Origin of the sequence: Deinococcus sp. Arct2-2, from assembly GCF_004801315.1 — a bacterium.
GTDB lineage: Bacteria > Deinococcota > Deinococci > Deinococcales > Deinococcaceae > Deinococcus.
The window spans coordinates 57672-115342 of sequence record NZ_SSNW01000007.1; the positions used below are offsets into that span (position 1 = coordinate 57672).

General features: G+C 61.5%; 49 protein-coding genes (2 of these 49 cut by a window edge). 27 read left to right on the forward strand and 22 right to left on the reverse strand.

All coding sequences use genetic code 11. The features are described from left to right. Positions 1 to 876, reverse strand: the 5' portion of a protein-coding gene (locus E7T06_RS05105; protein ID WP_136364755.1) for a pyruvate carboxyltransferase. Its footprint begins 429 nt before the window's first position; the window shows 876 of its 1305 coding nt (coding positions 1-876); the start codon lies at positions 874 to 876; the stop codon falls past the left edge of the window. An 81-nt stretch (positions 877 to 957) separates the two neighbouring features. Between E7T06_RS05105 and E7T06_RS05110 the strand changes: the two genes are divergently transcribed. Continuing rightward, a complete protein-coding gene (locus E7T06_RS05110; RefSeq protein WP_136364756.1) occupies positions 958 to 2154 on the forward strand; it encodes a citrate synthase family protein in 1197 nt (398 codons plus the stop codon). A gap of 712 nt (positions 2155 to 2866) precedes the next feature. Here the strand turns inward: E7T06_RS05110 and E7T06_RS21655 are convergent. Continuing rightward, positions 2867 to 3169, reverse strand: a complete 303-nt coding sequence (locus E7T06_RS21655; RefSeq protein ID WP_240740859.1) for a transposase family protein — start codon at positions 3167 to 3169, stop codon at positions 2867 to 2869. A 190-nt stretch (positions 3170 to 3359) separates the two neighbouring features. Here E7T06_RS21655 and E7T06_RS05120 point away from each other — a divergent pair, with 190 nt between their 5' ends. Next, a complete protein-coding gene (locus tag E7T06_RS05120; protein ID WP_205750813.1) occupies positions 3360 to 3797 on the forward strand; it encodes an IS630 family transposase in 438 nt (145 codons plus the stop codon). A 133-nt stretch (positions 3798 to 3930) separates the two neighbouring features. Here the strand turns inward: E7T06_RS05120 and E7T06_RS05125 are convergent, their stop codons facing one another. After that, on the reverse strand, positions 3931 to 4593 hold the full coding sequence (locus E7T06_RS05125) for a VOC family protein (protein ID WP_136364758.1): 663 nt from the start codon (positions 4591 to 4593) through the stop codon (positions 3931 to 3933). Positions 4594 to 5067: 474 nt separating this feature from the next. Between E7T06_RS05125 and E7T06_RS21660 the strand changes: the two genes are divergently transcribed. Together E7T06_RS21660 and panB are read left to right on the forward strand one after the other, a co-directional pair. Further along, a complete protein-coding gene (locus E7T06_RS21660) occupies positions 5068 to 5283 on the forward strand; it encodes a hypothetical protein (protein WP_240740860.1) in 216 nt (71 codons plus the stop codon). Between the two features lie 693 nt (positions 5284 to 5976). Beyond that, a complete protein-coding gene (gene panB / locus E7T06_RS05135; RefSeq protein ID WP_136364759.1) occupies positions 5977 to 6798 on the forward strand; it encodes a 3-methyl-2-oxobutanoate hydroxymethyltransferase in 822 nt (273 codons plus the stop codon). Positions 6799 to 8435: 1637 nt separating this feature from the next. Here panB and E7T06_RS05140 read toward each other — a convergent pair. Continuing rightward, entirely contained in the window at positions 8436 to 8660 is a 225-nt protein-coding gene (locus E7T06_RS05140; protein ID WP_136364760.1) for a ParA family protein, read from the reverse strand. Positions 8661 to 8701: 41 nt separating this feature from the next. On the opposite strand from E7T06_RS05140, the gene E7T06_RS05145 reads away from it, so the two are divergent. From E7T06_RS05145 to E7T06_RS05165, 4 genes are all read left to right on the forward strand, one after another. Continuing rightward, positions 8702 to 9061: a hypothetical protein gene (locus tag E7T06_RS05145; RefSeq protein WP_136364761.1), complete on the forward strand. Its 360-nt coding sequence runs from the start codon at positions 8702 to 8704 to the stop codon at positions 9059 to 9061. Between the two features lie 775 nt (positions 9062 to 9836). Beyond that, on the forward strand, positions 9837 to 10592 hold the full coding sequence (gene nucS / locus E7T06_RS05150) for an endonuclease NucS (RefSeq protein WP_136364762.1): 756 nt from the start codon (positions 9837 to 9839) through the stop codon (positions 10590 to 10592). A 250-nt stretch (positions 10593 to 10842) separates the two neighbouring features. Next, the gene (locus E7T06_RS05160; RefSeq protein ID WP_136364763.1) at positions 10843 to 11181 is read left to right on the forward strand and encodes a hypothetical protein; all 339 of its coding nucleotides are present in this window, start codon (positions 10843 to 10845) and stop codon (positions 11179 to 11181) included. 159 nt (positions 11182 to 11340) lie between these two features. Next, positions 11341 to 11865, forward strand: a complete 525-nt coding sequence (locus E7T06_RS05165; protein ID WP_136364764.1) for a GNAT family N-acetyltransferase — start codon at positions 11341 to 11343, stop codon at positions 11863 to 11865. Between the two features lie 494 nt (positions 11866 to 12359). Here E7T06_RS05165 and E7T06_RS21665 read toward each other — a convergent pair whose 3' ends face one another. Continuing rightward, positions 12360 to 12785: a transposase family protein gene (locus tag E7T06_RS21665; RefSeq protein WP_136364765.1), complete on the reverse strand. Its 426-nt coding sequence runs from the start codon at positions 12783 to 12785 to the stop codon at positions 12360 to 12362. Between the two features lie 325 nt (positions 12786 to 13110). On the opposite strand from E7T06_RS21665, the gene E7T06_RS05180 reads away from it, so the two are divergent. The 3 genes from E7T06_RS05180 to E7T06_RS05190 all read left to right on the forward strand — a co-directional run bounded on the left by E7T06_RS05180 (position 13111) and on the right by E7T06_RS05190 (position 15504). Next, positions 13111 to 13581: an antitoxin Xre/MbcA/ParS toxin-binding domain-containing protein gene (locus E7T06_RS05180; protein ID WP_136364766.1), complete on the forward strand. Its 471-nt coding sequence runs from the start codon at positions 13111 to 13113 to the stop codon at positions 13579 to 13581. A 67-nt stretch (positions 13582 to 13648) separates the two neighbouring features. Then, a complete protein-coding gene (locus tag E7T06_RS05185) occupies positions 13649 to 14092 on the forward strand; it encodes an RES family NAD+ phosphorylase (RefSeq protein ID WP_168733376.1) in 444 nt (147 codons plus the stop codon). Between the two features lie 731 nt (positions 14093 to 14823). Continuing rightward, entirely contained in the window at positions 14824 to 15504 is a 681-nt protein-coding gene (locus tag E7T06_RS05190) for a hypothetical protein (protein ID WP_136364768.1), read from the forward strand. On the opposite strand, the gene E7T06_RS05195 is transcribed toward E7T06_RS05190, so the two are convergent. After that, a complete protein-coding gene (locus E7T06_RS05195; RefSeq protein ID WP_136364769.1) occupies positions 15480 to 16214 on the reverse strand; it encodes a hypothetical protein in 735 nt (244 codons plus the stop codon). The genes E7T06_RS05190 and E7T06_RS05195 overlap by 25 nt on opposite strands. Positions 16215 to 17396: 1182 nt before the next feature. Between E7T06_RS05195 and E7T06_RS05200 the strand changes: the two genes are divergently transcribed. Continuing rightward, positions 17397 to 17963: a hypothetical protein gene (locus tag E7T06_RS05200; RefSeq protein ID WP_136364770.1), complete on the forward strand. Its 567-nt coding sequence runs from the start codon at positions 17397 to 17399 to the stop codon at positions 17961 to 17963. A 592-nt stretch (positions 17964 to 18555) separates the two neighbouring features. Here the strand turns inward: E7T06_RS05200 and E7T06_RS05205 are convergent. Further along, positions 18556 to 19458 carry a ParB/RepB/Spo0J family partition protein gene (locus E7T06_RS05205; RefSeq protein ID WP_168733377.1) on the reverse strand — a complete coding sequence of 301 codons (903 nt, stop codon included), beginning with the start codon at positions 19456 to 19458 and terminating at the stop codon, positions 18556 to 18558. After that, on the reverse strand, positions 19455 to 20633 hold the full coding sequence (locus tag E7T06_RS05210) for an AAA family ATPase (protein WP_136364772.1): 1179 nt from the start codon (positions 20631 to 20633) through the stop codon (positions 19455 to 19457). The genes E7T06_RS05205 and E7T06_RS05210 overlap by 4 nt, the downstream gene beginning before the upstream one ends. 172 nt (positions 20634 to 20805) lie before the next feature. On the opposite strand from E7T06_RS05210, the gene E7T06_RS05215 reads away from it, so the two are divergent. The 5 genes from E7T06_RS05215 (at position 20806) to E7T06_RS05235 (ending at position 25425) form a co-directional block, all read left to right on the forward strand. Further along, positions 20806 to 21393: a hypothetical protein gene (locus tag E7T06_RS05215; RefSeq protein WP_136364773.1), complete on the forward strand. Its 588-nt coding sequence runs from the start codon at positions 20806 to 20808 to the stop codon at positions 21391 to 21393. Between the two features lie 788 nt (positions 21394 to 22181). Further along, entirely contained in the window at positions 22182 to 23420 is a 1239-nt protein-coding gene (locus E7T06_RS05220; protein ID WP_136364774.1) for a zinc ribbon domain-containing protein, read from the forward strand. Beyond that, positions 23417 to 24271, forward strand: a complete 855-nt coding sequence (locus tag E7T06_RS05225) for a hypothetical protein (protein WP_136364775.1) — start codon at positions 23417 to 23419, stop codon at positions 24269 to 24271. Before E7T06_RS05220 ends, E7T06_RS05225 begins: the two co-directional genes overlap by 4 nt. A 129-nt stretch (positions 24272 to 24400) precedes the next feature. Continuing rightward, positions 24401 to 24952, forward strand: a complete 552-nt coding sequence (locus tag E7T06_RS05230; RefSeq protein ID WP_136364776.1) for a hypothetical protein — start codon at positions 24401 to 24403, stop codon at positions 24950 to 24952. Further along, complete coding sequence (locus tag E7T06_RS05235) at positions 24949 to 25425, forward strand: DUF2384 domain-containing protein (protein WP_136364777.1); 477 nt, start codon at positions 24949 to 24951, stop codon at positions 25423 to 25425. The genes E7T06_RS05230 and E7T06_RS05235 overlap by 4 nt, the downstream gene beginning before the upstream one ends. Positions 25426 to 25704: 279 nt before the next feature. On the opposite strand, the gene E7T06_RS05240 is transcribed toward E7T06_RS05235, so the two are convergent. The 3 genes from E7T06_RS05240 to E7T06_RS05250 all read right to left on the reverse strand — a co-directional run bounded on the left by E7T06_RS05240 (position 25705) and on the right by E7T06_RS05250 (position 29068). After that, positions 25705 to 25929 (reverse strand): hypothetical protein, encoded by a 225-nt coding sequence (locus E7T06_RS05240; RefSeq protein WP_136364778.1) that lies wholly within the window; start codon positions 25927 to 25929, stop codon positions 25705 to 25707. Positions 25930 to 25943: 14 nt separating this feature from the next. Further along, complete coding sequence (locus E7T06_RS05245; protein WP_168733378.1) at positions 25944 to 28526, reverse strand: phage/plasmid primase, P4 family; 2583 nt, start codon at positions 28524 to 28526, stop codon at positions 25944 to 25946. A 335-nt stretch (positions 28527 to 28861) separates the two neighbouring features. After that, a complete protein-coding gene (locus E7T06_RS05250) occupies positions 28862 to 29068 on the reverse strand; it encodes a hypothetical protein (protein WP_136364780.1) in 207 nt (68 codons plus the stop codon). A 107-nt stretch (positions 29069 to 29175) separates the two neighbouring features. On the opposite strand from E7T06_RS05250, the gene E7T06_RS05255 reads away from it, so the two are divergent. Further along, positions 29176 to 30186: a hypothetical protein gene (locus E7T06_RS05255; RefSeq protein WP_136364781.1), complete on the forward strand. Its 1011-nt coding sequence runs from the start codon at positions 29176 to 29178 to the stop codon at positions 30184 to 30186. 305 nt (positions 30187 to 30491) lie between these two features. On the opposite strand, the gene E7T06_RS05260 is transcribed toward E7T06_RS05255, so the two are convergent. After that, complete coding sequence (locus E7T06_RS05260; RefSeq protein ID WP_136364782.1) at positions 30492 to 30692, reverse strand: hypothetical protein; 201 nt, start codon at positions 30690 to 30692, stop codon at positions 30492 to 30494. A gap of 470 nt (positions 30693 to 31162) precedes the next feature. On the opposite strand from E7T06_RS05260, the gene E7T06_RS05265 reads away from it, so the two are divergent. The 6 genes from E7T06_RS05265 to E7T06_RS05290 all read left to right on the forward strand — a co-directional run bounded on the left by E7T06_RS05265 (position 31163) and on the right by E7T06_RS05290 (position 41522). Beyond that, on the forward strand, positions 31163 to 31549 hold the full coding sequence (locus E7T06_RS05265; protein ID WP_136364783.1) for a hypothetical protein: 387 nt from the start codon (positions 31163 to 31165) through the stop codon (positions 31547 to 31549). 1158 nt (positions 31550 to 32707) lie between these two features. Continuing rightward, positions 32708 to 35128: an N-6 DNA methylase gene (locus tag E7T06_RS05270; RefSeq protein WP_136364784.1), complete on the forward strand. Its 2421-nt coding sequence runs from the start codon at positions 32708 to 32710 to the stop codon at positions 35126 to 35128. Beyond that, positions 35125 to 36330 carry a restriction endonuclease subunit S gene (locus tag E7T06_RS05275; RefSeq protein ID WP_136364785.1) on the forward strand — a complete coding sequence of 402 codons (1206 nt, stop codon included), beginning with the start codon at positions 35125 to 35127 and terminating at the stop codon, positions 36328 to 36330. The genes E7T06_RS05270 and E7T06_RS05275 overlap by 4 nt, the downstream gene beginning before the upstream one ends. Next, positions 36327 to 37709, forward strand: a complete 1383-nt coding sequence (locus tag E7T06_RS05280) for a Fic family protein (RefSeq protein WP_136364786.1) — start codon at positions 36327 to 36329, stop codon at positions 37707 to 37709. The genes E7T06_RS05275 and E7T06_RS05280 overlap by 4 nt, the downstream gene beginning before the upstream one ends. 1 nt (position 37710) lies before the next feature. Next, on the forward strand, positions 37711 to 40782 hold the full coding sequence (locus E7T06_RS05285) for an HsdR family type I site-specific deoxyribonuclease (RefSeq protein WP_136364787.1): 3072 nt from the start codon (positions 37711 to 37713) through the stop codon (positions 40780 to 40782). Continuing rightward, complete coding sequence (locus tag E7T06_RS05290; protein ID WP_205750815.1) at positions 40782 to 41522, forward strand: SprT family zinc-dependent metalloprotease; 741 nt, start codon at positions 40782 to 40784, stop codon at positions 41520 to 41522. Before E7T06_RS05285 ends, E7T06_RS05290 begins: the two co-directional genes overlap by 1 nt. 81 nt (positions 41523 to 41603) lie before the next feature. Here the strand turns inward: E7T06_RS05290 and cas6 are convergent, their stop codons facing one another. The 3 genes from cas6 to E7T06_RS05305 all read right to left on the reverse strand — a co-directional run bounded on the left by cas6 (position 41604) and on the right by E7T06_RS05305 (position 44917). Beyond that, positions 41604 to 42443, reverse strand: a complete 840-nt coding sequence (gene cas6 / locus E7T06_RS05295; RefSeq protein ID WP_136364788.1) for a CRISPR system precrRNA processing endoribonuclease RAMP protein Cas6 — start codon at positions 42441 to 42443, stop codon at positions 41604 to 41606. Continuing rightward, positions 42444 to 43823 (reverse strand): hypothetical protein, encoded by a 1380-nt coding sequence (locus E7T06_RS05300; protein WP_136364789.1) that lies wholly within the window; start codon positions 43821 to 43823, stop codon positions 42444 to 42446. It lies immediately after the preceding gene. Positions 43824 to 44044: 221 nt separating this feature from the next. Beyond that, positions 44045 to 44917, reverse strand: coding sequence for a transposase (locus E7T06_RS05305; RefSeq protein WP_136364790.1), 873 nt, complete (start codon positions 44915 to 44917; stop codon positions 44045 to 44047). A gap of 571 nt (positions 44918 to 45488) precedes the next feature. On the opposite strand from E7T06_RS05305, the gene E7T06_RS05310 reads away from it, so the two are divergent. Both E7T06_RS05310 and E7T06_RS05315 read left to right on the forward strand, forming a co-directional pair. Next, positions 45489 to 45716 carry a hypothetical protein gene (locus tag E7T06_RS05310; protein ID WP_168733379.1) on the forward strand — a complete coding sequence of 76 codons (228 nt, stop codon included), beginning with the start codon at positions 45489 to 45491 and terminating at the stop codon, positions 45714 to 45716. A 1958-nt stretch (positions 45717 to 47674) separates the two neighbouring features. After that, positions 47675 to 49390: a nuclease-related domain-containing DEAD/DEAH box helicase gene (locus tag E7T06_RS05315; protein ID WP_136364792.1), complete on the forward strand. Its 1716-nt coding sequence runs from the start codon at positions 47675 to 47677 to the stop codon at positions 49388 to 49390. 68 nt (positions 49391 to 49458) lie between these two features. On the opposite strand, the gene csm5 is transcribed toward E7T06_RS05315, so the two are convergent. From csm5 to E7T06_RS05345, 6 genes are all read right to left on the reverse strand, one after another. After that, complete coding sequence (gene csm5, locus E7T06_RS05320) at positions 49459 to 50784, reverse strand: type III-A CRISPR-associated RAMP protein Csm5 (protein WP_136364793.1); 1326 nt, start codon at positions 50782 to 50784, stop codon at positions 49459 to 49461. Beyond that, on the reverse strand, positions 50781 to 51875 hold the full coding sequence (gene csm4, locus E7T06_RS05325) for a type III-A CRISPR-associated RAMP protein Csm4 (RefSeq protein WP_168733380.1): 1095 nt from the start codon (positions 51873 to 51875) through the stop codon (positions 50781 to 50783). The genes csm5 and csm4 overlap by 4 nt, the downstream gene beginning before the upstream one ends. 5 nt (positions 51876 to 51880) lie before the next feature. Then, positions 51881 to 52726, reverse strand: coding sequence for a type III-A CRISPR-associated RAMP protein Csm3 (gene csm3 / locus E7T06_RS05330; RefSeq protein ID WP_136364795.1), 846 nt, complete (start codon positions 52724 to 52726; stop codon positions 51881 to 51883). A 2-nt stretch (positions 52727 to 52728) separates the two neighbouring features. Then, positions 52729 to 53175: a type III-A CRISPR-associated protein Csm2 gene (gene csm2, locus E7T06_RS05335; protein ID WP_136364796.1), complete on the reverse strand. Its 447-nt coding sequence runs from the start codon at positions 53173 to 53175 to the stop codon at positions 52729 to 52731. 2 nt (positions 53176 to 53177) lie between these two features. Further along, on the reverse strand, positions 53178 to 55205 hold the full coding sequence (locus tag E7T06_RS05340) for a hypothetical protein (RefSeq protein WP_136364797.1): 2028 nt from the start codon (positions 55203 to 55205) through the stop codon (positions 53178 to 53180). A 117-nt stretch (positions 55206 to 55322) separates the two neighbouring features. Further along, on the reverse strand, positions 55323 to 56120 hold the full coding sequence (locus E7T06_RS05345; protein WP_240740861.1) for a hypothetical protein: 798 nt from the start codon (positions 56118 to 56120) through the stop codon (positions 55323 to 55325). Positions 56121 to 56341: 221 nt separating this feature from the next. On the opposite strand from E7T06_RS05345, the gene E7T06_RS05350 reads away from it, so the two are divergent. Next, entirely contained in the window at positions 56342 to 57346 is a 1005-nt protein-coding gene (locus E7T06_RS05350) for a hypothetical protein (protein WP_136364798.1), read from the forward strand. Positions 57347 to 57475: 129 nt separating this feature from the next. Here E7T06_RS05350 and E7T06_RS05355 read toward each other — a convergent pair whose 3' ends face one another. After that, positions 57476 to 57671 carry the 3' end of a DEAD/DEAH box helicase gene (locus E7T06_RS05355; protein WP_136364799.1) on the reverse strand. The gene runs 5291 nt beyond the window's last position, so the window shows 196 of its 5487 coding nt (coding positions 5292-5487); the start codon falls outside the window, past its right edge; the stop codon is at positions 57476 to 57478.

The following is a 57671-nucleotide window of genomic DNA, read 5'->3' on the forward strand; positions in this document are numbered from 1 at the left end:
TAGGACTCCTTCCAGAGGGGCATTGCCTGTTCGCTCGCCTTTCCCCAGCAGGGTGCCGTTAATGGCCCCGCAGCCGGCCATGACCGCCGCCAGACAATTGGCCACCACCAGATGGGTGTCGTTGTGCGGATGGAACTCCAAGTGCTCACTGTAGACGCCCAAGGCCAGCACTTCACGCACCATCCCGGGAACACTGCGCGGCCACGCCACACTGTCGTAAGGCAAACCCAGTCCCATCGTGTCGCACAGGCGGAATTTGGGTCGCCCAGCCTCTCCATACGGTGCGGCCAACTCCAGCACAGTTTCCACAAAAGGCAGCAGGAACTCCCGCGGCGCGCGGGTGGCGTCTTCCAGATGCAGGCGAGGCCGCAGACCTGCATCGAGCACGGCTTCGACAGCCTCCAAGTAGGTTCGTGCCGCCTGAGACCGGCCTCCTGGGGTGAATTTATAGAAGGTGTGATAGTCACTGGCACTGGCCAGCATGCCCGTCTCCCGCACGCCCAAGGAGCCCACCAGTACTGCATCCTTGCGGCTGGCACGGATCCAGGTGGTGGGTTCGACGGGTGTGCCGCCCCGGAAGCGTTCCAGCGCGGCTTCCAGCATCTGGCGGTCGGAGGCACGGTACACAAAGAACTCGGCTTGCCGGATGGCCCCGCTGTCCCCAGTGAACGCGCACATCAAGTCGTAAATCTGCACCCCTTGCATGACCGTCAGCGGCAGGCCGCCCTGCTGCCCATCGCGGTGGGTGGTTTCAGTCGTCCACGCTTGGGCAGGCAAGGTGGCAGGACGCTGCGTCCACACGAATTGCGGAAAGCGCTCTGCCGGGTACGCCTCGGGAAAGAGCTGGGGAAGCGGCACATCCTCAATGCGTGTCATGGGTTGACCTCCTGCGATCATGCTGCTCGACTTGATCATCAAGGTCAATCTTGATTTCAGAATCAACCTTAGAATGGGATCATGTCCCACTCCCTTTCTGCCACTGAAGCGACTGAACGTCTGGGCGTCAACCGGGCCACCCTTTATGCCTATGTCAGCCGCGGCCTGATCCGCTCTGAACCCACTCAGGGCAAAACGCGGGAGCGCCGCTATTCCAGAGAAGACGTGGACACTCTGGTTCGGCGCAAAGAAGAGCGCCGCGATCCTGAGAAGACCGTGCAGGGCGCGCTGAACTGGGGCGCCCCAGTCCTAGAATCGGAGCTGACGTTGATCACCGGAGGACGGCTCTATTATCGGGGGCACGATGCGGTGCAGCTCGCAGAGCAGTGCAGCCTGGAGGAGGTCGCGGCCCTGTTGTGGACAGGAGAATCGCGGGCCATTGCCCTGCCACTCCGTGCCCACCTGGCCCTGATCCCCCAGAGTCCAGAGAGTGGTCTGCTGGAGTCTTTTGCCCAAGCCCTGACTCATGCAGGAGCACGTGACTTGCAGGCCAGCGATGCCCGCCCAGGAGCCCAGCCTGGCAACGCCGCGCGGGTCTTGTCGTTGCTGTTTGCGGTCGTGGAACGACACCGCGGAATTCCCAGCGCGCCCGATCTGGCGCTGCACGAACGCTTGGGGCGCGCTTGGGGAGCCACGTCCCTGCACACCGACCTGTTGCGCCGGGCGTTGATCCTGACGGCGGATCACGAACTCAATGTGTCCAGTTTTACCGCCCGGTGTATCGCCTCGAGTGGCGCGGGCCTGCACCACGCGGCGTTGGGAGGCTTGTGCGCCCTGCAAGGAGTGCGCCACGGTTTAGGAACCGAGTTGTGTTCTGAATTGCTGGACTTGGCAGAGCAACAAGGGGCTGCCCGCGCCCTGTCCAGCGTGATGCGGCGCTTTCGGCGCCCGCCTGGCTTTGGGCACCAGCTCTATCCTGAAGGCGATCCACGGGGCCGGGCGTTGCTGGATCAGGTGATGGCCACCTCTGCCGACCTGCCAGCCCTCCAGGTGGCGCATGACCTGTGTGTGGAGGTGAAACGGGAACTGGGCGAACTGCCGAATGTGGATTTGGCCCTGGCACTGGTGGCCAGGATCGTAGGTGGCCCCGTAGAACGGAGCATTGCTGTATTCACGCTCGGGCGAACCGTGGGGTGGCTGGCCCACGCGATGGAGTCTGCAGCCGGGGGGCAATTGATCCGTCCCCGCGCCAAGTATGTGGGCGTTTCACCCACTTGAGCCGCACCTGCACACCTCAGAATTCTTTGGAAGTCGGACAACGCCCTGACGCGGTGATGGATCTTCTCTGGTTGGGTCGTGGTGCAGGCGACAGCAAGCCGGGACGCGGGGGGATCCCTCTCTTGATAGAACTGATAATCACTAGACCTCTCGCGAAAGTCAGGCGGGACGTGCGCGGGTGAGGTTGCAGAGCGCGGCGATCAGCTGAACTCGAAGGGCAAACCGACGCCGCCGATGTCGGTACACGCCCTTCAGGACACGAAAGATCTTCATCCGGCGAATGACATATTCAATGCCCTACCGGGTCTGTGTGAACACACGGTTTTCTTGGCGCTGATCTGCGGAGAGGGGCGACGCGAGCGTCGCCTGATGGGTCGTGATGGCGTGCCCATGGCTTCTCCACAGGCCCTGATCTCCGGCATCTCCAATGAGCACCGTATCGTGGGGAAACCGCACGCCCAACTGACAAAGCAGCTTCAGATCATGCACTGCCCCAGCGTTCGTGGCGGTGCCTAACACGGCGCTGAGTCACGGTGCAGATCAGCAGCTGAACTTTCAGGAGATGCCGCTTTTTCTTGCCGCTTTACCAGCGGCGCTGTTGTTTTTGGCCGTTCACACGGCACTTCAGAAACATTGACGCAGGCGATGCTGTAGACGAGCTGCGCTTCCTGAAACACACGTTTCTTGGGCATCTGGAACGGCGCACTGGCGATCAGGGCCGCTCCACGCGTCCCACCGTGCGGTGCACGCCATCGTCATGGACGCCCCAATCGTCAGCTAGGTGCGCGAAGGTGCGATCCTCGCGCCAGAATTCCAGCGTCAAGAGGAGTTGTTCCGCCACGCTGAGTGCCGCTGGGCGGCCAGATTTCTTCTTCCGTCCTTCGCGTAAGGTCAGCACCTCTTCCATCTCGGTAAAGGTCTCCGGGTAGACCCCGGTACGGCGATGAAACTGCTTGCGGTTCATCTTCAGCGTGCGTCTCAGGCGGTCTTGCTCCACACTGCCAGCTGAGCCCACGACTTTCGCAAGAGGTCTATTGAAGGCGTTGAAGGCACGGCTCAGAGTCGGCTGGCAGCGCGTTCGGTATGTCCGCCTCCCCGATCGTTTCCTTCACAGTGATCTTCCGGCTTAAACTTCAGCCGAGATCAACAGGCTGCTCTCCCCAGAAACCTGGCAAAGGTGCGCAGGAGCAGAACGAGTAGGGCGTATGAACCTGGGTGCAGACCACCCGCCTAGAGGTCGAAAAAAAGTTGCGCAGGGCGCCACCCTCGTCTATCTGGATGAGGTGGGCTTCAGCCTGAAAGGGGTTCTCCACCGTACCTGGGCGAAACGCGGGAAGACGCACCACGGGCGTCTTCCCGCCACCTGGCAGAAACTCTCGATGATTGGAGCCATTACATCTGGAGGCCAATTTTTCCAACATACCCAGGTGGGAGCGGTCAAGACGAGCGACGTGCTGGCGTTTCTGGATTACCTTCTGACGCGTGTTGTAGGCAAAGTCGTGTTGGTGCTGGACAGTGTAGCGATTCACCGGGCGAAGGCCGTATCGGCCTTTGTGGCCGCGCAGGAGCGGCTACCGTTGGTCTACTTGCCGCCGTATTGTCCGGAGTTGAACTCGGTTGAGAAAGTCTGGGCCTGCGTGTAACGGAAGGTACTGGGGAATTTTTGCGCCAGGACGACGAAAGAACTCAGAGAACGGCTGCGCGTGGGATGGCAGCGGATTCGCACGATCAACCTGCCGCAGCGCCTCATGTCAGCAACTCCAATTTGAGCCGATATCAATCGGTGCTGGCCTGTAAAGGAAATGAGAGCATCAAGTCTGGTTTCTGGTTCAATGAGGCGACTCGAATGTGCATAGCGTACATACTTGACTGACCTAGTCGGAGGTGAGGAACGCACCTCGCACCAATGGCTTGTAGCGCAGCACTCGGCGGTGATTCAGGCGGCATCATCAGCAAGATCTCTCGCACCACGCCGAATCCTGCGTCATGCTGGAGCGATCCCCGTTTTTCGGGCGGCCATTCAATGGGTGCTGCCGCACCAGGCGATTCAAACATCATGGGTTGTCTGACATCATCGCTGTCGGTGGCAACCGGGATCGACATGCCATCGGGCAAATAGGGCGGAGTAAACGTCCATGTCGGAACGGTCAGAGCTGGATGGAGCGAGGGCCGCCGCCAAGCGATGCCGAAGGGGCAGGCTCCGTTGGTTCGCCACAATGATCGTTCATAAAGTCTAGTGCGCGCTATGGTGGCGCTCCGTGCGGCATCCGGCTCATCGACCCAAAGCAATTCCAAGAACAGATTGTCGAAGCAATAGCAGACATTGCGCGTTCCCTGTCCTGGATGGCTGCGGCGATATGTTTCGACGAGACCCGCTGCTTCCATTCGAGCAATTTCTGGCCCGTCAGGCTCGATGAACATGGAAACATGATCGATCATTTGAGTGGCTCCAGGACAGCTAGGGCGTTATAGGTCTCACTCAGAAATTTCACGCCCCTGTCAATCACGTGATACACGCTTCCAAGTCCATTTCGATCGCGCCGGTCAGGGCAGTCAGGGGATGCGTCTGCTCTCTGATTCGATTCCCTGTGCTCGTTTTATCTGGCCACCCATGCTCGCTGGCGACCGGCTACCTTTCTCCCCCAACACGAGCTGAGGTCATTCTCAGAGTTCGGCCTTCACCGCGGTGACTTTCCGGTCTTCCTCAAACTCTCCCACTGAAACTTGCCGAGCTGGCAAACGGGTTGCTTTAAAAGGAACCTCGGAAGGACATGATCATCGAACCTTTCGTCAGGCAAGCTCATCGTGGTCAACTCCATTCAAGCTGTTTGGTGAGGCGCTTTGCGTAAGAATGGCTTGCTGCCCATGCTCCGAGGCCATCCTCATCAGGGCGGGCTGTTGGAGAAGTCGGACGTGTCCACCCCCTGGCCAGGCCTGAAGATTGGCCAGCGGCCACGCATGAGTGAGATTCTGAGCCTCGCTGTACGGGACAACAGCATCAAGCGGGTCATGGATAACAAGACCTGGATGCTTGAGGTGTTCAGTGAGTCGTTCCACGCTGAGGTGGTCGAGCGGCTCACGCATGTGGTCTTCATAGCGGCTCAGGAAAAAGGCGGTGTCTTCGAATGAAAGATGGTGCGCTGCAGCAGTTTGAACCAGGACAGAACGCAAGGTACTCGGTCCGGCCAAGTGCACGCTTGAGAAGGTTTTGAGCCCGAGGCGAAATGCATGGAGGCAGGCAGCTGAACCCGTAGAGTGCCCGACGACCTGATGGAAGATTCCGCTGACCTGACCAGCGCTGAGGACGGCACGGCCGCACTGCGCCACGTCGGTAGACCGGCCGCCCGAGCGGCCGTGAGCCGGCAGATCCAGCGTCCAAACCGACCAACCCGCGGCCAAATAACACGCCGCCCACTGGTTCCAGGTGTCCGATTGACTGTTCCAGCCGTGCACCAACAGGACTCTTGGTGCCCCTTTCCCCTGCCGGGACAAGTGCAGAGTGATCCCCTCGAAAGGGAGTTCGATGGACTCGCCCTGTGGTGTTGCCGTGAGAGAAGAGCGAAGAGGGAGCGTTAAGTGTTGCAGGAGAGCAGCCCAGGCGGGCGCTTCAGGAGCGGGTATGTCCGTGTGATCCTCCTTGCGTCATGTCAGGTTGGTGAACATCGCCAAACCTTCGGCAATGAAGGGGCCGCCCCTCCTGGACCGACACATCGGCATTCTCTCGGGAACTCCCTCATGGAACCATCTAAATTCCCGATAAAGTGGCCTGCTTGAATCCAATAAGGACGGAGAACCGCTACTGGCCTTTGTTAGGCTTGCTGCATGAAGCGCAGCATCCCGGATCTCCTGCAGGCCGAGCAGCCCCTGGTGATGGTCACTGCCCACGACTACCCTGGAGGTCGCCACGCTGAAGCCGCCGGTGTGGACTTTATCCTGGTCGGGGACTCGCTGGGCAACGTCGTGCTGGGGTATGAAAGCACTGCGCCGGTGACCCTGGCTGACATGATTCACCATGGTAAAGCCGTGCGCCGCGGCGCGCCGGACACCTTTCTCGTTGTGGATCTGCCGTTTGGGACGTATCACACCGGCGTCAACGACGCCATGCGCAACGCCGTGCGAGTCATTCAGGAAACCGGCGCAGATGCCGTCAAGATGGAAGGCAGCACTCCAGAAGTCCTTCAGGTGGTCGGAATCCTGACCCGCAACGGCATCCCTGTAGTCGGTCATGTCGGCTTGATGCCCCAGACCGCGACGGCCCAGGGCGGCCTGCGGGTTCAGGGGAAAGATGATCAGACGGCTCGCCGCATTGTGGAGGGCGCTCTGAACCTGGAGGCGGCTGGCGCCTTTTGCGTGGTACTGGAAGCTATTCCTGCGCGGCTGGCCAGGCTGATTACTGAGCGCCTCACAGTGCCGACGATTGGCATTGGAGCAGGCGTCCATTGCGACGGTCAGGTGCTTGTGACGCACGACTTGTTGGGCATGTCCGAGGGTGAAGAAAAAAAGATCGCCAAACGCTACGCGGAAGTCGGCCAGCTGGTGCGTGAGGCCATTGCCCGCTATGCCGCCGAGGTTCGGTCTCGCGAGTTCCCCACGCGTGAGCATAGCTTCGTGATGAAAGATGACGTGCTGGATAAGTTGTACTGAAAGTCGAAGGGGGTAAGCAGGAATTGGCCGGAAGCCCTTCCGACGGTTCTGTCAGATGAACTCGTTGGGTGGGGCGAGTGATTGACCCGCTGCCCTCTAACCAACGCTTTCCCATCCGCACCATTCAGCATGTGGGCTTGAGTCGGTCTTGCACACGTTTGGTTAAGCCACCCCTGCTTGGCGCTCGAACTCGTGTGGTATCAAGTCAGCCAAGGTTGAATGACGGCGTTGTCGGTTGTAAAAGATCTTGATGTCAGCGTCAAGGAATTCATGGCCCAGAGTGCTGAGCGGGAAAATCTGTGATGACTCTTGTGCGCCCCTGAACGGTTCATCGCGGTCTGTCTCCGCGTCGGCGTTCTGTGCTCAGAAAAAACCCGCCCAAGGGACGGGGCGCCGTGGCTGGTGGGGAGACATGCTCCCGCCGAAGCGTAGAGACAGTGTACGCGATCAAGACGCGACAGGGTCTTCGGCTGTCCCGGCCACCACTCGCCGCGTAGATGGGTCGACGCTGTTGGAGAGGGCTCCAGAAACCTATCCTGAAGCTCGCTGGCTGGCTGACATAAGTTCATCCGACCTATTCAACACAGACCTGAATCTCCTGAACAGATGTCACTTAAGCGTCTTAAGGTTGGCATCACGACCAGCAGGAGCCGCCTGAACATTCAGCTTGACCCCACACCGCTGTTTAGCCTTCCCCTCAATGGGTACAGCGAGAGAACTCCAACCCAGAGATCGAGCAGACACCCGAGTCACGGAACACCTGGGGCTCAGCACTGGATCTCCCTGCTCCGTATTCAAGTCACGCGACATCGACCAAAAAGACGTTCCCAGCCTGTCTTGGCTGGGAACGTCTTTTGAATCCTGAGAGGGCGGCTCAACTCCCCAGTTGAGCCACTGCCGCCCCAGCAATATAAACGACGTTGATTCTCCAGTGGCCGCGAGATGTCGTTCATGAAGCCCAGTCGAACAGACCATCAGGCCGCAAACCTGATCGAGTCCAGGACAGGGTCACTGTTTAGGAGGCAGAGAGAAGGGATGGAACTCAAGCTTGTTCAGCGCGACCAGAGTGGCGAGCACAGCAGCAAGCCACGGTTACCGTGAAAGAACGACCTGCAGCAGGGCCGAGCCTGCAAGGGGAAGCCCGTTCTGCGCTTTTATTCTGTTCTAAACAGCACGTGGAAATCAGAATTCATTATTGTCAGAACCGTAAGAAGATAACCCCTGTGCTGGACGACAAAAATAAGTCGTGCTCACAGGAAGGCCGTGAAGGGGTGAGGAAACGGAACCAAGAGCAAAAGGAGGTCACGTTCGGGTTGTGGCGCTGAATCCTGAAGGGAGAGGAGATTTCTTGTGAGGACGGCACTTCGCAAAGGCATTGATCGCCAGAGGTGGGGTGGTTTCCTGTCGGCGTCAGGACAGGGGCGGTCTGAGGAGGGTCGGAGAGTCAAGACTGCAGCAGATTTAGAACTAACTAGTATTAGTGCTAAATCCGCTGCAGACGCTCTCTCCCCACTCTGCCGAACTGTCTCTTAACCGAAAGTCCTGACCCATGGTCACCCGCAACGCAATGAGCAAGAGGGATCTGCTTTGATTGGCCTTCAGTTCAAACCATTCAGCGACAAGCCAGTCAAAACCATTCAGCCTACCGGTTCCGGCAGGTCAGCCCCTTCGACCGCGACGGGGTTAGCCGTGCCCTGCACCTGCACGCCTACAATACCCAACCAGCCGGCGAGGTTGGCCTGCGGATCGAGGTCAATGAGCAAGATCTGCGTCCCGACACTGGCGAGCTCGGCCCCCACGCCGCGGGTCAGCGAGGTCTTGCCGACGCCGCCCGCATGATTGACGAAAGTCAGGGGTTTCAAACTGGGCCTGTGGAGCGAGCATGCCGCGCTAACGTGGTGCCATGACGGACGCGCAGATGCAGGCTATCGGACAAAAATTGCTGACTCAGCTGTGGCAGGCGGACGGCTTCGCCGTGCAGGTGAGCAGCCATACCAACCCAGACCCGAGTGCTTTGGTGTTCATGGCCCGCCAGCGTGGGGATACCGGACGTTCAGCGCGGGCGGGTACGGTCTACGTGTCGGCACAGGCCCTCAACGATGCTGGGGAAGGTGCCGCCCTGGAAGGCCTGGACTACCTGCTCACCCGCGTGCGGATGGAAACCTTGCCCGCCTGCCCCATGACCCTCAAAGCCCCCGTCCTCGCGGTGCGTGATTCGGAGGGCATGCGCGTGATGCGGGAGGGCGACAGCCTGCCGTTCTAATCGTACCGCGCTTGCCCATTGCTCATGAGCGGCGCGAACGAGCCTATCCACCCGCTGACAGAGGGTTTGCGTTCTCCCCCACACTGCTTCCGGAGTGCGCCCAATGACCAGTACTCCTTTAGGTTGCGTCCGTAGTGCTCGCAAATCCATCACAAGGATGTTGACAGCAGGACACACCGGGTCTTGCTCCCTTGCCGTTGACCACAGGCAAGGCGCCCCCATTCAGATCTACATCCGTCCAGTTCAAGCTGGTGATTTCTGAGGCCTGCGGCCCGGCAATTCCACCAAGCCGCAATAAGACACGCATCTCTACCGGGGCAACATCCAGCAGCCGTGGCACTGTCCGGGCTGCCGCGCGAGATCTGCGTATTGAAGGTCTACGGGTTGAGCAGTACGGGGAAAGGACATCGGAATCACTGCTGAATTGAGTGTGATCACTGAAGGACATGGGAGACCAAGCTTATGTGCCGCTCGCGCAGCAGCTTGGCTTGCCTGCACCTACCATAGATCAACAATGGGTCAACGTCACCGCTCAACTGGTCCGCTGACGAAGCAGAGCAGCACAAGTGACTCAGGCTCTCGTGGAGGCCCTTTCATCCACATGCCCGATAGGGCCGGAATGGGGATCGTTTTGCCTCCCTCCAAGCACCGTCCGACAGCGTGCCTGAAGCTGAACAGAACACCGAAAGGCAGTCAGTTGAATCGACAACGGCGAGAAGAAGCAACCTCAGTCCGCTCGCTCCTGCAGTTGGACGCCGTTGGGTATGCTGCGGGCATGCTTCGTGAACAACTGCTTGCCCCGACTCCAGTGGACTTGCGGGCGTTCCTCATGCGTGCTCTCCGCACCCGGGACTGCCTGATTCAAGTGGGCGGTCTTGCGGAAGTGAGTTACCACGGGCGGGCCGCCAGCACCGCCGAGGTAGGGTCGTACTTGGTGATGATCAAGCGGGATGGCAGCTTGCAGATTCATGCGCCAAAAGGTGTCAAACCGATGAATTGGCAGCCGAAGACCGACGAGATCACGGCGGTTTTGGAGGAAGAGCAGTGTGTACTCTTGGCCTCGCGCCGAAGTCCGACGGAACTGGTGCGGGTCACGTTTTTAGACGTCCAACTCGCGCAGGCACTGGAACTCAACGAGGAAGCAGGCTTCTTGCTCACCGGCTCGGAAGCCCAAATGCAGGACACCCTGGCCGCGCACCCGGAGCTGATCGAGCCGGGCTTGCGCGTGCTCAACCGCGAGTTGCTGGTGGAATCGGGCGGTATTGATCTCTATGCGCAGGACGCTCAGGGCCGCTTTGTGGTAGTGGAGTTAAAGCGGGGCCGGGCGACACAGGATGCAGTGTCTCAACTCGGGCGGTATGTCGCCTCAGTGCAGCGAGTCGTCGGCACGGGGGTGGTGCGGGGAATTCTGGCGGCGCCGTCGATCACGGGGCCGGCGCGTCGCGAGTTGGAAGGGCGGGGATTGGAGTTTGTGGAAGTGGGTGCGCTGCCATTGCTAGAGAAATCGAGCACGCAACCCAGTCTGTTTTGAATGTTCGACCTGGCTTCCAGCTCGAGTCGAGTGTGGCCCGTAATGGTCGCTCACCCATCACCAATCCGTGAGAGATGAGCACGGCCGTCTCCACTTGCGTCTTCGTCGTTCTGGCCCAGCCGGTCAGGCTGGCCTGTGGATCGGGGTCGATCAGGAGTACCTCTGTGCCCGCTGCAGCGAGTTCGGCCCCCGTCACGGGTCAGGCTAGTCTTGCTGACCTCGCTCACGTGGTTTCAGGACGGACGCGCAGATGCAGGCTTTCGGACAGAACGTTCTGGCTCGGCTGTGGCAGGCAGACGCGGTCTCGGTAGAGGTCAGCAGCCACACCAGTCCCGACCCCGACGCGCTCGTGTTCATGGTTCGGCAGCCGGAGACGGTCAGCCGCCTCGCACGGGCAGGCACGGCGTCCAAGCAGGCGCTTAACAATGACGGTGAGGCTGCTGCCCTGGACGGGCTGGACTATCTGCTGACCCGCGTGCGGATGGAGACGCTCCTCACCTGCCCGGTCACGCGCAAAGCTCCCATTCTCGCGGTGCGCGATGCGGAGGGCCTGCGGGTGGTGCGGGAGGGCGACCGTCTGCCCTTCTAGTCCTTGGACGCCCGCCAGGCCCTTAAGAATTCAGCGAGGGTGCCGGACTAGCCCCAATAGTGGGCATGCCTAACGTCTCCTAGGGTCGGGAATGTGCCTAGACAACGTTACGGTTGCTCTGTAGGAGCCTGTGGTCAATGCACCTCTGTATCCTGCGCTATGGTCGAACTCGTTGCTCCCACTCAACGGTACAAAATAAGTTTCCTCTCTGCTGTGCGCGAAGCGCAGGCGGCTGCGACCGGGCTTGGTGACACCCTGAACTGGAACGTCGATGAATTGGAAGCAGACTTTGGCAAGCTGTTGAACAACTTGCGCCGTTACGAACCCGGCAACAAACTCCCCGAAGGTTTCGTCTATTCCGAGTCCCGTTGGCTGGTCGACGGCAACGACTACTTGGGTCGGATCAGTATCCGGTATTCACTGAACGAACGACTTCGCGAGTTTGGTGGTCATATTGGGTATGAGATTCGTCCCTCTGCCAGACGACAGGGGAACGGCACGCTAGCGCTCAAACTCGCACTGGAACGGACACGGGAACTCGGCATTAAACGGGTGTTGGTGACCTGTGATGCGGACAATCTGGGCTCGCGTCGTGTGATTGAGGCCAACAAGGGTGAGCTGGAAGGGGAATTCCAACTTGAGTGTTATGACCGACCGATTCGCCGGTATTGGATTACTGTGTAGGCCTGCGCCCAATCCAGTCTTAAGAAGATCAATGATCGACGTTCAAGACGTCAGAATTTCCCTCTGACCTGAGGGGGATTCTGCCTGAAGTTTCAAGAGACCTCTTGCGAAAGTCAGGTGGGACGTGCGCGAGTGAGGTCGCAGAGCGCGGCGACCAGCTGAACTCGAAGGGCAAACCGACGCAGCCGATGGTGATAGACGCCCTTGAGGACACGAAAGATCTTCATCCGGCGAATGACATACCTAATGCCCTACCGAGTATGGGCCGGCACGCGGTTTTCTTGGCGCTGATCAGCGGAGAGGGGCGACGCGAGCGTCGCCTGATGGATGGTGACGGCCTACCTGTGGCTTCTCCACAGGCCCTGATACCCGACATCCTTGATCAGGACCGTCTCGTGGGGAAACCGTGCGCCCGACTGACGGAACAGTTTCAGGTCATGAATTACCCCAGCGCTCGTGGCGGTGCCCAACACGGCGCTGAGTCACCGTGCAGATCAGCAGTTGAAATTCCAGGGGATGCCGTTTTTTCTTGCCGCTGGTACAGCGGCACTGTTGTTTTTGGGCCGTTCACACGAGATCTCAGAGGCATCCATCGCAACGATGCTGTAGACGAGCTGCGCTTCCTGAAGCACGCGTTTCTTGGGCATCTGGAACTGCGCACTGGCGATCAGGGCCGCTTCCACGCGTTCCACCGTGCGGTGCAAGCTAAGCTCATGGACGCCCCAGTCGTCACCTCGGTGCGCGAAGGTGCGGGACTCGCGCCAGAATTCCAGTGTCATCAGGAGTTGTTCAGCCACGCTGAGCGCGGCTGGACGGCCAGATTTCTCCTCCCGCTCCTCGCGTAAGGTCAGCACCGCTTCCATTTCGGCGAAGGTTTCCGGGTAGACCCCGGTGCGTCGACGGAATTGCTTGTGGTTCATCTTTAGCGTGCATGTCAGACGGTTTCGCTCCACGCTGTTAGCTTGGCCCACGACTTTCGCAAGAGATCTAGTGGGTAGGCTGGCGGCGGAATGCGGCAGCCTTGGCAGATCAACTTCAGGCCGCACACGCTACGGCGGGCCGGATGAGGCGCCGGACCTCTTCCACGTGAAGAGCAGTGTCCCGTTCACTTCGGGATGAGTAGAGGAGCGCCACGGCACCCCTTCCCGCGTCGGGCCAATGTCAGCAACTATAATTGTCTCACTTTTTTTATGGTACATATACAGTTATTAAGTGAAGCTTGCTGCTGCCCGAAGGAGCGAACCCATGACCACCCAGCATCAACCCTCCAGCCGCACCTATACCCCTCCACAGATCCCCTCCCGGCCCGCGGGTGCCCTCACCTTGGGGCTCAGCGCCACCAGCACGCGTGACCTCCATGAGGCCATTGGGCGTGGTCTGCCGACGCAGGCCATCAAGGCCTTCGCCGAGACGCTTCAATTGACGCTGCAGCGCATGCTGGAACTGCTCGACCTGAATGAAGGCACGTATCATGCCAACCGGCGTCAGGGCGGGGTCATCAAAAGTGGTCTGGTCAATCGCCACCTGATTGACATGGCCCGGGCCACTGAAGCGGCGCGCAGCTACTTCGGAGATCTCCCCGCCGCACAGCGCTGGCTGACGACCCCCAGTGCCACGTTTGATGGCAAAACGCCGCTGGAATATGCCCGCTACCCGGGTGGAACCGAGTATGTGACGACGATCTTGGCCCGTCTCGAACACGGCGTGTACACCTAACGGGAGCTTGAGGTTGCTTGTTCACTGCCTCTGTAAGGCTCGTTTTGCCAGCCCTGATCTCGACCTTTTGGGGATCGGTGCCGCACGTTACGGCGGCCGTTGGAATTCTGCGGCGGAAGTCCGTGACCGACGCCTAATCTATACGAGTAGTCAGTTGGCATTGGCATGTTTAGAAGTGCTCGTCCATACCGGCGGTGTAGGCCTCCGGAGTGAGCCGCATGTCCGGTTGACGTTTGAGCTGGACTTGGGCGAGATTCAGGAATTGCCCCTCGCCCAAGTGGGCAGTGATTGGCGCAGCTTTTCGGAAACGCCTCAAAGCCAAGGGGTGGGAGACGCGTGGTACGACGGGCAAACGAGCTCGGTGCTGCGCGTTCCGAGCACCGTGATGCCGGATGAGCTGTATAGCACGGAAGTGAGCAATTACCTGATCCATGCGCGTCATCCGCACGTCGCCCAGGCTGTGCGCTTGGTGGACACCGTACCGTTCTTGGTGGATGACCAACTCCGTTAGGCTGGCCCAGATCCTCGGTCAAAGCTGCTTCATTCTCCCTGGTGTGGTTGTTTCACACCAGAAATGGGTCTCACGCGTGATGCGTCTTCTGCGGCTGCCCGGGTCGAATTCAGGTCGGGCAGCTGGCGCCCGCTGCACGCAGCGGCGACAGCTCATCCAACACGGCATGCGCATCCGCCCAGAGACTTAACTGAAATATTTGTATGTTGAGCGCAGCTGTGGGAAATGTGCTTGTCATACGGACTCCCATTGAAAGCGCCATCATTTGGCGCCTCAATCCGAGCGAAGCGAGAAGGAACAAGTACGGGCTACGCGTTACGAAGCCGCAAGCGGTGCTGTCTAAGGTTGTGGCGAAATCAACCAGAGTCCGTACTCGTTCCCCCTGGAGCCATCAAGCCTGTTGACATCTTCAATCTGCCAAGGTCGAATCGTAAATTCTGGTGGGCTTGAGGCCCCAGTGAACAAGAGCAACATTTTGACGCGCAGCGGACACGACGCTTTACTCCAAGGGAGGACAGATCAAAAACACAGTTCAATGTTTCTGTGGCGTAGCGTCAGAACAGCACCTCAGGTGGCTCTACGCACATTAGGGTTTTGTATGCCTGACATCCTACAAAACCCTAATCATACCCCCAAGAACTTGCTACTACACTTCTGCTGTTTTTTCCGTCCCAGTCTCACTTTAAAGCTGCTGGCCTATCCAATTCAATACAGACATGCCATGATGCTTCGTGTCCCGTCCACATCCCGCCACGCTCAAGGCCGAATTGCGGCGCTTTCTGGGGCAGCATCCGGTCGTTACAACCGTGCAGCTGGAGCGCTGGGGCTGGGCGCAGGCGGCGGACTGGCTGGATCTGCCGCGCCTGTCTTTGGACATCCGGACGCAGGTGACCCAGCCGAGCAGTCAAGTCGAATTGACGTTCGTGGCACACACGGAGGCCGCCCTGCTTGATCCGCCTCATGTCCTGCTGCATTCGGCCCTGCTGGCGGAGACGTGGGCCGTGCTGAACGCTACCCAGGCCACGTTTCCGGGGGAGGGATTCCGGTACGTGTCGCTCCGGGGGCGAGGGCAGGGGCGGTTGCCGGACGCAGAAATTCAGCTCTTCGACGACGAGCCCGGCTTGGACTCGGCGGTAGAGGTCGACACGGGATACCCTCCTCGCCGCTGCCACGAGAAGCTGCACTCCTATGCGCTCCAAGGATTCAGCAGCCTGGTCTGGGCCACGACCGTGCACGGGCGGGTCACGTCTATGGCACGCCAGATCGAAACGCTGCAGCGTCTGGGGCAGCTGCCTGGGGTGCGCGAATACTTGGTGGTGTATGTCAACGTTTCCCGGCCAGGCGATCCATACGCGCCCCGGCCGCGCGGCCACAAATTGAATAGTGCTCAGGGAGCGTTCGACGGCCTCTGAATAAGATTCGGGCGGGGTTGGGTGATGAGGCGCAGGGCCGAGTGAATCTGTCCTGCGGCTGTTTGGGGCCTCTGGTTCCGGGCGCGCTCCGCTTCCTGTGCCCGCAGGAGCCCGCGGAAGGTTTCCGTGCTCGGCACGACGAGAATCAGGGGAGAACGCCATAGGTTGATGTCCCCCGCATGACCGTGGTACAGCTTGCTGGCCATGGCACGGTTAATGCCGCCGCCGCTGATGCGGGCGTAGACCCAGGGCTGGCCGAGTTGCTCACGCTTGGCGGGGTCTCCCCCGCTCGAGTTCTGGCGGGACGCCTGCAGTGCCTGCATCTCGACCTCTGAAACCCGCACCCGGGCCCGGACGATGTGCGCACCTTGCTTCCCCAACTGGGGTGCGCTCTTGAACTGGGTGTCGACAACGGTGTAGCCCTCGAACTCGAGGGTACGGAGCGCGTCCATCATGTACGCGCGGTCGGCCAAGCTTGACGGCGCGCTCAACCGGGCAGCGGCATGGGCGCCGATAAGGTCGTGGGCGCGGTCACCCCAAGTCACCACCGGGCCGTACACCGTCTTGACCTGTTTGAGCCAGCCCATCGTCAGCAGCCGGCTCCAGTTGGGCCGCAGCCCGCAGAGCTCGTCGAGACGCCGGGCGGTCAGGGCACCCGCGTGCTGCACCGCATAAAACGCTTTGCCTTCGTTCGAAGACCAGTCACTCATGGTCTATAGCCTACCTGCCGCTGCTCGTCAGCGGCGGGCGACGGCGCCAAACGTCTGGCCGAGCGCCAGGGGACGGCCACGGCCACCGGCGCTCTTGCGCGCTGGGGCTGACGCCCGCAGCGCGCAACAACAAAAAGGGGGCACAGGGGGGAGCCCTCTTCTCTTCACACTTGGAGGTGGTCTGCATCACTGTCCGCCACCGCACATCACCAGTTCTCTCCTGGCGTCCCCGGACGACCACCAGCGCAGGGCAGGCCCAGTTCCTGCAGCGCACGTGGCTGGCTGACTGCCCAGACTTCCCCAGACCCCCGCCCCTCTCCAGCCGGTGCAGGGTCTGCTGTGCGGGTTGCCGTGTGGTCAGCCGCTGTGTCTGCCCGGCACCTCTGAACTGCTGCGGGTGATCGTCGACACCCGGCGACTCCGAGCGTACGAGCAGCAGGTGAGCGAGGGGGCCGGCCGCAGGCCCTGGTTGCCCCGGCAAGCAGCGCGGAGCTGACGGGGGTAAGGAAGACCGTGGCCGCCTGGCCTGCCCGCCGCTGGCGGCCGTTGTTGGGGCAGTTAGTCTCCCCTGCCCGGCCCGCGCGGTGGCGGTCGTCCGGGCGAGTCCCGCTGGACGGCGGACCCCGGGCGACGCCCCCGACCGTTCCCCATCACTGGCGCCTGCCACTGCAGCTCACGGACGCCCTGGAGCGCGCCACCACCGAAGGACCAGCAGACCCTGCCCGGCCAGCATGGCCCGTGGGTGTTGGCGCGCCTCTACGGGGGTGGCGTCGACCGGGCACTCCCCCACCGCGCGTGGCCTGCCAAGCGGCGTTGCCCGGCAGGCCGGTCGGACGCAGCCGGGTGGGTGATCGCCCGGTGTCCGGAGGTGCCGTCCAGCTGGCTGCCGCGCGCCTGCGGTATGGAGTTGGGGCGCGGCAGCCAGCTGACCCGGGCTGCCCGCTGGGCACAGCGGGGGTGACCTGGCGCTGGTCTTGCTCCTGCTGTCCTGGCTCGCCCCGAACGGAGTGGTTCTTTCGTCAGACAGGCAACGCCCCTTGCCCAGGCTCAGGCTATCCGGTGACCCTGTGCTGCCAGCAACGCCTCCAGGTCTCCCTGGCCCGCGGGCGGCTTTGTCCGGCACGCACATTCGAATTGTTCTGTCCAGGCGGGTCGGCCCGCTTGGACTCCTCTGGAGGAATCATGAATTATGACCCAATTGTCAGTCTTTTCGTCACTCGCACTCTTCAGGTGGGCTGTGAACCCTTCATGGACGGTGAGGGGGAGTGGCACTCCCCGGGCCACCGGGGCAGCACGCAGGAGTGGCAGCTCGAGACCCTGAATGACTTCTGGCTTGACCTTCAAGGAGCCGAGTGGCCGGTCATTCCCGAAGCACAGCTGACAGGTTCGGTGCTCGCGATGGATGCCGGACTCGGCTGGGCTGCACGCCACCGCGGGCACCCCGCGCTCGGTTCCTTGGTTCACCGTCACATGCTCTATCTGATGCTCGGCCGCGCGGTGGTTGGGGTGGATCTGGACCGTGGACGCCTGCGCCTTCCCGGTGTGAGCGGCGAGCTCTCCATCACTGCCATGGCTGGGACGATTCCCGCAGACGCCTGGGCACCCGGGCAGCGCTGGGTCGGGGGCGTGCTCAGCCTGTCGTACTGCGGGGCCGGCATGATGGAGGGCGGCGACCTGGAAGTGCGCCTGCTGCCGCTGCCCCAAGCCACCCTGGCAGAGCGCTTGCCCTGGGGCTCCCACTATGTTTGAACGGCCTGGTGAACGAAGGGAAAGGGCGCGCGGTCTGAGCGGCTCGGCTGGATCAGGCCGCGCGAACCCGCCGAGCCGCCGGCCTGCGCCCTGTCCTGCGAATCCTGAGCCTCTGGAGCCTCACTCGCCGAGCAGGCGGAGCTCCTGACGCCCGCACTACAACTTATCCGTCAGCTGGCGTGCGGCGTCCCTGTGCCGCTCCTGACAGCGGGGCAGCTCGTGCGGCTTCCGCGTGGGCATCTCCCAGACACTGCACGTGCTGTACAGCCGCCGGACAGCTGACGGGTGGCGGCGCGGGTGAACCGGCGGGTTCCCTTCCACGGCCAAACGCTGCTGAGGTACTTTCTTTCCAGCGGGCTGCGGGGGTCAGGCTTCACCCGGCGCCTTTGCAGCCTGAGATCTGCCCAGACGACGACGGAAAAGGCGTCCGGAGAGGGAAGAGCAGGCGGTGACCGGTAGGGGAGACTCCTACCGGTCACCGCCCGTGCTTCAGGAAAGCGGGCCGCGCCGCCACAGGTTTTACACAGCATCCGGGGGTGGGAATTGCGCAATTCCCACCCCCGAACCGGTGTGAACGCCGCTGCTACGCCCGTCAGGAGAACAGGGCGGCCAGCTGGTTGAGCAGCTGCAGCGCGCGAACCTTTTTCGCTTCAGGGAGCCCGTCGATCGCCTGGGGGCTGAGCCCCTTGCGCACGGTGGCCAGCTGAGCCGCCGTGACGGTCGGGAATATGGCCGGTTTAAGGGCCGCGATCCGTTCCCGCAGGCCATCAAAACTCAGGCCCGTTGCGACAACTTCGTGCAGCAGCGCCCCGTGATGCTCCTGCGGCGCGCGGGCGATCAGCACCGCCTTGCTGTAGGGCAGTGTTCCCGCCTGCATGGCCGCCAGCAGGGGTTCCGGTAGATCTAAGACAGCCAATCCATTGGCGACAAAGGACGTCCACCGCTCACTGCCGACCAGCCGGAAGAGGGTTTCGAGCCCCTGCACCTTGTCCGGATCTTCCCCCGGATGCTTGCGGAGCCGGCGCAGCAGCGTTTTGGTTTCTGGTTCGCTGAGCGCCCAGGCCGCGGCGATCAGCCGCAGCTTGGAACTGACGTCCTCGAACCGGTTCAGATCATCCCGCTGCAGGTTCTCGATCAGGGCCAGCTGATCGGCCTCGGCGTCACTGCAGGCATGGATCCGGACAGGCACCTGGGTGAGCTCGGCCAAGTGTGCGGCCCGCAGGCGGCGCTCACCCGCCACGACTTCGTACTGGCCGTCCGGCAGCGGGCGAACCAACAGGGGCTGCAAGACCCCTTTTTCCCGAATGCTGCTGGCGAGGTCGCCCAGGGTGGCCGGGTCGAAGTGCTTGCGGGGTTGATTCGGCCGGGCCGACAGGAGAGTGAGGGGCAACTCCCTGCGGTCGGCGGCTGAACCGGGCGCGACCCGTTCGGCCAAGTTGACGTTGCCCACCAGTCCCATCAGCGCGGCGGCACTGTTCTTTTTGCGGCTGGTCACGCGGGAACCACAGCGAGGTAGTGCAGGATTTGCCGGACGGCGGCCTGAACCTCTTGGCGCGCCTCCCCCGTGGGTGCAAACACCCCGACCGGCTCTTTGGCCACCTGGCATTCGTCATAGACGGCGGGACGGGATTTGATGGGACCGCTGATGTTGGGCAGGATCGCTACCGCGGCTTCCTGTGCGGCGCGCGAATGGTTGGTGCTGCCGCGCTGGGTAATGAGATGCGACAAGATGTTGAGCTCCGGGTTGTATTCCCGGTAGGTGTTGACCATGTCATGCACGGTCTTGACGGCGGTCAGGCCCTTGTTGCGGCTGCTGACGGGAATGATGACCTCATGGGAGGCAAAAAGCGAGATCAGCACTGGTTTACCCAGGGTGGGCGGCGTGTCGATCAGGATGAAGTCGTAGGTGCCCGCTTCGACGACAGGCCGCAGCACCTTTTTGAGTCGGTCGACCCCTCCGAGATCCATGCCGGTGAGCACCGCTTCGATGCGCGCGAGCTCAAGTCCGGAGGGGATCAAGTCCATGCCGTGCACGTGATGGACCGCGGGCAGCGGCAGGTTGTTCACCAGGGCGTCGAACAGCGTGACACTGTCCTCGTCCTCGGGATCCACGCCCAGCCAGTCGGTCAGGTTGGCCTGCGGATCGAGGTCGATCAGCAGCACTTGGTGGCCGAGCTGTCCGAGTTCATAGCCGATGTCGCGGCAGCTCGACGTCTTCCCGACGCCGCCGGCATGACTGAAAAACGTGATGATCGTGGTTTCGCGCATGGGAGCTCCGGTGACGGTGGAGGCGGGGGGCGCCGCAACAGGGGCCTGGCGTTCCAGGCGGTTCAGATCGGTGAGCGGGACCAGGGCGGCCACCGGGTCGTCGTACCGCATGATGATCGTCCGCGTGCCCGCGCCCATGACGGGCAAGACGGTGCTGCGCAGGTCCGAACGCACCGCGTGGCTCGGAACCCGGGGCGCTGTCGACAGGGCCAGGGGGTCGAGGAGGGTCAGTTCTGCCAGAGGAATCATCACCACCATCGGGTTGTCGTGGTGGGTGATGAGGATGCGCCGACCGAAGAGTTCGACCTGACGCAGCATCGCCTTCCACTGGGCGCGGGCATCGGTGACGCTGACCTGCTCGAGGTCTGCGGCTTCGCTGGAGGAGAGAAGAGAGTCATCCATATTTTGTACAGAATGTACATCACGTACGGTTCAAAGCCAAACGGCACTCAGCGCGTCATGCGCCTCCCCCCCCCACCCCCCCCCATCAAGAGGCGCTGGAGCGGAGAACGCTGGACGAACGTTTCGATGTTCCGCCAACACACGCGGGGGGGCGCCATGCCACGCTGGAGACATGACCAAAACGCCCCGCGAACAGTCCACCCCTCTGCTCCTCACGCCCAGCTCCAGCGGCTCGGGACAGGGCAAGCCGCCCAAACCCCGCCCTCACCGTGCGGCTGGAGGCGACAATAATGCGGGCCTCCTGAACGGCCTCATCCTCGTCAGTGATGCCCAGAAGACCAACGAGACTGCCGTGGAGTCCCTCCAGACTAAGGTGGTTGCTGTCCAGCAGCGTCAGGAGGAGGTTGAGTCCGGCATCCAGGAGCTGATCACGACCAGTCACGAGTGGCAACAAGCCTTTGAGAGAGCCGAGGGGAAGACAGATCAACTGCAGCTCGCCTTGACTGAGGCGCTGGCGGCGTTCCAGCAGGCCCTCACCGTCCAGGCCACGTCCAACACTCTGCTCGAGGCGGAACAGGAGCGCTCGGTAGCAGCCCTGGCACTGCTCGAGGAGGCGCAGGAGATGCTGGGACTCATGCAGGGTGTCGTCGCCAGACTGCTGGAACGCCCGACAGGTTGGCGCGCGGTGGCCGCGTGGGCACGCCGCCTCTGGCACCGCCTCAGGGGGAACGCCCAAGGGAACGCGGACGACACGGAGTAACGCCGCTTCGACCAGGCAGGCCGATCACTTGATCGGCCTGCTTTTTGATGACCGCCCTCTGCCCGCCTGTGGTGAGCAGAGGGCGGTGCCCCGCACCAAAAATCTGACTGATTCCCGTGGAGCTTCCCCCTGTCCCAGGAAACAAGTCGTTCACCGGGCTCAGACGTTCCAGTGGGTAGGCGCGCAACACCTTAAGAGCATGACTGTCGCCCGCGATCATGGAACCAGTCAATCCGCTCCGAAACCGGAGTTTAAAGCTGCTGAACACTAGAGATAACAGGTCTTCCCCAGTGAAGGAACCCAGAGGTTGACGCCTGAGCAGCAACATCCAGAGTGAACCTGCAATGAGCATGCAGGGCTGTGTTAAGAGCGCGGAACACTGAAGAAACTGCGCTTTTTCGGAGCAGCACAAGATCCAACAATTTGATGTGGTGAGGGTCGTCCGCCCACCATCCGCCATCGATCCAGTGGCGGGCTGAGGCGCCCTCACGGGCCGCTTCTCAGTGCGCTTTTCCCGCAAGCCTGTTCGGACGTTTGGAGGGGATTGGGGTGTTTGATCTGCCGTACTGGTACAGCTTTTCTACCTTGAGAGGCAAATCTAAGGGCTGAGCCGGACGAAGTATTCGGTGTCCTGCACGGTAAGCGTTGCCAACGTCCCTTCAAACGTCCGAACGACAAATCCCGGCGACTGCCCAACCCACGTGAGATGGGGGAGCGACAAAGCTGCTCCCCCACAGGGCAGGGCACAGGAGGGGAAAGGGAATCACTCCCTCCTGGGAGGCCGACCTTTGACTCACCCTGTCCATTCCAATGCCGATCATGAGCTGATCCGCGTCACCGTACAGCTGTTCCCGACCCCGAGTCAGGACGCCACGTTTCGTGCGTGGCTGGCTGCCCTCACCCAGGCCAACGGCGCGTTGACCACAGTGCTACACGGCACCACCCTCCGGGCCGGTGCGCCCGCGCTTACTCGGGACGAAATCGCCTACCTGCTCACCCTCGTCTCCCCAGCGCTGGAGGCCAGCCTTCCGCCTAGCGTGTGGCCCAGCGTCATCTCGCAGTGCTGCACCCGGTTTCAACGGCGGCGAGATTCGTCTGCCTCCGAACCCAGCTTGCCACTGGATGTGCAGATTCAGGCGATCGGTGAGATGCACGTTCACGTCACCGGGCAGCCTGACCTCGTCGTGGCTGACTTGTGGCGGTTGCCCTTGGGGCTCACCGAAGCCCTGGTCTGCACCGGCAACGACCATGTCCGTGCGGTGCAGCATCAGGGCCACACTCTCCGGACGGCGGACACCGCCGGTTCCCCCGCGGCGCTCACCCAGTTGCACGACCTCATCCGTCTCCATGGCCCGGTGATCGGCCGTCCCCCAGGCCACACTGGGGTGCACCGCACCCAGCCCCACCGCGCTCAATTCGCAGACCTCACCTGCCAGATCGGTGTCGACGGTAAAGAGATTTGGCTGTTGACGTGCACGGTGCGCGTTCCGCCCGGTTGGCTGCCCCGGGCGCACCGCCAGGACACGGTCGGTGTCGATGTGGGCGTCCGCGCTCTGGTGACCTGGGCCGACGCGACCGACGCAGGACAACTGCTGCGAACCACGCTCCCGGTGGGAGACTGGCGTCCCCAGCAGCCCGCCACCCTGCTCTCGGCCGCCTGGGTGCGGCGCATGCAATTCGAGCGCACTCAGGCAGGTCTTGATCAAGTGATCCGTCATCTGCTGACCTACCGCCGCGTCGCGATCGAGCAGCTGGCCTGGAGGGGCCTGACAGCTGGTATCCGGGAAGCCATGACCCTGAACGGGGTCAGCAGTCTGGGGGTCTGGCTCACTGGGCTGGGCCGCCTCACGGGCACCGTGGTGTGCGCGGTCAATCCGGCCGGCACCAGCGTCCAGTGCGGGCAATGCGGCCAGCGGGGCGTGCTGCAGGCCAACCGCGTCTTCAGGTGCCAGAACTGCGGTGACATTGACCGGGACACCAATGCCGCCCGCAGCATCCGGCGCGTCAGTTTGGAAGGTTGGACTTGAGCGGCCTCCTCCTGGACGCCTGGCCCGCGGGACTCCAGACGCTGCGGCGGTACCTGCCCTGGCGGGCGGGGGTGCGGCCCAACGGCCGCTGCGCCAAAATCCCCCTGGCCCAGCGGGGCCGGAGCCTATATCCGCACAACCCACTCGATCCGGCCGTCTGGCAGGACTGGGCGCGGGTGCAGCGGCTGGTTCACACCGGCGCAGCCGACGGCGTCGGCATTGTCTTAACGGCCGACCTGCCGTGGGTGGCCCTCGATCTGGACGACTGTGTGGACGCCGCAGGCGTGGTGGATTCACGTGCCCTGAGCGTGCTGGAACGCTTTCCACAGGCCTATGCCGAGCTCAGCCCCAGTGGTCGCGGGCTTCACCTGCTGCTGCGGGCCCGGCTGCCCCGGACGCTTCGTCTCCCCGGCGTCGAGTTCATCACGCACGGGTTCTTGACCGTGACCGGACGGGCCATTCAGGTGCCTGCCCAGTTGCTGGACGCCAGTCACGAGCTGGAGCGCTGGGGTCAGGCACAGGCCGTTCGGCCCCAGGTGTTGAGCCACAGTTCCCCCCGGGAAATGACGGATCAGACCCTGTTGGAGCGGGCCATGCGGGCACGCAATGGACGCTTATTCCAGCAGCTGTGGGCAGGAGAGCTCGCAGGGTATCCGTCGCTGTCCGAGGGAGATCTGGCGCTCGCCCTGCTGCTGCTGTACTGGGTCGGCGACGCCGACGACGGCCGGGCCGACCGGTTGTTCCGGCAATCCGGCCGGTATCGCGAGCGCTGGGATCAACCGGCTCATGACCCGTATGGTCAGCGCACCTGGATCCTGGCCCGCCGGATTCGTGCCGGACGGACACACTAACCCGCACGGGAACGTCTTCTCCATCGATGTCCCCTCTGTGAAGGCTGGCCGGGGCGTTGCCCACGGCCCGCCAGAACCCACCTTCAGACCAGAACGGTCTGTTCCGAAGCCTGTGTCTCAGGAGTTTTTATGACCTATGTTCCGACCTCCATGCTGTTCGTGACCACCTGTGATCCCAGTTTTGTCCAAGTTATTTGGGTGAACGGACGAGCGGTTCCACAGTTCCCGAATGATCCTCATCCCTGGCTGCAGCTCAGCGCCCTGGGCGGCGACTGGACTGCCCTGATGGCCGGTCAGCGGGTGCAGGCGAGCCCCAGCCTGCAGGCCGCCGCGGCCTGGATCCTGCGTCATCCGGATCACCCCATCCTCCTCAACTTGCACGCCGACTTGGGCGGGGAACCGATGTTTTGCCTGCTGTGCCCCGACGCGCTGACAGTCGACATGACCCGCGGTGAGTTGCGCTTGCCGGGCCTGCCCGGCTTTCTCGAGCTCGATGAACGCGCCGCCCAAGAGGACGAGGAATCTTGGATCATCATGTGCTCCGGCCTGCTGGCGGTGGGACTGCAGCATGACTTCCGGATGGGCTCGGCGCGGGTGCAGGTCGCGCTGTGGCCCATTTCGCCGGAGCTCATCGCGCAGATGACGTCTGAACAAGTACCGATCCTCCAGGAGACCGCGTGAGCGACCCAGAGGAGCCCCTGCTGAACCTGCGAAACCCGGCGGTGCGGGCACGGCTGGCGGGAGGCTTACCGGCGGTGATCTGGATGCTGGACAGCTGGGGCCTCACTCGGGCGCAGCAGGCGGAACTGCTCACGCTGCGCCCGACCACGCTTCGTCAAGTGCAACGTGCAGTGGTTTTGCCCGCCCTGAACATGGATCAGGTGATGCGGTTGTCGTTCCTGACAGGGATCTACCGCGCGGTGTACGCGCTGTATGAGGCGGACACCGCGGCGGGCTGGATGCGGCGGGCCAATGGCCGGGCACCGTTCCTAGGACAGACGCCCCTCGGGTACCTGTTGGCAGGAGGGATCCCAGCGCTCCTGGCCACCCGGCGCCTGCTGGAGAGCGATCTGGGGGGCCAATTCACCGGCACGCCGTCAACACAGGCACTGGCACGCAGCCTGCCTCAACCAGACATCCAGCTCGACGATTGAAGCTTGTTTCCAACGTGTCGTGGCGCCCCTCCCCGCAGAGCCGTGAGAGGAGGGCGACCCCACCTGGGCTTGGCATCGCGCTGGCCCTCCAGCAAATGAGACAACAGCGCCCGACTGGTCAAGGCGACCCGCGTGCCCGTCCTCCTTTGGCCTTGACCTTCCAAACTTTGGTCGCTATATGCGCCCCATTGATGATGTGCCGGGCAGATGACAAGGGGTTTTGGGTTGCCGCCGAGCCAGCCATGCGCCGCCCAGGCCACCTCCGTATTCCTCTGGCGTCTAGCGGGCGCATGTGCCGCAGCGTCCCGGCAGAAGCGGGAGGGCGGCCACGTCCAAGCGCCCATCGGGGAAACGTCCTTCCTCCAGTTGCCGCACCAGGGCCGCCCGGTGTTGCCGCATCCCTTCGACCAGTTCAGCAGGCGGGGGCTGGTCGGCCTGACGGCGCAGCTTGCCATCTGGCGTAATAGACAGCCTTACGCCGTGGCGTACCAGCTCACGGCGCAAATCTGAGAGGCGCGTCAGTCGGCCTCGTCATAGCCCACTGATAAGGGCGTATCAGTAAACACAACATCATCTCTTACACCACTTACACCACTTACAGCTTGACCCCCATTAAGCACAGCTACGCTATACGCGGGGGAGCTTACTAGGGGTTGAGGTGTATCAGGTGTATCAGGTGTATTAGGCGCGTCTTCAATGGTTAGCCCAGTCCACGAGCGCACATTCTTTATTGTGGCTGGCAGACAGCCCTTTTTACCCTTTAAGTACGCATGTAGGTCGGCCAATTTGACCGTGCGCCCTAACCGCTGCCCGTTCTCTTCTGCCCATTCCTCAAAGGCAATCTTGAGTCGGGCCGAGCTTACTTCTGCTTTTTTGTCAAATTTGAGTCTTGCAGAAGCAAACTTTTCGTATGGATTTTGGTCTGCCCAGTAGCCATCTGTAGCCTTACTGACGGCTTCAGACTCGCCCAATTCATAGCCCGCGTCATGCCATAAACGGAAGCCTTGATAAGCCCATCTCAATAGGGCCGCTCGCGCGGTAGGGTCAGACTCCAGCGTTTTCTTGAAACTGGCCTCTGCCTTGGCCGGCTTTGCCGTGAATGGCACAACCCGCATCCGCCGCTGCATTCCGCTGTCATCATGTGCGCTGCCAATGGGGTAATTCGTGTGCAGCCACAGCTTAAACACGGGGGTAAACGTCACCATGACGTTGCTTCTCATGCCGCGTGCGGTAATCGGGTCATTCCCGGTCATGCCCTTGATCCGGCCTGCATTGAACCGCGCCCCCTTGGGCGGCTCGCCTGCGATGACTAGGCGCTTGCCGTGCAAGTCAAGCAGCTCTGGCTTTGGCCCGGTTGAAGATTCCCCGTGCGAGTTGCTCAGCAGCAAACTGACTTCGATGGTGGCCGCGTACTGGCCTAGTACAGCGGTACTGGCACTGACTAGCGTTCCTTTGCCCGTACCGCCGGGGCCTTCCATGACGGTAATGGTTTCGTTGGGCGCGATGCCGCAGAGTGCAGAGCCGATAGACCTCTGAAGGAAGTCATGCCGCCCATCTTCTTTGAGCAGGGCAAGCAACTGGTCAACGTAGGGGTGACTCGCTTCAGGATGAAACGCCGCGCCCGCCTGCCAAGTGATGAGGTCTTCAGGTGCATGGGGTCGTAGCGTGCCAGTAAGCAGCTCTAGCACGCCGTTCTTGCAGTTGAGGCTAAAAGGGTCTGCGTTCCATGCCGTGACATCGGTATAGAAGGCGGGCATACCCGCCGCCGCTGCCAGCGCGTTACTGACGGCGTGCCGATTGCAGACAGCATTAGCCCACCGCGCAATACGCTCGCGCTCTTCCTCTGGTAGACGGTCTTCAAAAGCTTGGGCGAGGTAGCGCCCCAAGACATGTCGCAACACATGGCCCGCGAGCTGCTCAGACAGCACAAGATCAGCGTCTCGCTGCCATACCCCTATCTCTGGTCGGTAGACGTGCCAGCCAAGCCCAGAGGTGTAGCGCATAAGCCTATGCAGGCCGTTCAAGGCCAAGATGTGAGCATTTGCCGCGTCGGTTCCTTCCTGCACCCCGAAAGGAAATTCGGGCAGGGTGTACGCCTCATCTTCCGGCGGCTTTTGTTTGGGCGCGGTACTGGCCTTGGCCTTCTTTGGTTTGCCCACCTTGATAGCCTTGGCCGCTTCCTCTGCCTCAAATCGGTCAGGGTCAGCCGGGTTCTGTGTGCCCTTCCCGATCCCGCTACGAATCGTCGGCATGATCTCCGCTTCATCGAGGCCCGCCGCCCGCGCTGCACTGGTCAGCACTTCGACTAGCCTTGCTTCTTCCAGCTCGCCATGAGCCAGGAAGCGGGCCAGCTTGCAGGCCGCAATGTTTAAGGTGGCGTTTCGCGTGCCGTCCGGTGCATTCCTCATGTTGTCTTCTTCCCCTCTGAGCGCAGCTTCTACTTCTGCCCGCTGCCGCTGTTCTGCCTTGCTGCCTGTGCCTCTGGTTGGCAGAGGTGCACGCGCGGCTTTAGGCGCAAGCGCCCGCACTGGCTTGGGCTTGGGAACCAGCGCTTCTAGGACACCTCTCCCTATCCACGCATCAGCGTCAGCCAGCCAGATTTCGACGGACAGCGGGCGGGCGGCATTCTTGACGTTCAGGCTACCGGGCAGCCTTAAAATCCGCTCTGGGTTCACAATGACTTTGTCTGCACCCAGTTCAGGCCCGAACGCTTCAACCAGCGCGAGGTTATGCGCCCGCATATCCTCAAGGCTGCTTCTGGCCCGCCGTGCGAAATAGAGCTGGAGGCCATGACCGGTATACACCACCGCACGCGGAACCAAGCCCAGCGTCTCACAGCGGGCCAGCACATCTGTATAGAGGCGTACGGCACACGCCCGCAATTCTTCTGCCCCCATCTCCAGCACCTGTGCGCCTTCAGGGATGTAGACCGTGTGCTTCATATCGAGGTCTAGCCAGATCAGGTGCGTGGGGTGTACGCCGTCATTCCCGGCCTTGTCTTTGACCAGTCGCAGGGCCACACCAAAAAAGGTGTTGAGCTTCGCGCTGATCTGGTCGGCGGTGACAGCGTCCGGCTGTCCTTCACGGCAGGGCCAGGACATCCATTCACGCTGAGGGCTGCTGCTGCCCGGCTTGAAGGAGCGGAATTCTATCCAGCCATCAGGTGGTGTAGAGCCCCTGTAAAGGTGGGCGACCCACTCGAGGGGCGTCATGCTCGTTACTGGTCCGCCGCCCGCGCCCGCTTGGCCCGTTCTGCCCGCACTTCCTTCTCTGTTCGTCTGGCAGCTCCTCTCAACGACGGCCACAGGCGGAATAATTCGGTCATCAACGACAGCAGTCTTAACAGTCACAGGAGACCTTGAATGCCGCGCCAAAGATTACGGGTATACTGGCGTTCCTAGTCACCAATGCCCCGCCTCTGTACAGGCGGGGCATATTACGTTCTGACCGGGTGCTGGGTGCCGCGCAGCAACTCGTCAATGGCCGAAATCGGAATGAAGATTCGCCGCCGTCCAACTCGGATCACAGGTACCAGACCCGCCTTGGCGACGGTATACAGGGCGTCCCGCCCATACGCCACGCGGCCATAGGTGACGCGTTGATAGTCCACCGCTTCCGCTACTGTCAACAACCTCTTCTGCATAGCTTCCTCCCGTTCTGAAGCTGTGCGAACCGCCTCTGAACTGCCTATAGCGTAGTCAGCCGTCTAATTGCGGAATAGTCCGAATTGCGTTACAGTTGCGTGACACCATGCCCCCCGACCCAGACCTGATCAATTTCCCTTGGCGGCGCCTGACATCCCTGCGCTGGTTGGAGCAGGACAATCCTAAGAGCGATATTTTCTTCGGTGGACGTCCAGAATTCGAGAGGAGCCGGGCGTTCTTCGGCGAATACTTTGGGGATGATGACGTCTTGCACCAACGGGACTCAGAGCTGTTGGTTGCGGGCCAGGGGGCGAGGTGGCGTGAGGTAAAGCCGCTCAAAGACCCGCACCTTTGGGAAAAGTTCGCCAAAGAGGACGCCTCGCGACCACAGGTGTTGCGCCTGTGCCAGACGTACGGTTTCCTGCAGCGCAACATCCGTTATACCCACTCGCCTCTACCGAACAACAACCCAGAGGCTCAAGAACTGGAGCCGACTCGAGGGCCAATTGACCGCGTGCCCGAAGATTCCGAGCTCGGAGCGATATGGCCACCGACGCCGCCGAGCGAAGATCTAGAGGTGTTTACAGAAACTTACACCTTCTGGCGCTCAGAAATGCGGCTGTTGTATCTAGCAAATAAACTCCACGAGGCCCTGCAACTTGGCGATCTGCCCAGTGCCCTCGTCCTGTGGCCCAAGTTGCCCAGAGAATTCCCCCCTCTGACTCGTGAAGAAGTTAGAGATGGGGAACAGCAAGCAGCGCAGGACTTCGCCAATTTCAGGCCTCAACAGGACAGTACAGCTGCTCCCCCCATTTCCCTTCAGCGCTGTCAGGACCGGTTGCAGGAGCTCCTTCAGTGCCGAGCACAAAAGGTCCAGGTCGCTTACGTCTACACCGCGCCAGGAAAACTCGAATTGCAATTGACGCCTCCAGACCTCCTGTCGGCGCTGTGGATGCAATTGGCCTTAAAGCTTTCTCAGGTCAAGGCAGTAAGAAGGTGTATCCACTGTCAAACGGTATTGACCATCGGGCCGCGTCAGCACTGCACTCGGAAGTACTGCAACGACACCTGCCGGCAAAGGGCATTGCGATCTCGCCGGGCCGCCTTGAAGCTCTAGAGCATCACCGCGCTAGAGCCCCGCTCGGCGAGAAGTAAATCAGACCGGGCATCGGATGATCCATAAGTTTGCTGAGGGTTTGGCACGACCGAACTGAACCAAGCGGACACTGGATCATCCCGCTCTAGTTCTGCTCCACTTGTAATAGCGCCAACCGACTCGGATGCCTGCAACGAGCTGGGGTGTCCAAACGGAAGGCATCTTATTCTCCGACGGCTGCCTACCAATACACATGAGCTTTCGAGTAGACCAGTGGTATGAACGCGCTGACGAAACCGTGCACGGCTTGATTCTGGTGGTCGCCGTTACTGCCGGATCACCCGTGAGCAGCGCCTGTCAAGATCATTTGGCCCGCCAAGAATCTGCGAAATACGGCATTGAGCGCCCGCGCGTGTGCGGTTGTGCTGCAGGAAGCCGTACGTCTGGCACAGGTGAAGCACCCGTGTTCGCGTGACCCTCTCTTCGGCAAACTTTTTCCAGAAGAGCAGGGCTTCGAACAGCTTCACCTCGCCCCATGGCCCGCAATCAACAGCTCTAGACCCACGGGTTCGACTTCGTCGTTGATGTCTGCGAAGCCGAGGGTCTGGGTGAAGAACGCGCAGCTGCTCCCGAGTTCCGGACGTCTGCCGAAGACAATATCGCTCTTGGGACTGTCCTGCTCCGATCAGTACAGGGGTGTCATACGGGACTAATCTGGTTCCCGAATATCCAGGACAGCGCCGGATATTCGTCCATCTCCTTAGCCCCGTATTTTCTAGTCCTCGCGCTGCTCGAATGATTCCAATGCACTGGAGTCATCTTAGCTTGATATCCAGCGCTGCCAAGTGAAGCTGATCAGATCTGGGGCAGGCGGCAGGGTGTCACGCAACTGTAACGCAATTCGGACTATCCCGGCACTGGACGGCTGACTACGCTATAGGCAGTTCAGAGGCGGTTTGCACAGACTGGTGCCGCCGCTTCCGAACCAAGGAGCACTATGGCTAAATCCGCACTCAAGACCCACATCCTCAAGCGCACTGGACAGGCCTCGTTGTCGTTCCAGGGTGAGGAGATCTCTCAGATCGAAACCAGTTTTGATAACGGGCACTCAGACTACAGTGGCCGAGTTGGCATCGCGGAGGCCATCACGCTGTACCGCGTCAGCGATGGCATGCTCGCCGTCAGCTTGTGGTTGCGCACACTCTGGGACGGCCAGCAGGACACGTACTCGGTGGAGATCTGCGGTTCCGCATCGGACGTGCGCTCGTTTTTGGAGGGTAACGACGTCGCCCCCCGGTTTATAGACGCGCTGTTGGACATGGCCGATATCGTCGATATCGACTCCTACCCTCCCAGGCTCGCTCTGCGGAATAGCGCGTCGTGATGCAAGCGGGCGGCGTGTACTGGGAGAGCTGCGCGTAGCAGCTCCACCATCAGAGATGCCAGGTGAGTGTGGAAAACCCCGCACGCATCTGGTAGGTTGCTCACTCCAAGTCGCGCCGGGGAACACTGGAGGCGGTGGACGCGGAGCCCATTGCCCAATACGGCGCCACCATGTCACCCACAATCTGGTGGCCCCCAGTCGAGCGCTGCATGAATTGAAGCTGCTGGCGACGCTGAACGCCGAACAGCATCGGCTGCAGGCCATGAATCATTGAGCCGCAGGCCTCATGCGCCTTGGCCTGATTCAGGAACGCGCGGGTCGAGCCCTTGGCGCAGGCGCTGGTGAAAGCGGATGGCTCTCTGGGTGCCCCTCTCCCGCTGTTGATGCCGACTCCCAGTGACGGCTTCCTCAGTGCAGCAGGTGTCTTGGCAGAAACGGATGGTTCCGCCCTACTGGAGGCGGGAATGCAGATTTCTGCCTCTGCACCCTTCGAGTCAGGCAGCAGTATTCAGTGACGTGGACGCGTTTTTAAGGTTGAACCTGCTTATGTCGGGCAGACAGCATCCCCCTCGCTGCCTGAGGCAATTAACGTCCGAAGAGTCGGATGGGCGACGTTGACCGGCACCCCCGCGCCAAGGGAAAACCGCCTAAGATCGCTGTGGTGGCCCTCGGGCGCACACTCCTGTGGACGGGCCAGCCCGATCAAGAAGCCTGCCGACGTCCCCAGCTTCCTCGTTCTCCTGATCCTTGACCGCTCACCCGAATATCGCTAGCTGCACTCTCTCCAGTAAAGATCCGAGTGTGCCAACGGTGTCCCCTCTAGGTCAGACCGGCAGCGAACGCGGAAGCAAATGGGCTGCACCCCCCCCGACCAGACGGGCCGTGAACGTGAAAACCCCTTGGGGATCAGATTGTTTAAGCACCGCGTTCCAGCGGGTGAAGGGAGTCTCCTTACTGTTCCCGTTTCTCACGCCGGAGTTCTAAAAGCGCTCCCGACACGCCTCCCTCTGGGATAGGCTTCTTGAACCGTTTCTGGCCCGCTCAAAAGGTGGGGCGTCTGTAGGCTGACCAGTCATCTGAAGGAGTCGAGCATTGTGCCATTGATAGCCTCCATTTCGCCCTGTGGTTCAGGGGGTGGCGTGGCAGAATGCCCGGTATATGGCTGTTAAGAAGTCCGACCTTTACTCCTCTCTCTGGGCTTCGTGCGACGAACTGCGCGGCGGCATGGACGCCAGTCAGTACAAGGACTACGTCCTGTTCATGCTGTTCATCAAGTACGTCTCCGACAAGTACGCCGACAGCGACGATTTTGCGCCCCCCGTCACGATTCCACCGGGCGCAGGCTTCCGCGACATGGTCGCCCTGAAAGGCAAGAGCGACATCGGGGACCGCATCAATAAGGACGTCATTCAGCCGCTGATTGAGAACAACGACCGGCTGGCGCGCAGCGACTTTCCAGATTTCAACGATCCGAACAAGCTGGGCACCGGGCAGGAGATGGTGGGGAGACTCACCAACCTGATCGCCATTTTCGAGCGGCCCGAGCTGGACTTCTCGAAGAACCGCGCGGAACACGATGATCTCTTGGGGGACGCCTACGAGTACCTGATGCGGCACTTCGCGACCGAGAGCGGCAAGAGCAAGGGCCAGTTCTACACGCCCAGCGAAGTCAGCCGCATCATCGCCAAAGTCATCGGCATTTCACCCAAGAACTCGGTAGCAAGCACCACCGTCTACGACCCCACCTGCGGCTCGGGTTCGCTGCTGCTCAAAGTGGCGGCGGAGGCGGGCAAGCACGTCACCCTGGAAGGTCAGGAGAAGGACGTCAGCACGGCAGGCTTGGCCCGCATGAACATGATCCTGCATGACTTCTCCACGGCCAGCGTGCAGACGGGGAACACGCTGACCAACCCGAAATTCAGGGACGGCGAGGGCCTGCGCACCTACGACTATGTAGTGGCCAACCCGCCTTTCTCGGACAAAGCCTGGAGCACGGGCCTGACGCTGGGGCGCGACGAGTTTCAGCGGTTTGCCTGGGGCGAGCCACCTGCCAAACAGGGGGATTACGCGTACCTACTGCACATCATCCGCAGCCTGAAAACTACGGGCAAGGGCGCGGTCATCCTGCCGCACGGCGTGCTGTTCCGGGGCAACGCTGAGGCGGTGATCCGGCGCAAACTGGTGGAGTCCGGCATCCTCAAGGGCATCATCGGCCTGCCGGCCAACCTGTTCTACGGCACCGGTATCCCCGCCTGTATTTTGGTGCTCGACAAGGAAAACGCTCAGAACCGGCACGGCATCATGATGGTCGACGCCAGCAAGGGTTTTGCCAAGGACGGCCCGAAAAACCGCTTGCGGGAGCAGGACGTTCACCGCATCGTGGACACGTTCCGCAAAGGCGAGGCTGTGCCCCGCTATGCCCGCATGGTGCCCCACAGCGAGATTGCCGACCCCCGCAACGACTACAACCTGAATCTGCCCCGCTATATCGACAGCAGTGAACCAGAGGACATCCAAGACCTTCAGGGGCATCTGAAGGGCGGGATTCCTAACCGCGACATCGATGCCCTGAGCGAGTACTGGGCCGTGATGCCGGGGTTGCGCGGCGACCTCTTCTCGTCTCTTCGGGATGGGTACAGCTCTTTGAACCCGGAACTGGCGGATCTAAAACGCACCATTCTGGGACACACTGAATTCACGGCGTTTCAGGACAAGGTCAACACCCTGTTCGCTGACTGGACAGCCCGCAACCGCCCCACACTGGGTGACCTGAAAGTGGGCGACGTGCCCAAGGAACTGATCGAGAGCGTCGCCGAAGATCTACTTGACACCTTCCGCGCTGCGCCGCTACTGGATCCGTACGCCGTGTACCAGTCCCTGATGACCTACTGGCAGGCTGCCATGCAGGACGACGCCGACCTGATCACAGGCGACGGCTGGGTGGCCACCCCGACCCGTATTGAGGTCAAGGACAGGAATGGCAAGGTCAAGGTCAAGGACAAGGGCTGGCTGTGCGAGTTGTTGCCCAAGGCGTACATCGTCGCCCGCTTCTTTGCCACCGAGCAGGCCGAGCTGGACACCAAGCAGGCTGAACTGGACGCCGCCCGCAGCGAGCAGGACGAACTGACCGAGGAACACAGCGGCGAAGAAGGCATCTTTGCCGACTTGGACAAAGTGAGCGCCAAAGAGGTGAAGGGCCTGCGCCCCGGCCTGACCACCAGCGCCGACACGGAAGGGGAATTGACGGTGGTCGCTCACTGGCTGGCCCTGGAGAACCAGATTGCCTCTCTGAAGAAGCAGGTGGCCGATCTGGACGAGGCACTGGATCAGAAAGCCTTGACTCAGTACGCCAAATTGACCGAGGAAGATGTAAAGCGCCTCGTGATTGACGACAAGTGGTTGGCAGAAATAGAGCGCCAGTTGCACGCTGAGCAAGACCGGGTATCCCAGCGCTTGACGACCCGTGTGCGTGAACTGGCCGAGCGGTATGCCAAGCCCCTGCCCGCGCTAGAGCAGCAGGTGGGCGAGTTGCAGGCACGTGTAGAGGCACACTTGGCCCGCATGGGAGTGCAGGCGTGAGTGCCGTACCGCCGAGATACAAACAGACTGAGGTGGGGGTGATGCCGGAGGATTGGGATATTACAGAGGTGGGGCAAGAATTCGAGGTTCAACTCGGTAAAATGCTGGATTCTGCCAAAAATTTCGGTACGCCAAAGCCTTACATCGGCAATCGTCATGTGCAGTGGAGGAAAATCGAATCGGATGACCTGCCGCACATTGCTATCTCCAAAAACGAGATGGCACGTTATCAACTAAAAAAGGGAGACTTGCTGGTTTGCGAGGGCGGCGAGGTGGGAAGGGCTGCCCTATGGGAAGGGCAAATAGATGAGTGCTATTACCAAAAGGCATTACATCGTTTGCGCCCCAAAAATGATTATTCTTCTGTGCTTATGCTGGAATTTTTCAGCTATTGGGCGATGACAGGGGCCTTCTCTAACTACGTAACTCAAACAAGCATCGCACATTTACCAGCGGAGAAATTAAGACTTTTACCTCTGCCTAAAATTCCAGTACCTGAACAACGCGCCATTGCCTCCGCTTTGGCTGATGTGGAAGCGCTGCTCAGTTCGCAAGAAGAGTTGCTGACTAAGAAGCGCCAGCTAAAGCAGGCTGCAATGCAGGAATTGCTGAGTGGGAAGAAGCGGCTAGAAGGGTTCATGGGGGAGTGGGAAGAAAAGACTCTAGGCGAAATCGCCGAAATTGTTATGGGACAAGCGCCAAGCTCAAAGAATTATTATCTTCAGCCTGTGGGCCTACCGCTTTTGCAAGGTAACGCCGATATAAGGGCGCGTCGTTCAATTGAGCGAATCTGGACGACACAAGTTACCAAGAAAGCCTTCAAATCAGACATATTAATGACGGTTAGGGCACCTGTTGGTAGCATTGGAATCGCGAGTAATGATGCAGTTTTAGGGCGTGGAATTTGTGCTATTCGTTCAATATCCATCTTTATGGAATTCCTCTATCACAAGCTTCTCAGTGTCGAGAAAGAGTGGGAGTCTGCATCTCAAGGCTCTACATTTAATGCAGTTAATTCTGATCAAATCAAAAGTTTTGTTATCTTTATCCCTACTGGCTTTTCCGAACAGCAAGCTATTGCTGCCGTTCTGTCCGACATGGATGTGGAAATAGACGCCCTAGCGGAGCGCCTCACTAAAACACGCGGCCTCAAGCAGGGCATGATGCAAGAACTCCTGACGGGTCGGACGCGGCTGGTATGACGGGCAACGCCGAGTCTCAGCATCTGGAATGGAAAGAGTCGTGGCGGGACGAGTACCTGAAGTGGGTGTGCGCCTTTGCCAACAGCGGGGGCGGCACGTTGGTGGTGGGCCGCAATGACGCGGGCCGAGCCGTCGGCGTCACCGACTCGGCCCGGCTGCTTGAAGACCTGCCCAACAAGATCCGGAATCTGCTGGGACTGGTGCTGCCCGTGCACCTGCGCCAGGAGGACGGCTTTGACCTGATTGAGATTGATGTGGAGGCTTCCCCCTATCCTGTCACCTTCCGGGGCAAGTACTACGTCCGCAGTGGCAGCACCACGCAGGAACTGAGCGGCGCGGCCCTGGATGCTTTTCTGCTGAGGATGCAGGGACGGCACTGGGACGCCGTGCCCGTGCCGAGGGTGGCCTCTCCTGACCTGAGCCGTTCGGCGCTGGAACGCTTCCGCAAGCTGGCCGGGCGCAGCGGGCGCATCGAAGCCGACTGGTTGGGGGAACCAGACGCGGACTTGCTCGAACGCCTACGGCTACTGGACGGCACGTACCTGAAGCGTGCAGCGGTGCTGCTGTTCCATCCTGACCCAGAAGCCTTTATCGGCGGCGCTTTCGTGAAACTTGGGGCCTTCGGTGAGAATGACGCCGACCTACGGTTTCAAGATGAAGTGCGTGGGCCGCTGCTCATCCAAGTGCAGCAGGTGGTAGACGTCCTTAAAGCGAAGTACCTGAGGGCCCTGATCAGTTATCGGGGCCTCCAACGCCTAGAGACCTTGCAGGTGCCGGAAGCCGCCCTGCGCGAGGCTGTGCTGAACGCCCTAGTTCACAAGGACTACGCCAGCAGCGTGCCCGTTCAAATCAGCGTCTACCCAGATCGGCTGCTGATCTTCAATCCCGGCCAGTTGCCGCCCGGCTGGACGGTGGAGAAGTTGCTGGGCAAGCACGCCTCCATTCCACATAACCCGGACGTCGCCAACACCTTCTTCCGTGCTGGGCAGATCGAATCCTGGGGACGCGGCATCGAGCGGATTCGGCAGGCCTGCCGGGAAGCAGGGAGCCCAGAACCACGATGGACAGTGGACGCCACCGAGTTCTGGGTGGAATTCGGGCTGCTGGAAGCATCACCAGACACCACGGAAGTCACCACGGAAGTCACCATGGAAGTCGCGCTGCTCCGTGCCCTGACGGCGCCCCTGACCCGGCAGGAGCTGCAACAGGCCCTGAAGCTGAAAAACGCCGAGCACTTCCGCAAAACGTACCTGCTGCCTGCCCTGGAAGCTGGATTGATCGAGATGACCCGGCCGGACACTCCCACCAGCCGCCTGCAGCAGTACCGCCTGACCGCAAAAGGGCAGGCGGCATTGGCCCAACCCCGAGGAGAAGCCTGAGATGACCCGGCCTGAAATCCGAACCCAGAAACGTGTGCTCAGCCTGTTGAAGTCGTTGGGCTACCGCTACCTCGGAGACTGGCACACGCGCGAGAACAACCGGGGCATCGAAGAAACCTTCCTGCGCGACAACCTTTCTGCCCGGGGATATTCCGGCGCGCACATCACGCAAGCGGTACAGAAACTGCTGGCGGAGGCTGACAGTACAGGCGTGACGCTGTATCAGGCGAACCTGCGCACCTACAGCCTCCTGAGATACGGCGTTCCGGTGCAGGTGGAAGCCGGGCAACCGCACGAAACGGTCCACCTAATCGACTGGGAGCACCCCGAGCGCAACGATTTCGCGGTGGCCGAGGAAGTCACCTTGAAGGGCGCCGGGCATCAGCGCCGCCCAGACCTGGTGGTGTACGTCAACGGGCTGGCGCTGGCCGTCATTGAGCTCAAGCGCGGTTCTGTTGAGGTCGCCGACGGCGTCCGACAACTGATCACCAATCAGGAGGCGATCTTCAACAAAGGCTTTTTTAGCACCGTTCAGTTAGTGCTGGCCGGGAACGATTCGCAGGGGCTGCACTACGGCACCGTGGGGACGCCGGAGCCGTTCTTCGTGCGTTGGAAAGGGCTGGCGGGCTGCCCTACCCCCGAAGTGCGGGAAGGATACCTGCTTGACGTGCCCCTCAGCGAGATGCTGGATCAGGAACGGTTCCTCGATCTGGCGCGCAATTTCGTCATTTTCGATGCGGGCCTGAAGAAAGTGCCGCGTCAGCACCAGTACGAGGCGGTCAAGGCGGCGCAGGAGCGTACCCGGCGGCACGAGGGGGGCGTGATCTGGCACACGCAGGGCAGCGGCAAGAGCATCCTGATGGTGCTGCTGGCCAAGTGGCTGCTCGAACATGAGCCGGACGCCCGCATCCTGATCGTGACCGACCGCGACGAACTGGACAAGCAGATCGCCGGCGTGCTGAGAAATACGGGGGTAATCACGAAGGAGACGCCGTCACCGCGCATCACCTCCCGGCGTGAACTTCTGGAGAAGCTCGCCCGCCCCGAGCAGCGGGTGATGTGCGCGCTGCTGCACAAGATCGATCCCAGTGACCTGCACGGTGACGTTCCCCGGGTCACGGGGAAGTTTTACGTGTTCGTGGATGAATGCCACCGCACGCAGGGCGGCGACATGAACCGGCAGATGAAGCGCTGGTTCCCGGACGCGATTTTCGTCGGCTTCACGGGAACGCCGCTCCTGCGTAAGGATCGGCAGACCACCCGTGAGGTGTTCGGCACCCACATCCACACCTACAAGTTCGACGAAGCGGTGCGTGACCGGGTGGTGCTCGACCTGAAATACGAGGCGCGGGACGTGCCGCAGCGCCTGAGTTCTCCTGAAGCGGTCAACCAATGGTTCGACCGGAAGACCCAGAATCTGAACGCGTACCAGAAAGCCGTGCTCCGCCGGAGCTGGGCGAATCTGGAAAAGCTGATGAGTTCCGGCGAGCGCAAGGCCAAGATCGTGGCGGACATCGTCAAGGATTTCACCGTGCAGCCCCGCCTCAGTGGTGACCGGGGCACGGCGATGCTGGTGGCAGCCTCCATCTACGATGCCTGCCACTACTACCGGCTGTTCCGAGAAACCGACCTGTACGGGCGCTTCGCCCTCATCACGTCGTACGAACCCAACCACAACGCCGTCTCGCGTGAACCCTTGGGGAGTGACGAGCGCTACAAGTTCGACACCTACACGCGCGACGTTCTCCAGCCCGGGCAGTCCACGGCCCAGTACGAGGAGGAGATGAAACGGCGCTTCATCGAGGAACCGAACAACTGCAAGCTGCTGATTGTCGTGAGCAAGCTGCTGACCGGCTTCGACGCGCCGTCTTGCACGTATCTCTACCTCGATCAGGAGCTGCGCGACCACAACCTCTTCCAGGCCATTTGCCGCACCAACCGCCTGGACACGGAGGACAAGGAATACGGCTACATCGTCGACTACAAGGAACTCTTCCAAGACGTGCAGCAGGCGATCGCGGTGTACACCTCGGGTGAACTGGACGTGGACGAGACCGGCGAGACGGGCAATCCCCACCTGCGGGACTGGCGCGAGGAAGGACGCGCCCAGCTGGAACGCACCTGGCAGGAGCTGCAGTACCTATGCGAACCCGTCGGTGGAAGGGCGATCGAGCATTTCATCGCGTATTTCTGTGGAGACGCGACGAAGCCGGGCGACCTGAGGGACACCGAGCCCCTGCGCATCAGCTTCTACAAATCCAGTGCGGCCTTCCTGCGCGCCTTTGGCGATGTGGCGGCCAACTTGGGCGACTTTGGGTACAGCGTCACCGAGCAGCAGGACTGGCAGGGGCGCAGCACCTCGATGGCCGAAGTGCGTGCCGCCGTGAAACGGGCGTCCGGCGAGGAGCTCGACGTCAAGCCCTATGAGCAGGGGATGCGTCACCTGATCAACACCTATGTGCATGCGGATCTGGCCCAGGACATCGGACAGCTGAGCGGCCTCTCGCTGATGGAAGCCATCGTCGAAACGGGCATCCACGACGTAATCGCCGGGCAGATCAACCGCGGCGGCAAGCTCTCGAACCGGGCCGTGGCGGAGACCATCATCAACAACGTCCGCAAGACGATCATCCGTGACCAGTTGACAGATCCGCGCTTCTACGAGGACATGTCGACGCTGCTGGACGACCTGATCAAAGCGCGGGAGGAAGGCACCCTGCTCTACGAGGCGTTTCTGCGTGAGACCGAGGAACTGATCCGCCGCCTCGCCCAGGGCCGGGGACAGGCGGGCGTTCCAGCCACGCTGCACGGCAAGCGCGAAGCCACCATCCTGTACGGCCACCTCGCCAGCCTTCCTCAGGACGGGAAGTTCCTGGCTCCGGTGGAGGATCAGGCCCGCGCTGACCTGGCCCTGCAACTCGACGGCGTCGTGCGCCAGTCCGCTCCAGCCGACTGGCGGGGCGACGAGACCCGTGAGAAACAGGTGCTCAATGCCCTGTACCCCCTGCTGAGCCGAGACCGGGCCGCCACGCAGGCCCTCTTCGATCTGATCAAACATCAGGACGCCTATTGATGAGGAGTCCTCTGGAATCGGTCATCACGGTTGGTGAGCTGCACATTCAGCTGGTGCGCAAGGACGTCAAGAACGTTCACCTGAGCGTCCACCCGCCGGACGGCCGCGTGACGCTGGTGGCCCCCAGGGGAACGCGGGAAGACGTGGCCCGCGCCTACGCCATCTCGCGCCTGCGCTGGATTGAGCGGCAGCAAGGCGCCCTGCGGGCGCAGGAGCGCGAAACGCCCCGAACCTTCGTCACCCGGGAGAGCCATTTCGTCTGGGGGCGGCGTTACCTGCTGCGGGTGCGTGAGGAGGATCGGAAACCAGACGTTACCCTGGAGCACAAGTACCTGACCCTGACGGTGAGGCCGGGAACCACTTTGGCACAGCGCGCCCAGGTGATGCATGACTGGCACAAAGCCCTGCTGCATGCGGAGGTCACGGCGCTGATTGCCACCTGGTCGAGCGTGTTGGGCGTTCGGGTGCAGCGCTATTTTCTACAGCGCATGAAAACCCGTTGGGGCAGTTGCAACCACCAGGCCCAGCACATCCGCCTCAACACCGAACTGGTCAAAAAACCCAAAGATCTTCTGGAATACGTCGTCGTGCACGAGCTGGTTCATCTGCTTGAGCCCACCCACGGCGAGCAGTTTGTCAGGCTGCTGGATCAGCACTATCCCCGGTGGCGGGAGGCCCGCGCCGAGCTTAACGACTTGCCCCTGCGGACTGAAACGTGGGGACAGGCCGTCCAGCAGTGAACCAGCTGCATCCGCTTGGTAGAGTCGGGGCGCGTTTCCGGAGAGGTGCCGTTTCCTACATCGGAGATACATCCGGCGGGCCTATACACTGACGTCTTGTTCGCCGATTCCTACAGCTCCTACAGCGTCACCCGTTGCCTCCAAGGCAGAGTCTCGCCAGCCTGCGGCTTCGACGTGACCCAGTCCGAACGTCGTCTTATACCCGACGCCCGCGTAGTTGGCGTAATCCGCCAAGAGGCGCACGAAGGTTGGTTCAGCATCTCCGGGCCGGGTAATGCTGTAGTCCACGTCGCCCACACAGGCACTCATGGCATTGCCGCGCATGCCCTTGAAATACACCGTGCGGGAGCGCAGACGAAAATCCTGTACCCGCACGGCCCGGCTGACCCAATCGTTGAGATCGGGGCCAAAGTGCAGGTCGCAAAAATGCTCCCAGCGAACCTGGAGGCCCGCGAAGACTGTTTTGGGCGTGGGAAACGGCAGCTCCAGGTCGGTGACCCGGAAGGTCGTCGGGGTCAGAAAGCGCAGGGACAGCTGCCGCCCAGTGACGCTCTGGGCATGGCGGCTGTACAGCGCTTCGTAACTTTCTTGCGCCAGCACCTGCAGATCAACCACTACGCCCCGTAGGGTGGCTTCGGGATCACCGTGCTCGGTGCCCTCAGCCAAAGCGGCGAGCATTGGATCAATGAGACTGTCGTCCAAGACGCCCAACTGGAAGGTGACCCGGTGGAGGCCCTCGCCCTCTTCCCACCAGCTCTGGGCGATGCGGAAGGGCTTGACTTGGGCTGCGTGAATCTGAGCCGAGAGTGCGGGGCTGACCGCTTCCAACGCGCTGAAGATCAATCCGTGCAAGGGCACACCCAACAGCCCGGTGGGCCGCGCATGGGGCGTATGCAGCGTGACTTCCAAGAGGGCGGGCACTCAGCCTACCCACGCCTGAAGCTCGCCCGTGAGGCGTGAGATGGCGGCGGCAGAGACGGGCGCAGCATCGGGGTCTGCTACCCACGCTTTGGCCCAGGCGGCTTGAAAAGGGAATGCTGCAAGCAGGTCTCGCACCACCTTGTCCAGCACATCCAAATTCATGTCTTTGGGCGTGGAGCCCTGATGAACCACCCTGTTCCGCCAGCTCCGAACCTGTGCCAGTGCAGGATGGGGAGCCGCACGCCGGGGATCGCCTGCATCAAAGACATCGACATCGGGAACGCCCAGCGCCGGGGCACGCAGCAGTTGCAACTTCTCCTTGAGTCCCATGAACTTGAGTTCCTTGCCGCTGCTCGCCAAGAGGTCGGGCACTTCCTGGGCCAACCGCTCGAAGAGGCCCGCCGCCAAATCACGTGGGCGCAAGGATTTTTCTGAATCGGGCAGCCCGTGATGTTCCGCCAACTTGATGACCAGGAGCTCGTGCAGCGTGACGGCCCAGATGAGGGCGTCCGCAACCCGGTTTTGTGAGGCAGCCCGGTCATAGCGGCTCCAAGTCAGCCAGATCAGGGCGTCGGCATCATGCGCGGCCCCGCTTGCCAGGAGGGTTCGCAGCGGCACCAGCGGCGGCACATGCAGGGTCAAGTCGGCGAGCACGCCCTGTGCCTCGCCAAAATCACGCGCGTCCAGCCACCAGAGGGCCTGCGCGACATCGGCCAAGGCCGCCACCGCCTGCTGACGGGCAGGCAGTTCTAAGCTTCCCGCCGCCAACGTGCGGAACGCATCTTCAGCCCCCGCAAAATCGAATCGGCGGAGCGCCGAAAACGCCGCGTCCAGCCGCAGGGTTTCTTCCAAAAAAGGCGTGGTGGCTTCGCGGTGAAAAGGCTGGCCTGTCTGACGGTGTTCGGGGCGGTCTATTTGCCACAGCGTGACCTGGCCGCCCGCAAACCAGCCGGTGCCGCGCAAGACCTTCAGTGCCTCCAGCATTTGAGGCGTGCCGCTGGACGTGTTGACATGCAGCCGCCCCCCATGCCGGAACCGTTCGAGCGCCTGCGCCAGGACTGGCAACACTTCTGCCGCTGCATTGGGCCGCACCCGCAGCGGCACGGGCGTGACCTTGGCCTGTGGCAGCCGTTCCTTCACCGCCGCGACAAAAGCCGCTTGCTGGGCATCGTAGCCGCCTTCCCAAGACCGATTGGGTTCGCCGGGAGTCCAGACCACCAACACCTCTGTCGGACGCTCACCCGCCGCCAGCAGCGCCTCCAGCAAATCCAGCCCGGGCCCCTGCGTGCCGCCCGGTGTGGGCTGTGGGTCTTGACTGCCAACCACTGTAAAAAACGTCGTGTTGCTGTTGCCCGCTGCTTCTGCGTTGGTCGGTGTCATCAGTTTCAGTATGGCCCGCAACTTAGCAAAGCGGAACGAAACCAAGGACTATGCAGATGAGAGCGATGGATGTTGTCTGGGTGAGCAAAAACGTATATACGCTGCCGCCTCGGTTTCATTTTTTTCCGCAGTGCGCTGAGACGGCAAAAACGAGAGATATGACTCCTGACAGCCTGACAGATTTTATGAGGGCGGACGAAAAATAAGCTGCCAGCCGACTGTCAGTGTTGTTTGTGGCGCGACGTGAGGGCGTCTCCTTCCGCTGAGTGGCTCAGGGTCAGGCGGGTGAAGACCGCCTGACCTCGGCTCAAGGCGTACTGAACAGTCCGAAGACCGATCTTGAGAGAGCTCAGTGCCCGTCGCCAGTGGGGATCGACGACACGTCGATCCCCACTCTGCACCATCTGAATTACTTCAGACACGAGCAGCAAGGTCGCCACCGCCAGCACCAGAATCAGCCGTTCCAGGCTGGCGGCGTCTCGCAGCTTGGAATTCTCCAGCCTGAACAGGCCGCTTTTCTCGTCCAGAAAGCCTTCTTCAATCTGGAAGCGCTCGCCATACTCGGTGAACGTCTTGATGCTGGTTGGCTCATCACTCACGACCTGCCACTGCTCTGGGCCGTCCGACGGACGGCCCAGAGCGACATGAAGCGGACCAAAGTGCCGCCGGGTGAGCGTGACGTTGTGAAAGCAGCGAGTCTCCCTGGGCGAGAGTTGCACCTCATTGACCTTGCACAACCGCTGCCCATCCGGGGCGGCGAGGATCAGGCTGGATTTGATGCGTATGCGGTCATGCCAGCCACAGACCTGGAGCCACGCCATTTGTTCCGTATTGCAGAATCCTCGATCCGCCAGCAGGCGGACCTCGTGCAGGCCCAGGAAATCGAGCATCCCCTTGACTTCGGCCAAAACGGGGAGCAGTTGAGCCGTGCTGACCTGGGCGCTCTGGTGTTCGAGAACCCGGGAGACGAGCGGCACCGCTCGTCCCCGAAACAGAACAGAGACACGGATCAGGCAGAACTTTTCAAAGAGGACGCTGGTGTCCAGGGCCAGAATCAGGGTATGTTCGCCCCAATCCCGCAGGGCACGGGTCACGAGTGGACCGTAAATGCGAGTGGGGTCGATGGCTGGATTCTCCAGCCACCGACGAAATCGACGTTCGGTGCTCTGGGCGAAGGTGGCGCTGGAGTGGATGTGCGGCAGCCAGGCCGGGAGGGTGCTGCGCTGGGAAGCAGCAGGCCAGTGGTCATCCAGGCGAGAGTCCGCGCGTTGCGGATGTCGTTCCAAAGGCTCGTCTGGAGATGATCGAGGACAGCTTGGTAGAGTCGGGGAGCGTCCCCGGTGGCATTTTCGGTTGTCACGAACAGAAAGTGTCCCCCACCGGGGACGCTTTCTCATACTTTGTGTTAGGCGATCAGGAAGACTCTTACATTTTTAGGGCTGGGAAGGCCGTGGACAACGACCTTTTGAAGCGATAGAGTTGCAAATGAACTTGCCCCGGGAGGGGATTGAAACATGGCGATCAATGCGACGGTGATGGGGTTATTGAGCATGTTGCAAATGAACTTGCCCTGATAGGGGATTGAAACGCCCATTTCCCGGCTACGCTCTTCTGCACGGCCCGCGTGTTACAAATGAACTTGCCCCGTGAGGGGATTGAAACATTGTGTCGACCACCCGTATCGTAACTTTGAACATTTCGCAAATGAACTTGCCCCGGGAGGGGATTGAAACACGGCAAGCACGCCACTATCAGACTGCCAGCACACACAAGCTGCAAATGAAATTGCCCTGTGAGGGGATTAAAACGGGCGAAGAAGAAATCATTAAACTAGGTGAATTGAAGTTACAAATGAACTTGCCTCGTGAGGGGATTGAAACTCGAAAGGAATAGGGGTAGCGAACAGCTTGTTCTTACGTTGCAAATGAATTTGCCCCGTGAGGGGATTGGAACAAACTACCCTTACCAACGAGGATGTTGGAGTAGCGAAGTTGCAAATAAAGTTGCCCCGTAAGGGGATTGAAACAGTTCAGGCAAAACTTCTAGGATACCCGCTTGGTCAGCTAGCTGTAAATGAAGTTGCCCCGTGAGGGGATTGAAACAGGTGTTCCGCACGGTTAACATTCACCCGCATGAATTCAGATTGCAATTGAGGTTGCCCCGTGAGGGGATTGAAATGTGATTTTGTACAGCTGCGCCATGGGCTCGACGTCGTTGCACGTGAAGTCGCCCCATGAGGGGATTGAAACGTGCTCAGTGGGGAGCATTATGCATTTGCTTCCGCTGTTGCACCTGAATGCCCCGTGAGGGGGTTGGAGCCGCTGGCCGACGTGACAGAACATGGCCCGGGTTCGGTATTGTGCCTGAAGTTGCCCCGTAAGGGAATTGAAACTTGTCCATCAGGATTCCTTCGAGGTGGTGGTTACAGGTTGCACCTGAGGTTGCCCCGTGAGGGGATTGAAACTCCGTCACACGCGGCCCCAGCACCCCGCCCACGCCCGCGTTGCACTTGAGGTTACCCCGTGAGGGGATTGCAAACCGAAATCAAAGTCGAACATCATCCAAAAGGGAAGATTGCTCCGCAAGGAGATTCAGTCGCACGTTTCGCATGGGCGGCGGCCTGCGCTGGCGCTGGATGTCATGGAGCCATTTCGCGCGGCGGTGAAGTACGGTTGGGCCGAGAAGGCTGCGGTGTGGTGGCGCAGGCCGTGGCCCACCGAATGCACGAGGTGGGAAGTGGGAAATCCCCTCACGGGGCAACCTCAAGTGCAGCACTTCACCTTCGAAGTGGGCGGGAACGCGTATGACACGTTTCAATCCCCTCACGGGGCAACCTCAAGTGCAACCACTTCATCGTAGGACGTAAGAACCGCCTAATCTTGTTTCAACCCCCTGATGGGGCAACTTCATTTGCAACGAAATCGGCATGCTCGACTTCAGAGCGGGGAAACTCATGTTTTAATCCCCTCACGGGGCAACCTCAATGGCAACTGGGGGATCAGCTACGCCACTTTTACCCTGGGAAGCGGTCTTCAATCCCCTCACGGGGCAACGTCATTTGCAACTCAGTACAACGGCATGAATGGCGATAAGCCCTTCTGGTTTCAATCCCCTCACGGGGCAATCTCAGCTACAACGATGGCATGGTATACACTTCCCGGCCTGTACCAGTGTTTCAATTCCCTCACGGGGCAACTTCATTTGCAACCTTAGACCGCATCGCCAACGATCAAGATTTCAGGTTTCAATCCCCTTACGGGGCAACTTCATTTGCAACAAGCGCACCGGGCAAGTCTGCCCCCCGTGATACCGCATTTCAATCCTCTCACGGAGTAAATTCATTTGCAACTTCTATGACATTCGTATCAGCCCCCAGCTTGGATAAGTGTTTCAATCCCCTCACGGGGCAATCTCAATCGCAACCGGAGAGGACACCTACATTCAGGCGCGCGCGTTCATGTTTCAATCCCCTCATGGGGCAACTTCAGGTGCAACCAGGGCGTATGGGAGCAGGGTGGCGGGGACTTCGACGGGCTTCAATCCCTTTACGGGGCAACCTCAAGCGCAACTCTACTGCCTCGCAACGTCGTTTTCCGCGGCATTTTCCGCCTCACTGAGATAAGAGTCTTCCGAGTATCGACTCATCTTCCCTGGATGAGAGTCACATCCCTTCTTTTGACCGACTGGGCGCATAGCGGAACGAATATGAGAAGCAAGCCGAATTGTATAGAGGTTTCTGCCCATCCACACAGTGTCCGGGCCTCTCATCTGCATCATCCTTACTTTCGTTCCGCTTTGGTAAGCCATCCGGCTTGTTTCCGCTTTGGCAGGGGGCAAGACATATCTGAACTATGGCAACTCTGATTCCTGGCTGGACACAACTGAAGGCGTTGGCGACGCCGCTGACGGCGGGCGAAGCGCATCTGGCCGCGTACCTAGAGCGCGACTTGGGGCCAGAGTGGGAAGTGTACCTCCAGCCTTTTCTGAACGGGACGCGGCCTGATGTGGTGGCGCTGCATCCCACACGTGGGGCCTTGATTCTGGAAGTGAAGGACTGGAACCTTGACCTGTACCGCTGGCCGCAGGGTGAGGGGCGCTGGCGGGTACGCAGTGCGGGCGGCGAGGCCCGGATTGCCAATCCGTTTGGCAAGGCCGACCATTACCGCGAGAATGTGCTGCGCTTTCTGGTGCCTGAAGTGGGCGCACTGGTACGCGAGCAGGGGTGGGGGGCGCTGGGCATGGTACGGGTGGGCGTGTATTTTCACCAAGCCACACAGGCACAGGTGCGGCAGCTCACGGCAGGTCGGGTACACGGGGCGGTGTGGCAACTGGGCCACGACAGCCTGACCCCTGGCGCGGCCCTACGGTGGCTGGGGGGGGAGGGCCGCGTGCCAGAGCAGTTCGCACCGCTGCTGCGGGCGTGGCTCAATCCCCCGGCGCACGCGCTGGAGCAGGTGGCTCCCCTGCGCCTCTGCCGGGCGCAAGAGAACATTGCCCAACCGAAGGCCGGGTTTATGCGGGTGCGCGGCGTAGCGGGCAGCGGCAAAAGTCTGGTGCTGGCGGCACGGGCCGCGCGGGTGGCCTTAGCGGGGGGGCGCGTGTTGGTGGTCAGCTTCAACATCACCCTCTGGCACCTGCTGCGCGACGGCGTGCGGCGGGCCGGGGGCGCGGCAGCGCTGGGCAACGTGGTGTTCAACCATTTTCATGGCCTCGCGCGGGACTTGTCCAATGAATCGGGCCTGTCCTGGCAGGAATGCGGAGACGATCCCGCCGAGTTGATCCGCCGCGCCGCAACCTTACTGGGCGTGCGCTATGACGCCGTGCTGATTGACGAGGCACAGGACATGGAAGACGCTTGGGGTGAGGCGCTGATGGAACTGGTCACAGACGGCGGACAACTGCTGGCGGCCTGCGACGACTTGCAGAATGTGTACGGCAGGCCCGCAGGCTGGCTGAGTGCGGCCCGTTTCGGGCGCTGGCGCGAACTGCGCTCCAGCGTGCGGCTCCACGATACGGTGGTGCGGCTGGCCAATGACTTTGCCTCCGCCTTTTTGCCGGGAGTAGGTCTGATGGCCGAAAGCGACCAGCCGATGCTGCCGCTCGGTGCGCCCGAATTTCGCTGGCAGGATCAGGCTGGCCGCGAGACCGCCTTGCTGGGGGCTGTCGAACGGGTGCGCGAACTGATCCGGGCGGGCGCGCAGCCTACCGATATCGCCGTGCTGCTCCCTGACCACCGACTGGGGCTGGAATTCGTGGAGCGGCTGGAAACGCTAGGCATCCGCGTCAACCATGTCTTTACCGAAGACCAGGACGACAAGCGCCAGAAGTTCGCCTTCTGGATGGGCGACGCCCGACTCAAGGCGTGTACCGTCCAGTCGTTCAAGGGCTGGGAGGCGCGGCACATTGTGGCGGTGCTGGACATGCCGGGTCAGGCGTCGCCCCAACACGCCATGATTGCGTACACCGCCATCACCCGTGCTCAGGGATCACTGACCATTCTGAATCTCTGCGGGCACTTCCGGGGCTTCGGCCAAGGGGCACGGGAACTGGCCTTGCAGGCGGGGTAAAGCTCTTCCACACAACAAACAGGGCGCAGAACTCAGCTACGAGTCTGCGCCCTGCTGCATCGGAGAATTTACACTGGAGTCAGCGTCGTTGTCGTCCAGCCTAGAGGCCGTTCAGCGCTCATTTCACTCGCCAATTTGCCACCAAATTGCCCCGTGACCCGCCGGGATTTGGGGGCCGGGAACTCAGGGTTGTCATAGGCATTGAGATCTCGCTTGAGGCCTGTATCCAGCACCTCTTTCATCAGGGTCTGACCCCTCCCAGCCTCGTCTCCCAAAAAGGCGATGTCACTCTCACCTTCGGGAGCCAGCACCCCCAGCAGGCTGTGGGCCAAGAGGCCCGTGCCCATCCCCAGGGGGAGCAGGTGTTCGGCAGCCTTCTCCTGGGCGTCGGCCATCACCCAATCCAATACCAGACCCTGCTGCTCGTTCCACAGCTTGATGCCCGTGCTGCCCTGCTTTGGGAGATCGGCCAGCATGTCGTAATGGAGCTTTTCAGTCCCGTAGACACGCTCTCCGTAGCCTGCCAGCGCGTCGATCCACGCTGAGGCTTCTCCCAGCCCTTTGACCAGATTCTGGACGTCCACGTCACCGCTACGCATCCGGCGCAGCAGCGCAAGATCAATCGTTACGGTGCCCGTGTAGGTTGCGCCTGCCTCTGGATTCAGACATTCCCACGCCTGCGCGCCTGCCCGCCCTCCGTTGCTGGCGCGGGCATGGCTGTCCGGCTGGTAGGACATCGACAAGACGGCTTGCACCCGGGTCAGGTTCTGGTCTCGGTCAGGCATCAGGTCGCTGACCTGCACGGCCCGGAACAGGTCGCGGTTCTGGGGTTGCATGCGCCCGGAAGCGCCTTGCAGCGTCTCGGCAATCTGCTTGCGCTCCATCAAGGTGTCGTCGGCCCGGTCACGTCCTCGCCTGTCAGCGGCTTGGACGCCACTCAGAAACCGGGCATACGCTCCCTTGCGCTGCGTCTGCCAATCCAGCCACATCGTTCGGATGGCCCCCTTGACGCTGCTGCCCGGAAGGTAGGGCAGGCCGTTGGCGAGGGCGATTGTAGGTTTCAAGCCACCATTTTGCCCGGTGTCGCGCAGGTGGGCCCAGGCTCCGGGGTGAACTCCCATCCGGCGCGAGGCCAACTTTCCGCCTTCGATTTCACGAGCGATGGATTCTGGGTAGTTGCCCAACGTCCTGTACTCTTGGATGGCTGTAATCAGACGGCCCTGATCAAGCAGGCGCTCTGCCAGAGGCCGGACTTTGAGGAGGGCCAATCGATACGCCTGTCCCTCTCTGTACAGGTGATAGGCCCCGCGCTCTAAGAAGTCCTTGCCCGCGCCAATGTGAACCGGCGACAGCGGCTTGACCCGGATCTCAAACTTCAAGATGTCCCGGGTCATCCGCCCACCCCTAGACTCACCGCAAGCCCACTGCGCCACACCGGGTGAGGATGCCCCGGTGGAGAGACATCGGCCAAGGTGCCGTTTAGGGGCGCGGGTACCAGGCTTCCTTCTGCCAACAGCCACACGTCCTGCCGCTGGAGCGGAGTGCCGTCCAGAAATCCGTCGCGGCGCACCAGGGTATAGCTGGCCTGTTCGGCCTGATCGATCTGCTCGGCTTCGTCGGCACTGGGCCGGGCCAACCCCAGCAACACCTGTGGGCCACCCTGCCCCAGGCGCTGTTTAAGCTCAGTGGAGAGAGGTTGAAGCTCGAAGGCAAACTGCCCACTGCCCTGCGTCCGCATCCCGCCCAGGCCGGAATCGGTCAACAGGCGCAGGGCCGCAATCAACCGGGTGCGTTGTCCCTCATCGGATGTTTCCAGCAGGAACGCCAACCGGGGCGGCATCACCTGCGCCGTCAGAAAGGTAGTGGTGGATTGGGTGATCCGGTCTTGGGTGTTGCGCTGACGCTCGGCCTGCCCGGTGACGCTGCGTCCCCGAGCTTCCCGACTCAGGTGCAGCCGTTCGGTGGGCGTCAGGTCTTTTTCTTGGGCCGCGTACTGTTCGCCTGCCCACTGGGCCGATCGTCCAGCGTGCTTGGTGCCTCTTAACGACCGGGCCAGATGCTCCGGCGTCACGGTGAGTGGGAGAGTCTCGGCACTCACGGGCAGCAGCGCGCGCCGTTGACGGGCCGCCGCCGCCTGGAGCCGTTCAGGACTCAGCCGTTGTCCACTGCTGAGGGTCACAAAATCACTGAGGTTCACGAACTCCAGTCGCTTGACGGCTTTCTTGTCACTGGGCTCGCTCCCGCGGTCTCCTGTGCCTTGATGGGCACTGGCGCGGGGCTTGGGCAGCAGCCACTCGCCCCCCACAAACGGGAAAGCGCTGCTGACCCGGTAAGGATTGTCGGTGGGCAGGGGCGTGCCCTGCAACCGGACATCGGCCGCGTAGAGCGCGCCCCACAGCAGATCACTGGGCAGGTGGCCGGGGCGCAGGTCTCGCCCGCGCAGGGGATCACGGAACGTCAGAACGACCAAGTCGTGGTGTCCCACCCCCGTCACCCCCGCAGGGCTTGCAGCAGGGTGCCGCTCAGCGCCTGCCGCAACGTCTGAATGCTGTCAAACTCCTGCGCTGGAACAGGCGCGTCACTGAGGTACGAGCTGCGGGACTTGACCGTGACCCGGATCGGCAGGCTGCTGATGGTATCGAGCGGCAATTGGGGCGCTTTGCCGAAGCGGACGCGGCCATAGCCCCGGCTGCCGTTGCCCCCGATGTAGTCGTCTTCCAGCCACAGCAGGGCAGCCAACACGTACTTGAGATCTGCTTCCACCTGGCTGAGGTCTTCGACGGTGTAGGTCAGGCGGCTCACGAACACGCTGCCTGCGGGCACCCGCTCCAAACTGCGCGGATTGGCCGCGCTGGTGATGCGGTCGAGGAAGTTTTCGCTTTTGATTTCCGTGAAGGGGAAGTCGCCTTCCAGATCAGACAGCACCTCTGCCGTGCCTGCCGTGACCTGTGCATCGCTCACGGCCAGTCGAGCGGGATGGTTGCTGTCCCGGCTGCCTTTGCCCGTGGTGCCGAAGGTGCGGTCTACAGCGTGTTTGAGCGCCTCTTCACGGGTGTCGGCCTCGTGGCGGTACATGTCGCTGTGGCCCCGGTTGTACCATTTGCCCTGTTCCATGGGCTGCTTTTTGTCCATGCCCTCCATCGCTTCGACAATGGAGCGCAGCTTGCCCTTGAGGCTGCTGCCCGGCACGATGGGAAGGCGGGTAACGGCGTCGCGCACCACAACTTTGTCAATGCCGCCGATGGCAAACCCATCATTGGCATTGCCGATGTGCGTGCCGGTCATCAGCTTGAAGGGAAGTTCGATGATGATTTTGCCGTGGAATTGACGTTCCATGTTTATTTGCCTCCATGAAATTTGAAATAGGCGATGATGGCTTCGCTGAACTTGCGCAGCACTTTGAAATCCTCAAAGGTGTTGACATGGCCGGTCATGCTGCCCATCAAATCCGCCAACAGCTTGATGCTCTGCGTCCCCTTTTTCTCGCGTCCGGCGTTGTAGATCAGGCTGATGTTGAGCAGGGCTGCCTCCCGCTTGGCTGCCTTGTCCTGCTGTTCGCGGTTGGGGGTAGAGAGACTGAGGCCCAGGGTGCGGCCCCGCCGGATGCGGCTGACTCCAGCCGTGGTTTCCGACAGCAGCACCCGCAGTTGTCGACTACTCACGTCATCGCGCTGCAAGGCTTGCCCAACAGTTTCGGCCAGCTTCACCAGGGTGCTGAAATCTTCAATGTCGCTCAGGCTCTGGGCCTCTTTGCGGGCTGCCTGAAAGTCCTGTGTCCAAGTCATGCTCAATCCTTCCTTTCCCCGGCACTGGGGCGGGCGAGATGCAGAAAACCCAGCACGTGGCCGAGGTGATCCCAGGTCGATTTCTGAAGCAGGACGCGCTGAAGGTTCTGCCACTCTGTGTGCTGATCGGCAGGCGGCGTGGCCCGCGCCAGGGCGTAATGCAGCAGCGGCAACCGCCAGGCGTCTCCCTCCCGTTCGGCAAAGGCTTGCAGCTTCCACAGGAACGCCCGCTTGGTGGTCAACTCAATGCCACTGACGGAGTTGGCTTTGCTGCCCAGTGCCAAGAACGCAGAGAGCACGTTCAGCGTGTGATCCAGGCCAGTGCCCGAATCGTCTAGAGCAGCGAAAGCATTCCAGCGCACGGCCGCCCTCGGATCGTCACCGGGCGCGTCGAGCGTCAGGAAGGGAACGAACCCGTCTTTGACGACGGCGCCTTGGTGCTTGGCTTGCTTGGCGAGTTGTTCGGCCTCATAGGCCCGCTCGGCCATGCGCAGCAGCGGGTATTTGGCCTTGGCAATAAATGCCCCGCCGCTGAGGCCCAACTTCTCGTTGCCGCCCGTGAACTTGCGGTAGGCCCGGCGCAGATCGACGGCGAAGGTCAGGACTTCGTTCCAGGCCCCCACAACGACGGCGTCGTCTCCCCCGCTATAGATGATGTTGAGGTAACGTCCATGCCCCGCTTCGGCGCTGCGCTCGGCCTGTGGGATGCCTGGCAGGAGAGCTCCCCTCTGGGCACAGATGGCGTTGACGTAACCCTGAAAAAACAGGCTGAGCAGCCGCGAAAGGGTGGCGTGCCGCGCTGCGCTGTGGCCGGGAATGCCGCCGGAAAAGTACGTCCCCATGTTGTCGGCGTCACAGCGGAACAACGCCAAGCGGGGCTGACCCAGGGCCAGATCCGCCAGTTGTTCGTGGGTGGCTACACTCCTGCTGTTCTCCTCCTCGGCCAAGAGCCGCAGAGACCCCGGCACGTCCAAGACCCGGGTGACATAATTGCCAGTCATCAGCGGAAAAGCGTCTCCATCCTCAAACGAGTTGAGGGCGAGACGCTCAGCGGGCAGCGGAGTAGCAGGTCCCTGGCGCAGTGGACGGTAGGCGCGGTCATGCAGCACGACCCACCCCCGGCCCTCAATGTCCTGAGGCATCCGGATTTCAATATGGGTGGCGCGGGGCAACAGGCCCCCAAACGCCACCAAGGCGTCGGCCAGTTGCTCTTCTTGGGCCAGGCGCTCTTGAGGACTGGTCACCTCGGCAAAGACTGCACTCAATTTCCCCCGGCGGCGGCGGGCTTTCTGAGCACTCAACTGCTCCGCGAGGTCACGCTGGAAGTCTCCCGCCCCTTCGGCTTCCGCGCGGCTGACGCTGATCAGGGCCAACGAGAACCCCAGGGCGCCCTGGTGGGCGTCCCACAGCCAGTCATCAAAGCGCTGGGTGTAGGCCCGAACTTGATCCTCGCAGTGAGCCGGAAGGTACAGCTGAAAGCCCCCGCCCCCCAAGTAGGCAACGTTGGCCCGCGTCACGCTGCACAACGTCAGCAAGTGCCGCAGGGCGTGAACCGCCAAGAGTTCGAGGTAAAACGACCGCGCCCGCAGCGACTTGAGGGCCTTGTCGGACTCTACCCGGTAGATAAAGTCTTGGATTCCGCTCAGATCGGCCCGGACGACCAAAACCTGCTCGCCGCAGGTATTGAGTGCGGCGTCCAGCCGCACCTGATCAAACCAGGAGACCCCACCCACTTCCTGCCCGGCGGTGTTCTGGGCGGCCACAAAGCCACCAAAGCGCTCAAGCAGCGTGAACTGGGCTTCTGGAGTGTGGGCCTGCTTCAAGTGCTTTTCCAAGGCATCCGCCAGCAATTTGGATTGAGAGGTCGTTCCCGGAAAGGTGGGGATGAGAGGCTGATTTTCCACCAGCGGATACCGGAGGGAAGCCGTCCGGTAGGCTCCGGCTTCCCCCAGTCTCTGAAACAGGACGTCAAGTCCCTGTGCTTTGCCGCTCCGCAGATGCCGGAGGAGCGCCTGTACTGTTTGTTCCATCGTGCCCCTTTCTAGAGATAAAATCTGTGTGCTTCAGATGTGAACAGGATGTGGAGAGGCCAAGAAGGCTTCCCCACTATAGGTATGACTGAGCTCGAGCGTATGCGGAAGTGAGCATCACTGGCCCACCACCACCGACAACATCTGTTCGACCCGGCGGGTCCGGGTGCGGAGCGTGCGGGTGCTGACCCCCTCTGTGGCCGCCACAGTCTGCTGTTGACCGTGTCGCCAGACCAGCTGCGCCGTCCCATGACTCACGGTGAGGGGCTGCTCTTCATGTAGGGCATCGGCCGCCAACCACACCCGCAGCCACTGGGCGGCCTGAGAATCACTGGCCAGCCTCAGGAGCCGCTCCAGTTCCGCTGGGGCAGTCCTGCGTTCATACCCGTCAGCCGGATCGGCCTGCTCATCCGCCCAGTCCAGGAGCTGCCATTCCCCCTCATCCGTCAGGACGTGGTCGGTGCCCAGGACGTATGTGTCTCCTGATGAGCGCCAGTAGCCGCTTTGTTTCTCTGCCTGTCTGCGGCCGTCGTTGTTGAATTCAAAGAGCGCTTGCTGGCCCCACCAGGCGGCAAGGGGGGCCTGGGCCGCGTCCCACTGCAGTAAGGCGTCCAGTCTCCGGAAGGCCGCCCGCAAAACGGTGCACAGGGCATCCTCGGCCGCCAGGGTGAACAGCGCTCCGGAAACGCCCTGCCTCTGGAGGAGTTTCAAGAACCCCCGGCGGGCGCCCTGACACAAGTCGGCATCTTCCAGCAGGCCGTCAAGAAAAGCCGCACGTTCTGCTTCGGCCCCTGTAATCAGGGCCGCCGTCTGACGGCGTTGGTGGTGGTCTGGATCGGTGGGGACGCGGCTTGGCATCTCCGCGTGGGCCGGAGCGTCAAGACCCACCCTAGCGGGTTCAGGCTGCGGCAGCATCGGCCAAATGGCACAGGGGGAGGGGGCTGGAGGCTGAGACCACAGAACCTGGAGGGGCACAGATTCAGGTGAATCCCGCCCGAACCGAGCATCTGGCAAAGAACTCCAAACGCTGCTGGCCTCTAACCGGCCTGGAGAGCCAAGACCCAAAATCACTCTAGAAGCAGAAACAAAAGTAGTTCTGCGCTCCCCTGTCGCGTTTTTCCGGAGAGAATAGAGGCATGTTCGGTGACCCGCGTCTGCTCCTGACTGAGAAGGCCATGCTGAAAGTGGCGCGAGAAGGCAATCGGGAATCAAAACTGGCCTTACTGGACAATCCCTGCCTCACCCGAACGGTGCGGCGAATCCTGCGGGCAGACGTGGAGGTGATGGGGGAGGCTCAGGCCGTTCCATGGTGGAGCCCCGTGGAGCTTCAGGCCGCCGCAGAACAGGGTTCAGTCACTGTTCTGGAGGCCGTGTTGCGTCACCCCGACTATTTCCCTGTTGACCCCGCTGCCCACCCAGGGCTTCTGTTTCCCTGGAAGGCTGTGAACCCTGTGGGCTGGCGTTCACTCATTTCCCTAGACCACCGCTATACCCTCGTGAGAAACTTGATGGACGCTGACCAGATCACGGTCTCACGTGAGCTGGCCGATGAGTTGGGAGAAGAGCTGGGGCTCCAGGGTGTTGACGGCGGTGCGCTTGAAGAGGCCGTGGTCTGGTTCTACACCGACCTGATGCAGCGCATGACCAGCAATCCCGCCTTCTTACAGGCGGATCAGGACTTCTTGGAGAACTACCTCAGCTGGCGCTTCCGGTTGCCTGGAGACCATCTGGCAGAGGCGACCCGCCTGTTGTCGTGGAACCACCCCCCGCTCACCACTGCTCTGGCCTGCTGCTGGGCCACCCCTGTTCCTGTGCTGGAACAGCTGCTGGAGCAGGCCTATGAAGGCGGAGATATCGTCCTGCGCCAGCACCTGCTGTCGCGGCATACCCTCTCTGCAGCAGCAAAAGCCCGGTTGTGGACTGATCCAGACGTGCGGGTGCGCGCCTGGGCTCTGAACTACGGCCTGGCGCCTGCCGAGGTCATGCTGGTGCTGGCCCAGGATCCAGAGATTAAGCTGGAACATCTGCCCCAGGCACCGTCGGGGAGGCTCATCTATGAGGTGAGCAAAAGTTATGGGGCAGCGTTCGCGCAGGTGATCTGGGAACGGTTCGGCCTCGAGGTGGGCTGGTACATCCACTGAGAGGTGCATCCATCGGCTGCTCCGGACGGCCAGCCTGATCCAGGAGTGATGTCCCTCTGGCACAGGCCGGGACACCGCTCCCCACTCGGTTCAGGCTGCTGCATTCGGGCACTTCACCGCCCCGCTGGTCTACAGCGCTTCGCTGGGCCGCCGCAGCAGTTTGAACGCGGAGACCGTCCGCACCTCGGTGCCGCTGGGCAGGGCCGCCTGGGCGGCCAGCACCTCAGGATGGTCGGGAGTCCACAGCGGATGCGTGATCAACAATGCCCGGCTCTGGCGACGTTCCTGCTCTAAGAAGGCAGGCACGCTCTCGCTGACGTCCAGG

Coding starts and splice junctions, on each gene's coding strand:
- E7T06_RS05110 (WP_136364756.1), top strand. CDS start 958: ATGTCCCACTCCCTTTCTGCCACTGAAGCGACTGAACGTCTGGGCGTC.
- E7T06_RS05120 (WP_205750813.1), top strand. CDS start 3,360: ATGAACCTGGGTGCAGACCACCCGCCTAGAGGTCGAAAAAAAGTTGCG.
- E7T06_RS05125 (WP_136364758.1), bottom strand. CDS start 4,593: ATGATCGATCATGTTTCCATGTTCATCGAGCCTGACGGGCCAGAAATT.
- panB (WP_136364759.1), top strand. CDS start 5,977: ATGAAGCGCAGCATCCCGGATCTCCTGCAGGCCGAGCAGCCCCTGGTG.
- E7T06_RS05145 (WP_136364761.1), top strand. CDS start 8,702: ATGACGGACGCGCAGATGCAGGCTATCGGACAAAAATTGCTGACTCAG.
- nucS (WP_136364762.1), top strand. CDS start 9,837: ATGCTTCGTGAACAACTGCTTGCCCCGACTCCAGTGGACTTGCGGGCG.
- E7T06_RS05160 (WP_136364763.1), top strand. CDS start 10,843: ATGCAGGCTTTCGGACAGAACGTTCTGGCTCGGCTGTGGCAGGCAGAC.
- E7T06_RS05165 (WP_136364764.1), top strand. CDS start 11,341: ATGGTCGAACTCGTTGCTCCCACTCAACGGTACAAAATAAGTTTCCTC.
- E7T06_RS21665 (WP_136364765.1), bottom strand. CDS start 12,785: ATGAACCACAAGCAATTCCGTCGACGCACCGGGGTCTACCCGGAAACC.
- E7T06_RS05180 (WP_136364766.1), top strand. CDS start 13,111: ATGACCACCCAGCATCAACCCTCCAGCCGCACCTATACCCCTCCACAG.
- E7T06_RS05195 (WP_136364769.1), bottom strand. CDS start 16,214: ATGAGTGACTGGTCTTCGAACGAAGGCAAAGCGTTTTATGCGGTGCAG.
- E7T06_RS05200 (WP_136364770.1), top strand. CDS start 17,397: ATGAATTATGACCCAATTGTCAGTCTTTTCGTCACTCGCACTCTTCAG.
- E7T06_RS05210 (WP_136364772.1), bottom strand. CDS start 20,633: ATGGATGACTCTCTTCTCTCCTCCAGCGAAGCCGCAGACCTCGAGCAG.
- E7T06_RS05215 (WP_136364773.1), top strand. CDS start 20,806: ATGACCAAAACGCCCCGCGAACAGTCCACCCCTCTGCTCCTCACGCCC.
- E7T06_RS05230 (WP_136364776.1), top strand. CDS start 24,401: ATGACCTATGTTCCGACCTCCATGCTGTTCGTGACCACCTGTGATCCC.
- E7T06_RS05245 (WP_168733378.1), bottom strand. CDS start 28,526: ATGTCCTGGCCCTGCCGTGAAGGACAGCCGGACGCTGTCACCGCCGAC.
- E7T06_RS05250 (WP_136364780.1), bottom strand. CDS start 29,068: ATGCAGAAGAGGTTGTTGACAGTAGCGGAAGCGGTGGACTATCAACGC.
- E7T06_RS05255 (WP_136364781.1), top strand. CDS start 29,176: ATGCCCCCCGACCCAGACCTGATCAATTTCCCTTGGCGGCGCCTGACA.
- E7T06_RS05265 (WP_136364783.1), top strand. CDS start 31,163: ATGGCTAAATCCGCACTCAAGACCCACATCCTCAAGCGCACTGGACAG.
- E7T06_RS05270 (WP_136364784.1), top strand. CDS start 32,708: ATGGCTGTTAAGAAGTCCGACCTTTACTCCTCTCTCTGGGCTTCGTGC.
- E7T06_RS05280 (WP_136364786.1), top strand. CDS start 36,327: ATGACGGGCAACGCCGAGTCTCAGCATCTGGAATGGAAAGAGTCGTGG.
- E7T06_RS05285 (WP_136364787.1), top strand. CDS start 37,711: ATGACCCGGCCTGAAATCCGAACCCAGAAACGTGTGCTCAGCCTGTTG.
- E7T06_RS05290 (WP_205750815.1), top strand. CDS start 40,782: ATGAGGAGTCCTCTGGAATCGGTCATCACGGTTGGTGAGCTGCACATT.
- E7T06_RS05300 (WP_136364789.1), bottom strand. CDS start 43,823: ATGACACCGACCAACGCAGAAGCAGCGGGCAACAGCAACACGACGTTT.
- E7T06_RS05315 (WP_136364792.1), top strand. CDS start 47,675: ATGGCAACTCTGATTCCTGGCTGGACACAACTGAAGGCGTTGGCGACG.
- csm5 (WP_136364793.1), bottom strand. CDS start 50,784: ATGACCCGGGACATCTTGAAGTTTGAGATCCGGGTCAAGCCGCTGTCG.
- csm3 (WP_136364795.1), bottom strand. CDS start 52,726: ATGGAACGTCAATTCCACGGCAAAATCATCATCGAACTTCCCTTCAAG.
- csm2 (WP_136364796.1), bottom strand. CDS start 53,175: ATGACTTGGACACAGGACTTTCAGGCAGCCCGCAAAGAGGCCCAGAGC.
- E7T06_RS05340 (WP_136364797.1), bottom strand. CDS start 55,205: ATGGAACAAACAGTACAGGCGCTCCTCCGGCATCTGCGGAGCGGCAAA.
- E7T06_RS05345 (WP_240740861.1), bottom strand. CDS start 56,120: ATGCTGCCGCAGCCTGAACCCGCTAGGGTGGGTCTTGACGCTCCGGCC.
- E7T06_RS05350 (WP_136364798.1), top strand. CDS start 56,342: ATGTTCGGTGACCCGCGTCTGCTCCTGACTGAGAAGGCCATGCTGAAA.